Annotated in this window: 45 protein-coding genes and 1 tRNA gene (2 of these 46 cut by a window edge); 20 read left to right on the forward strand and 26 right to left on the reverse strand. The window is 66.4% G+C overall.

The features are described 5' to 3' along the window. Together tig and ACFPOB_RS02460 are read right to left on the reverse strand one after the other, a co-directional pair. Positions 1–552, reverse strand: the beginning of a protein-coding gene (gene tig, locus ACFPOB_RS02455; RefSeq protein WP_377795639.1) for a trigger factor. Its footprint begins 882 nt before the window's first position; 552 of the gene's 1,434 nt are visible here — the first part of the coding sequence; it begins with the start codon at positions 550–552; the stop codon falls past the left edge of the window. A gap of 84 nt (positions 553–636) precedes the next feature. Next, positions 637–721 (reverse strand) — tRNA-Leu (locus tag ACFPOB_RS02460). Between the two features lie 167 nt (positions 722–888). On the opposite strand from ACFPOB_RS02460, the gene ACFPOB_RS02465 reads away from it, so the two are divergent. Next, the gene (locus tag ACFPOB_RS02465) at positions 889–2,334 is read left to right on the forward strand and encodes a multicopper oxidase family protein (protein WP_377795640.1); all 1,446 of its coding nucleotides are present in this window, start codon (positions 889–891) and stop codon (positions 2,332–2,334) included. Positions 2,335–2,383: 49 nt separating this feature from the next. On the opposite strand, the gene ACFPOB_RS02470 is transcribed toward ACFPOB_RS02465, so the two are convergent. Continuing rightward, a complete protein-coding gene (locus tag ACFPOB_RS02470; protein WP_377795642.1) occupies positions 2,384–2,809 on the reverse strand; it encodes a type II toxin-antitoxin system VapC family toxin in 426 nt (141 codons plus the stop codon). Next, positions 2,809–3,057 (reverse strand): FitA-like ribbon-helix-helix domain-containing protein, encoded by a 249-nt coding sequence (locus tag ACFPOB_RS02475; protein WP_377795643.1) that lies wholly within the window; start codon positions 3,055–3,057, stop codon positions 2,809–2,811. Before ACFPOB_RS02475 ends, ACFPOB_RS02470 begins: the two co-directional genes overlap by 1 nt. Before the next feature lie 203 nt (positions 3,058–3,260). Between ACFPOB_RS02475 and kdsA the strand changes: the two genes are divergently transcribed. Beyond that, positions 3,261–4,130, forward strand: a complete 870-nt coding sequence (gene kdsA, locus ACFPOB_RS02480) for a 3-deoxy-8-phosphooctulonate synthase (RefSeq protein ID WP_377795644.1) — start codon at positions 3,261–3,263, stop codon at positions 4,128–4,130. Next, entirely contained in the window at positions 4,123–5,343 is a 1,221-nt protein-coding gene (locus ACFPOB_RS02485) for an MFS transporter (RefSeq protein WP_377795645.1), read from the forward strand. Before kdsA ends, ACFPOB_RS02485 begins: the two co-directional genes overlap by 8 nt. A gap of 4 nt (positions 5,344–5,347) precedes the next feature. Here the strand turns inward: ACFPOB_RS02485 and queF are convergent, their stop codons facing one another. Next, on the reverse strand, positions 5,348–5,803 hold the full coding sequence (gene queF, locus ACFPOB_RS02490; RefSeq protein ID WP_377795647.1) for a preQ(1) synthase: 456 nt from the start codon (positions 5,801–5,803) through the stop codon (positions 5,348–5,350). Positions 5,804–5,961: 158 nt separating this feature from the next. On the opposite strand from queF, the gene eno reads away from it, so the two are divergent. Beyond that, positions 5,962–7,245, forward strand: coding sequence for a phosphopyruvate hydratase (eno, locus tag ACFPOB_RS02495; RefSeq protein WP_377795648.1), 1,284 nt, complete (start codon positions 5,962–5,964; stop codon positions 7,243–7,245). Between the two features lie 3 nt (positions 7,246–7,248). On the opposite strand, the gene ACFPOB_RS02500 is transcribed toward eno, so the two are convergent. Then, positions 7,249–7,875 carry a hypothetical protein gene (locus tag ACFPOB_RS02500; protein ID WP_377795650.1) on the reverse strand — a complete coding sequence of 209 codons (627 nt, stop codon included), beginning with the start codon at positions 7,873–7,875 and terminating at the stop codon, positions 7,249–7,251. Between the two features lie 91 nt (positions 7,876–7,966). On the opposite strand from ACFPOB_RS02500, the gene ACFPOB_RS02505 reads away from it, so the two are divergent. After that, the gene (locus ACFPOB_RS02505) at positions 7,967–8,983 is read left to right on the forward strand and encodes a DMT family transporter (protein ID WP_377795652.1); all 1,017 of its coding nucleotides are present in this window, start codon (positions 7,967–7,969) and stop codon (positions 8,981–8,983) included. Here the strand turns inward: ACFPOB_RS02505 and ACFPOB_RS02510 are convergent. The 3 genes from ACFPOB_RS02510 to ACFPOB_RS02520 form a co-directional block, all read right to left on the reverse strand. Continuing rightward, the gene (locus ACFPOB_RS02510) at positions 8,957–9,748 is read right to left on the reverse strand and encodes a hypothetical protein (protein ID WP_377795654.1); all 792 of its coding nucleotides are present in this window, start codon (positions 9,746–9,748) and stop codon (positions 8,957–8,959) included. The genes ACFPOB_RS02505 and ACFPOB_RS02510 overlap by 27 nt on opposite strands. Continuing rightward, complete coding sequence (tgt, locus tag ACFPOB_RS02515) at positions 9,745–10,869, reverse strand: tRNA guanosine(34) transglycosylase Tgt (RefSeq protein WP_377795655.1); 1,125 nt, start codon at positions 10,867–10,869, stop codon at positions 9,745–9,747. Before tgt ends, ACFPOB_RS02510 begins: the two co-directional genes overlap by 4 nt. Before the next feature lie 71 nt (positions 10,870–10,940). Next, a complete protein-coding gene (locus ACFPOB_RS02520) occupies positions 10,941–11,291 on the reverse strand; it encodes an ArsC family reductase (protein ID WP_377795657.1) in 351 nt (116 codons plus the stop codon). Between the two features lie 149 nt (positions 11,292–11,440). Between ACFPOB_RS02520 and ACFPOB_RS02525 the strand changes: the two genes are divergently transcribed. Continuing rightward, complete coding sequence (locus ACFPOB_RS02525; protein ID WP_377795659.1) at positions 11,441–12,022, forward strand: phosphoribosyltransferase family protein; 582 nt, start codon at positions 11,441–11,443, stop codon at positions 12,020–12,022. 18 nt (positions 12,023–12,040) lie between these two features. Here the strand turns inward: ACFPOB_RS02525 and ACFPOB_RS02530 are convergent, their stop codons facing one another. Together ACFPOB_RS02530 and ACFPOB_RS02535 are read right to left on the reverse strand one after the other, a co-directional pair. Further along, a complete protein-coding gene (locus ACFPOB_RS02530; RefSeq protein ID WP_377795661.1) occupies positions 12,041–12,691 on the reverse strand; it encodes a 2'-5' RNA ligase family protein in 651 nt (216 codons plus the stop codon). Between the two features lie 43 nt (positions 12,692–12,734). Continuing rightward, positions 12,735–13,610 (reverse strand): helix-turn-helix domain-containing protein, encoded by an 876-nt coding sequence (locus ACFPOB_RS02535; RefSeq protein WP_377795663.1) that lies wholly within the window; start codon positions 13,608–13,610, stop codon positions 12,735–12,737. A gap of 126 nt (positions 13,611–13,736) precedes the next feature. Here ACFPOB_RS02535 and pobA point away from each other — a divergent pair, with 126 nt between their 5' ends. Further along, on the forward strand, positions 13,737–14,906 hold the full coding sequence (gene pobA / locus ACFPOB_RS02540; RefSeq protein ID WP_377795664.1) for a 4-hydroxybenzoate 3-monooxygenase: 1,170 nt from the start codon (positions 13,737–13,739) through the stop codon (positions 14,904–14,906). Between the two features lie 27 nt (positions 14,907–14,933). Here pobA and ACFPOB_RS02545 read toward each other — a convergent pair whose 3' ends face one another. The 13 genes from ACFPOB_RS02545 to ACFPOB_RS02605 all read right to left on the reverse strand — a co-directional run bounded on the left by ACFPOB_RS02545 (position 14,934) and on the right by ACFPOB_RS02605 (position 30,813). Continuing rightward, on the reverse strand, positions 14,934–15,347 hold the full coding sequence (locus tag ACFPOB_RS02545) for a GFA family protein (RefSeq protein WP_377795665.1): 414 nt from the start codon (positions 15,345–15,347) through the stop codon (positions 14,934–14,936). 58 nt (positions 15,348–15,405) lie between these two features. Further along, positions 15,406–15,864 carry an SRPBCC family protein gene (locus tag ACFPOB_RS02550; RefSeq protein WP_377795666.1) on the reverse strand — a complete coding sequence of 153 codons (459 nt, stop codon included), beginning with the start codon at positions 15,862–15,864 and terminating at the stop codon, positions 15,406–15,408. Beyond that, positions 15,861–16,190: an ArsR/SmtB family transcription factor gene (locus tag ACFPOB_RS02555; protein WP_377795668.1), complete on the reverse strand. Its 330-nt coding sequence runs from the start codon at positions 16,188–16,190 to the stop codon at positions 15,861–15,863. The genes ACFPOB_RS02550 and ACFPOB_RS02555 overlap by 4 nt, the downstream gene beginning before the upstream one ends. 93 nt (positions 16,191–16,283) lie before the next feature. Beyond that, positions 16,284–17,681, reverse strand: coding sequence for a mannose-1-phosphate guanylyltransferase/mannose-6-phosphate isomerase (locus ACFPOB_RS02560; protein WP_377795669.1), 1,398 nt, complete (start codon positions 17,679–17,681; stop codon positions 16,284–16,286). 150 nt (positions 17,682–17,831) lie between these two features. Then, on the reverse strand, positions 17,832–19,259 hold the full coding sequence (locus ACFPOB_RS02565) for an HlyD family type I secretion periplasmic adaptor subunit (RefSeq protein ID WP_377795671.1): 1,428 nt from the start codon (positions 19,257–19,259) through the stop codon (positions 17,832–17,834). Next, positions 19,256–20,998 carry a type I secretion system permease/ATPase gene (locus tag ACFPOB_RS02570; protein WP_377795672.1) on the reverse strand — a complete coding sequence of 581 codons (1,743 nt, stop codon included), beginning with the start codon at positions 20,996–20,998 and terminating at the stop codon, positions 19,256–19,258. The genes ACFPOB_RS02565 and ACFPOB_RS02570 overlap by 4 nt, the downstream gene beginning before the upstream one ends. A 150-nt stretch (positions 20,999–21,148) precedes the next feature. Continuing rightward, positions 21,149–23,446 (reverse strand): right-handed parallel beta-helix repeat-containing protein, encoded by a 2,298-nt coding sequence (locus ACFPOB_RS02575; RefSeq protein WP_377795673.1) that lies wholly within the window; start codon positions 23,444–23,446, stop codon positions 21,149–21,151. Positions 23,447–23,822: 376 nt separating this feature from the next. Further along, on the reverse strand, positions 23,823–24,125 hold the full coding sequence (locus ACFPOB_RS02580; RefSeq protein WP_377795674.1) for a hypothetical protein: 303 nt from the start codon (positions 24,123–24,125) through the stop codon (positions 23,823–23,825). After that, entirely contained in the window at positions 24,122–26,293 is a 2,172-nt protein-coding gene (locus tag ACFPOB_RS02585) for a GumC family protein (RefSeq protein WP_377795676.1), read from the reverse strand. The genes ACFPOB_RS02580 and ACFPOB_RS02585 overlap by 4 nt, the downstream gene beginning before the upstream one ends. Positions 26,294–26,386: 93 nt before the next feature. Continuing rightward, on the reverse strand, positions 26,387–27,871 hold the full coding sequence (locus tag ACFPOB_RS02590; RefSeq protein WP_377795677.1) for a sugar transferase: 1,485 nt from the start codon (positions 27,869–27,871) through the stop codon (positions 26,387–26,389). Between the two features lie 44 nt (positions 27,872–27,915). Then, a complete protein-coding gene (locus tag ACFPOB_RS02595) occupies positions 27,916–28,926 on the reverse strand; it encodes an NAD-dependent epimerase/dehydratase family protein (protein ID WP_377795678.1) in 1,011 nt (336 codons plus the stop codon). 112 nt (positions 28,927–29,038) lie between these two features. Continuing rightward, positions 29,039–29,830 carry a WecB/TagA/CpsF family glycosyltransferase gene (locus ACFPOB_RS02600; RefSeq protein WP_377795679.1) on the reverse strand — a complete coding sequence of 264 codons (792 nt, stop codon included), beginning with the start codon at positions 29,828–29,830 and terminating at the stop codon, positions 29,039–29,041. Then, positions 29,830–30,813, reverse strand: coding sequence for a UDP-glucuronic acid decarboxylase family protein (locus ACFPOB_RS02605; RefSeq protein ID WP_377795680.1), 984 nt, complete (start codon positions 30,811–30,813; stop codon positions 29,830–29,832). Before ACFPOB_RS02605 ends, ACFPOB_RS02600 begins: the two co-directional genes overlap by 1 nt. Before the next feature lie 350 nt (positions 30,814–31,163). Between ACFPOB_RS02605 and ACFPOB_RS02610 the strand changes: the two genes are divergently transcribed. The 7 genes from ACFPOB_RS02610 (at position 31,164) to ACFPOB_RS02640 (ending at position 47,564) form a co-directional block, all read left to right on the forward strand. Further along, complete coding sequence (locus ACFPOB_RS02610; protein WP_377795682.1) at positions 31,164–32,435, forward strand: polysaccharide biosynthesis/export family protein; 1,272 nt, start codon at positions 31,164–31,166, stop codon at positions 32,433–32,435. A 32-nt stretch (positions 32,436–32,467) separates the two neighbouring features. Next, positions 32,468–33,877 carry a mannose-1-phosphate guanylyltransferase/mannose-6-phosphate isomerase gene (locus ACFPOB_RS02615; protein WP_377795684.1) on the forward strand — a complete coding sequence of 470 codons (1,410 nt, stop codon included), beginning with the start codon at positions 32,468–32,470 and terminating at the stop codon, positions 33,875–33,877. 65 nt (positions 33,878–33,942) lie between these two features. Beyond that, the gene (locus ACFPOB_RS02620) at positions 33,943–34,272 is read left to right on the forward strand and encodes a hypothetical protein (RefSeq protein ID WP_377795686.1); all 330 of its coding nucleotides are present in this window, start codon (positions 33,943–33,945) and stop codon (positions 34,270–34,272) included. Positions 34,273–34,291: 19 nt separating this feature from the next. Next, complete coding sequence (locus tag ACFPOB_RS02625; RefSeq protein WP_377795688.1) at positions 34,292–35,071, forward strand: methyltransferase, TIGR04325 family; 780 nt, start codon at positions 34,292–34,294, stop codon at positions 35,069–35,071. A gap of 271 nt (positions 35,072–35,342) precedes the next feature. Continuing rightward, complete coding sequence (locus ACFPOB_RS02630) at positions 35,343–37,340, forward strand: amino acid adenylation domain-containing protein (RefSeq protein ID WP_377795690.1); 1,998 nt, start codon at positions 35,343–35,345, stop codon at positions 37,338–37,340. Beyond that, positions 37,333–45,303, forward strand: coding sequence for a hybrid non-ribosomal peptide synthetase/type I polyketide synthase (locus tag ACFPOB_RS02635; protein ID WP_377795692.1), 7,971 nt, complete (start codon positions 37,333–37,335; stop codon positions 45,301–45,303). The genes ACFPOB_RS02630 and ACFPOB_RS02635 overlap by 8 nt, the downstream gene beginning before the upstream one ends. A 5-nt stretch (positions 45,304–45,308) precedes the next feature. Further along, entirely contained in the window at positions 45,309–47,564 is a 2,256-nt protein-coding gene (locus ACFPOB_RS02640; protein WP_377795695.1) for a condensation domain-containing protein, read from the forward strand. A gap of 25 nt (positions 47,565–47,589) precedes the next feature. Here the strand turns inward: ACFPOB_RS02640 and ACFPOB_RS02645 are convergent, their stop codons facing one another. After that, the gene (locus ACFPOB_RS02645) at positions 47,590–48,288 is read right to left on the reverse strand and encodes a 4'-phosphopantetheinyl transferase family protein (protein WP_377795697.1); all 699 of its coding nucleotides are present in this window, start codon (positions 48,286–48,288) and stop codon (positions 47,590–47,592) included. Further along, positions 48,285–49,523 (reverse strand): lipopolysaccharide biosynthesis protein, encoded by a 1,239-nt coding sequence (locus ACFPOB_RS02650; protein WP_377795698.1) that lies wholly within the window; start codon positions 49,521–49,523, stop codon positions 48,285–48,287. The genes ACFPOB_RS02645 and ACFPOB_RS02650 overlap by 4 nt, the downstream gene beginning before the upstream one ends. Positions 49,524–49,874: 351 nt before the next feature. On the opposite strand from ACFPOB_RS02650, the gene ACFPOB_RS02655 reads away from it, so the two are divergent. The 6 genes from ACFPOB_RS02655 to ACFPOB_RS02680 all read left to right on the forward strand — a co-directional run. Then, a complete protein-coding gene (locus ACFPOB_RS02655) occupies positions 49,875–52,739 on the forward strand; it encodes a right-handed parallel beta-helix repeat-containing protein (protein ID WP_377795700.1) in 2,865 nt (954 codons plus the stop codon). 75 nt (positions 52,740–52,814) lie between these two features. Further along, positions 52,815–53,675 (forward strand): glycosyltransferase family protein, encoded by an 861-nt coding sequence (locus tag ACFPOB_RS02660; RefSeq protein ID WP_377795701.1) that lies wholly within the window; start codon positions 52,815–52,817, stop codon positions 53,673–53,675. 939 nt (positions 53,676–54,614) lie between these two features. After that, positions 54,615–55,172, forward strand: coding sequence for a methanogen output domain 1-containing protein (locus ACFPOB_RS02665; RefSeq protein WP_377795702.1), 558 nt, complete (start codon positions 54,615–54,617; stop codon positions 55,170–55,172). Next, positions 55,147–56,328 carry an ATP-binding protein gene (locus ACFPOB_RS02670; protein WP_377795703.1) on the forward strand — a complete coding sequence of 394 codons (1,182 nt, stop codon included), beginning with the start codon at positions 55,147–55,149 and terminating at the stop codon, positions 56,326–56,328. The genes ACFPOB_RS02665 and ACFPOB_RS02670 overlap by 26 nt, the downstream gene beginning before the upstream one ends. Continuing rightward, entirely contained in the window at positions 56,325–56,984 is a 660-nt protein-coding gene (locus tag ACFPOB_RS02675) for a response regulator (protein WP_377795704.1), read from the forward strand. The genes ACFPOB_RS02670 and ACFPOB_RS02675 overlap by 4 nt, the downstream gene beginning before the upstream one ends. Before the next feature lie 259 nt (positions 56,985–57,243). Continuing rightward, on the forward strand, positions 57,244–57,671 hold the 5' portion of the coding sequence (locus ACFPOB_RS02680) for a LuxR C-terminal-related transcriptional regulator (RefSeq protein ID WP_377795706.1). Its footprint extends 253 nt past the window's final position; only the first 428 of its 681 coding nucleotides appear in the window; its start codon is at positions 57,244–57,246; the stop codon falls past the right edge of the window.

Genomic DNA, 57,671 nt, shown 5'->3' on the forward strand with positions numbered 1-57,671 from the left:
GCCCTCGAGCGTGCCGACAAAGGAGATCAGCAGGCGGTCGCCCTTGGCGGCCTTGGCGCCGTCCTTCTTCGATTCGAAGGCGCGGTTCTGCGAGGCCATGCGCTCCAGAGCGGCGTCGACATCGGCTTCCGGAACCTCGGCGACGGGCTTCTCGAGCGCGACGTCGGAGACATCGACGACCTCGATCTTCGGCAGCACTTCGAGCGCGACGGTGAAGGCGAGATCGCCCTTGGCTTCCATCGCGGCCTCGATCTCGTCCTTGTCTTCGGGGAACTTGATCTGCGGCTCGAAGGCGAGCTTGAGTTCGTTGTCGGCGACGATCTTCTGGTTCGCCTCGTTGACGGCGTTCTGGACCACGTCGGCCATGACCGAGCGGCCATAGAGCCGGCGCAGATGGCCGACCGGGACCTTGCCGGGGCGGAAGCCGTTGATCTTGGCCTTGCCCTGCAGGTTCTGCAGCTCGCCATCGAGCCTCGACTTGAGGTCCGTGGCGTTCAGCACCACCTGGAATTCGCGCTTGAGGCCCTGGGACAGGGTTTCCGTCACGTTCATTGTTCGATCCGCCAACAGCTCGTTACTTCAATGTCCAAAGCGCGACGCCGGGTGACCGCCGCCGCGCTCGCGAAACTTGCATCCTGGTGCGGGCGAAGGGACTCGAACCCCCACGACTCACGTCGGCGGAACCTAAATCCGCTGCGTCTACCAGTTCCGCCACGCCCGCCGACCGGGTGCGCCACACGCAGTCGTCGCGACAGCGGCACCGTAGGCCGCGCCGCTATAGCATTTCGAGCGCGTCATGCAGCAAAAAAATGCGACATTTCTGCGAAGGCCGCTCGCGCAAGGCTTTGCGCTCGCCAGAACGGCCCCGACCGGGCTATGTCCCGGGGCATGAGCAAAGACGCATCACTGCGGGCCTCGCGCCTCCATCCCAGCCGCCGCCAACTCGTCGCACAGGGCGCCGGACTGGCGACATTGCTCGCGCCGCTGTCGACGCTCGCTCAACACGTACCCGCCGCTCCGCAGGCGGCTTCGACTGCCGCCCCGCGGAACCTCGTCGCGTCTCCCGCCAAGGTGCGGCTGCGCCCTGCGCCGACGCCCGAGACGGAGATCTGGGCCTTCGACGGCGCTACGCCCGGCCCCGTCCTCAAGGTGAAGCAGGGCGAGAGCTTGCGTCTCAGCCTACAGAACCGCACCGACAAGCCGCTCTCTCTGCACTGGCACGGCCTGCGCGCCGACCACGCCATGGACGGCGTCGGCGGCTTCAGCCAGGAACCTGTGCCGCCGGGCGGGCAATTCGAATATCAGCTGGCGCCGCCCGATCCCGGCACCTTCCTTTACCGCCCGATGCTGCTCGGCGGCTCGTCCGAGCCGGCCGGCCGCGGATTGTCCGGCATGCTGATCGTCGAGGAGAAGGAGCCCCCGGCGGTCGATCTCGATTTGCCGGCCCTGATCGGCGACTGGCTGCTCGGCGACGACCAGAAGCTGCTGCCCTTCGCCCCCGACGGGCAGGACGGCGCCGCGGCCGGCCGGCTCGGCAGCTGGCTGACCGTCAACGGCAAGCCTCCGCCGCTGCCGATCAAGCTGCCGCCGGGAGCCCGCGTCCGCCTTCGTCTCGCAAATGCCTGCAATGCCCGGATCATGCGGCTGCGCTTCGACGAGATGAAAGCCTTCGTCGCGGCGGTAGACGGCCAGCCGACCGAGACCTTCGAACCGGTCCGGGGCCAACTGCCCTTCGCGCCGGGCACACGCTATGACATGATCTTCGACATGCCCGAGACGGTTGGAGCGGCGGCCAGCGTCACCGCACTCATCGGCCCGGGCGTGCCGTTGGCGCGCTTCGTCAGCGAGGGCTCAGCGAAGCCGGCGCGTCCGGCGATCGCCGGCATGCCGCTCAACCCGGCGCTGCCGGCTGCGGTACGACTGCAGGACGCCAGGCGCTCCGAGATGATCATCGAGGGCGGCGCGAAGATCACGGCGGAGAACAAGCTCGACCTCGCCGGGCTCGATCTCGCCAAGCCCTGGACCGTCAATGGCGGCCAGGGCGATCCGAAGGGCAAGCCGCTGTTCAGCGTCAAGCGCGGCGCGCCCGTAGTGATCGGCATCACCAACAAGACCGCCTTCCTGCAGCCGCTGCATGTCCACGGCCACAGCTTCCGCCTGCTGCATCCGCTCGACGACGGCTGGGAGCCCTATTTCCTCGATACGGTGCAAATCCCCGAGGGCAAGCGTCTGCACATCGCCTTCATCGCCGACAATCCCGGGCGCTGGCTGATCTCCTCGACCGTCCTGGAGCGCTTCGACCGCGGGCTGTGGAGCTGGTTCGAGGTGACGTGAGCCGATGAGCGCGGGCGCAAGCACGATCGCTTGCGACACGGGAAGACCGTCAGCCCGCATATGTCCATGGATTGATTACAGCCACGCCGATATCGGCGAAGTCCGAGACATTGCGGGTCGCGATGGCGGCTCCACGCGAGGCGGCAATCGCCCCGATCTGCGCGTCGAATTGGCTGATCGGCCGACCGGCAAGCCGGCGCGCGACGGCAAGCCTAGCGTAGGCGTCCGCCGCATCCTCGTCGAAGGGCAGCACGCGCCCGGCGAAATCCTCGGCGAAGATGGGTTCGATCGCCTCAAGCAACTCCTGCTTGCGCTTCCCATCCGGAAGCAGGCGTACGCCATAGATAATCTCGGCCTGCGTGATCGCCGTCGTGAAGATCGAGGCCGACGGCTGATCGGCCAGCCATGCTACCACGGCGCCAGCCGCTTTCGGACGCAGGAGTTCGGAAATGACATTGGTGTCGAGAACGACCATCAGCCGAAGTCGATCGGCTCGCGGATCGACTCACGTGCGGGAATATCGAGTTCGACCCCTCCGACCTTCGCCATCCGGCTGCGTATCCGCTCGGCAAGATTGTGCCGGCCCTGATGAGGCTCGGCCGAAAGAGCCGCCCGTAGAATCTCGCGCGCCTCTTCTTCCATCGAGTGCCCGCGCAAGGCAGCGCGTAGGCGCAGACGCTTTTTCAGCTGATCGTCGAGGTTGCGGATCGTCATACCCGCCATGACTCGCTCCCGATCATCAATGCTTGGATATTAAGCAATGATGTATCGCCATTCAAGTCAGGCGGTTTCACCCGCCTTGGCGGCCCTGACTTGTCAGGGCGACCGGCGGCTTCTACACCCTCGGCCTCCGAAGCCGGATGCGAAAACGGCGAGAGCCGGGTTTTCGCGAGTTCCCGCCTGAAATCTCGGATTGAGAGCCCGTCATGACCACCAACGCCATCGTCACCGTGGGTGCCGATCTCGCCAGGCCCGTCCGCTTCGGCAACGGGCTGCCGCTCGCCTTGATCGCCGGCCCCTGCCAGATGGAGAGCCGCGAGCACGCGCTCGAGATCGCGCTGCAGTTGAAGGAGACGGCTGAAAAGCTCGGCATCGGCCTCGTCTTCAAGACCTCCTTCGACAAGGCCAACCGCACCAGCGTCAAGGGCCAGCGCGGCATGGGCCTGGAAGCCGCCCTGCCCGTCTTCGCCGAGATCCGCGAGCGCACCGGCCTGCCGGTGCTGACCGACGTGCACGATGCCAGCCAGTGCGCTCCGGTGGCCGAGGTGGTCGACGTGCTGCAGATCCCGGCCTTCCTCTGCCGGCAGACCGACCTGCTCGTCGCCGCCGCCAGAACCGGCCGCGTCGTCAATGTCAAGAAAGGCCAGTTCCTGGCGCCCTGGGACATGGTCAACGTCGCCGCCAAGGTGACCGAGAGTGGCAACCCCAATGTGATGCTGACCGAGCGCGGCGCCTCCTTCGGCTACAATACGTTGGTCACCGACATGCGTGCCCTGCCGATCATGGCGGAGATCGGCGCGCCCGTGATCTTCGACGCAACCCATTCGGTGCAGCAGCCGGGCGGCAAGGGCGCCTCCAGCGGCGGCCAGCGCGAATTCGTGCCGGTGCTGGCGCGCGCTGCGGTCGCGGTCGGCGTCGCCGGCGTCTTCATCGAGACCCATCCCGACCCTGACAACGCCCCGTCGGACGGGCCGAACATGGTGCCACTGCGTGACTTCCATGCGCTGATCGCAGAGCTGCAAGAGTTCGACCGGCTTGCCAAGCGCTCGGCGCATTCTACGCTGGCGTATGTCTGAGACGTCCGCCAACGCAGTTCCTCCCGCGGCGCCCCCGCCCCGTTCGCTGAACTCGCTGATTCTCGTGCTCGGGGCGTGCGGCTTCGCCTCGACCTTCACCATGCGCCTGCTTGACCCGCTGGTGCCGACCTTGGCCGCCGAATTCGGGCGCAGCATAGCCCAGGTCGCCGCGATCGCGACGGCCTTCTCCTTCGCCTATGCGGTCGGTCAGCCTTTCCTTGGGCCGATCGCGGATTCGCTCGGCAAGCTCAAGACGATCGCGACCTGCCTCGGCGTACTCGCGCTGCTGTCGCTCGCCGCGGCCTTCGCAAGCTCTTTCGAGGTCCTGACCGGCGTGCGCATGATCGCAGGCGTCGCCGCCGGCGGCGTCATTCCGGTCGCGATGGCCGCGATCGGCGACCGCGCGCCGATGGCGGAGCGGCAGATCATGCTCGGCCGCTTCCTGGTGCTGATGATCATCGGGCAGATGGCCGGCGCCGCCTGTTCCGGGCTGATCGCCGAGCATATCGGCTGGCGCAGCGTCTTCGTCATGGCCGGGGCCATCGCGGCGATCGCAGGGGTCCTTGTTCTGGTGGTGCTGAAGCCACGGCCGAATGCGCTGCGCGCACCGCTGAGCTTTTCTGGCGCACTGGCCAACTACGCCGCCGTTTTCGCCAATCCACGCTCGAAGCTGCTCTACGGCCTCGTCGTCGTCGAGGGCAGCCTGATCTTCGGCATGCCGCCCTATATTGCGGCGATCCTGCACGAACGGGCCGGCGTCGGCCCATCGCAGGCGGGCCTCGTCATCGCCGGCACCGGCCTCGGCGGCATCGTCTACGGCGTCCTGACCCGCGTCCTCGTCGAGAGGCTCGGCCCGGCGCGGATGACGCTGGCTGGCGGCATCCTGATGGGGGCGGCTTTCGCGCTGTTTGCGCTTCCCTTCTTGCCCTGGTGGAGCGCGATCGCGATCTTCACCCTGAACGGCTTCGGCTTCTTCCTGATGCACGGCACCTTCCAGGCGCAAGCGACCGAGCTCGCGCCGACCGCCCGTGGCTCGGCAGTGGCGCTGTTCGCCTGCGCCCTGTTCTGCGGCCATGCGCTTGGGCCGGTGCTGATGGGCGCAGCCTTGCACCTGTTCGGCACCGGCGGTGCCATCCTGGTCTTCGCCGCCGGGATCACGCTGCTCGGCGTCGCAGTGCCGCGCATCCTGCCGCTGGCGGGGAGCAGGACTTAGCGGTTCAGCGCCCGCGGTACGGCGCCACACCCTGATCGGGCAGCCATAGCCCCTTGGGCGGCTCGCCAGTCTGGAAGAAGACGTCGATCGGGATGCCGCCGCGCGGATACCAGTAGCCGCCGATCCGGAACCATTTTGGCGCGAGCAGCTCGACCAGCGTCTTGCCGATGCCGACGGTGCAGTCCTCGTGGAAGGCGCCGTGGTTGCGGAAGGCGCCGAGATAGAGCTTCAGCGACTTCGACTCGACCAGCCAGTCACCCGGCAGATAGTCGATCACCAGGATGCCGAAATCGGGCTGGCCGGTGACCGGGCAGATAGAGGTGAATTCCGGGCAGGTGAAGCGCGCGAGATAGTCTGTGCCCGCATGCGGGTTCGGCACGCGGTCGAGGCGGGCTTCCTCCGGCGAGCGCGGCAATTCGCTCGCCTTGCCGAGCTGAAGGGTCGAGGCGTCGATGGTCATGGCAGCATCCTGAACAGGTGGCGCTCATCGATGATGGGCGCTGGAGTTGCTGCGGCTTTTAATGCCGGCCCCGGATAAACGCCACCGCCCCTTCCCGTCGCCGTTCGTCTTGTCTAGAAGCGCGGCATCCCTTGCCCACCTCAGCTCCGGAGCCTGACATGACCGCGATCATCGACATCATCGGCCGCCAGATTCTCGATTCCCGCGGCAACCCGACGGTCGAGGTCGATGTCGTGCTCGAAGACGGCTCGATGGGCCGCGCCGCCGTGCCGTCGGGCGCCTCGACCGGCGCGCACGAGGCCGTCGAGCTGCGCGACGGCGACAAGAGCCGCTATCTCGGCAAGAGCGTTCTCAAGGCGGTCGAGGCCGTCAACGTCGCGATCGCCGAGGCGCTGGTCGCGATGGACGCCGAGGATCAGACCGCGATCGACCAGGCGATGATCGAGCTCGACGGCACGCCGAACAAGAGCAAGCTCGGCGCGAACGCCATTCTGGGCGTCTCGCTCGCGGTCGCCAAGGCGGCGGCCGAATGCTCCGGCCTGCCGCTCTATCGCTATGTCGGCGGCACCTCGGCCCGCGTGCTGCCGGTGCCGATGATGAACATCGTCAATGGCGGCGCCCATGCCGACAACCCGATCGACTTCCAGGAATTCATGATCATGCCGGTCGGCGCACCCTCCTTCGCCGAGGGGCTGCGCATGGGCGCCGAGGTCTTCCACACACTGAAGAAGGCGCTGCACGACGCCGGCCACAACACCAATGTCGGCGACGAGGGCGGCTTCGCGCCGAACCTGAAATCCGCGGAAGCGGCGCTAGACTTCGTCATGGCGGCGATCGAGAAGGCCGGCTACCGGCCGGGCGAGGACATCGCTCTGGCGCTCGACTGCGCCGCGACCGAGTTCTTCAAGGACGGCGCCTATGTCTATGAGGGCGAACGCAAAACCCGTGACCCCAAGGCGCAGGCCAAGTATCTCGCCAAGCTGGTCGCCGGCTATCCGATCGTCTCGATCGAGGATGGCATGGCCGAGGATGACTGGGACGGCTGGAAGGCCCTGACCGACGCCGTCGGCAGCAAGTGCCAACTGGTCGGCGACGATCTCTTCGTCACCAACGTCACCCGCCTGTCGCAGGGCATCAAGGCGAGGACGGCGAACTCGATCCTGGTCAAGGTCAACCAGATCGGCACGCTGACCGAGACGCTCGCTGCCGTCGAGATGGCCCAGCGCGCCGGCTACACCGCCGTGATGTCGCATCGCTCCGGCGAGACTGAGGACGCGACCATCGCCGACCTCGCGGTCGCGACCAATTGCGGTCAGATCAAGACCGGCTCGCTCGCCCGTTCGGACCGGACCGCGAAGTACAACCAGCTCCTGCGCATCGAGGAGGAGCTCGGCGCGCAGGCGATCTATGCCGGCCGCTCGGCGTTGAAGGCGCTGGCCTGAGCCTTACCAGCTCGGAAAAAGCCGGTTGATGGCCGACACCGCCCAGCGAGTTGCCGTCGTCGCATTGTCGACGGCAGCTTTGCCGACGTTAACCGCCCCGTCGAGCGGCATGGACACGATCGAGACGGTGCTGTCCCAAAGGTCGGGCTGCTCCGGACGCTTCTGCGACAGCGGAGCGATGTCGAGCGGCGGCGCGGAAGGCAAGGCTGCGACCCGCGCGAGGGGCTGAGGCGTCGAACGCTGAGCCGGTGCCGAGGCTGCCCGGGACCGCGCTGACGGCGGCTGGGCTGCCGCCTGCGACATCCGGTCCGGCGAGGGCGCCTCATGGCCCCAGTCCAGCGCCAGCGGCATGGTCAGGCTCGCCGGCCGCAGCAAGCCGGGTCGCGCGATGGTCTCGTCAGGCTCACCGGCGTAGCGATCCAGCATCTTCCCGCTTTCCGGCGCAAGGTGCACGAAAGCGGGCGCGACCTCCGCGATGGTTTCCCGGTTCGGTACGGTTCGCGCCGAACCGAGCCAGACGAGCCCGGACAACAGACAGGCAATGGCGGCAGCGCCAACGCCGAACTGGTCTGCTGTTGAAAGCCGCTGACCCAAACGCCTGCTCGGCGTCGCGGCAAGTTCCATACCCATGACAAGCCTTCCTCGACCTAGAACGAGCGGCAGCAAGCAGTGCAACTGCGGCGCCCCGGCGACGCCGCTCGGGAGAATTCAGGGCTGAAGCATGAAATTGCCGAGGCCGCGGCAGGCGCAGGCGAGCCATGTCGTTACCCATCTTTGGGCGGCGCAGCAGTCGCGCTATCCGGTTCAGCGAATGGATCAGCAAATCGTCTCCCACGAAACCGCCCGGCGGCAGGCCAGCCTCCGGCGTCTCGCCTTTGCCGGCATGACGTTCGCTATGCTGATCTTCGGGGCTAATTTTGTCGTCAGCCGTCACGCCGTGCTGAACGGACTGTCATCGCACGACATGCTGGCGCTGCGCTTCGTCACGGCCGGCCTCCTGCTTCTGCCGAGCTTCATGATGGCCGGCGGCCTGCGCGATTGCGCCGGTCTCGGCTGGAAACGTGGCCTTGTCCTGGCGGCGATGAGCGGTTTTCCGATGAGCTTCCTGCTCATGACCGGGCTGACCTTCGCCCCAGCAGCCCATGGCGCCGTGATCGGGCCAGGCACCGTCACGGTGATCGGCATCGTCGGCAGCGTCGTCCTGTTCGGCGCGCTGCTGACCCGGCAGCTTGTCCTCGGCGTGATCGCGGTGCTCGTCGGCCTGGCCTGTCTCGGCATTGCCGGCACGACGCATTCCAATCCAAGCATCGTTTTCGGCGATCTCTGTTTCCTCGGCGTCGGACTGGTCTGGGGCGGCTATCCGCTGCTGATCCAGCTCTGGCGGGTCAATGCACTCAAGGCCACGGCCGTGGTTTCCGTGCTGTCGATGGCCTATCTGCCGATCTACTTCGCCTTCTACTTCCGCGGCTTCGATGTCGCGCCCTGGTGGGTCCTGCTGCTGCACGCGATCAATCAGGGCGTGCTCAACGTCATCGTCGGCCTGTGGATCTGGAGCTGGTCGACGCCGGTGCTGGGCCCGTCTGTCGCCGGGCGCTTTCCGCCGATGATCCCGGTGGCCGGCACGCTGCTGGCGATCCCCGTGCTCGGCGAGATCCCGAGCGGGCTGCAGGTCGGCGGTATCGCGCTGATCATCGCCGGTCTTTTCATCGCCTCATGGCGGCGCGCGGCGGCGCGCTAGCGCCATCAGCCCCAGGTTCCAGACGATACAGACCAGCAGGCCGAGCCCGAGCGCCGGCCAGGAGCCGAGCGGCACGGCCGTCAGATGCACGAGCGCCAGCCCGAGACCGAATCCCAGCAGCCCCAGTGCGCCATTCGCGATCACGGCGGCGGTCGCCGGACCGCCTATACGCGGCTGCAGGATCGCGATCAGGCTGGAGAGCACGATCGGGAACGCGGCGAGCACTCCGGACCAGCCTGCGCCGACATGGCTGCTGATCGTGCTGACGACGCCGGCCAGCGTCGCAACCGCACCGGCGCGCAGCGGAATCACGAACCAGGGCCGGCCCGGCGGCGCCTTGGGCCGCGCCCCGAGATAAGGCCGGAACAGACGATGCAGGCCGAGATAGATCACCACCGTCAGGGCGATCGCAACGCCAACGGACGGCTCCAGCACCCGCAGCACGAGAATGACCGCGAACCAGGTCGCAAGCCCGGTTCCGAGGCTGACGAACGTGCCGAAGCGCTGTGCCAGCAGCACATAGACCAGCGACAGCCCGGCATTGGCGAGGTTCGAGCCCATGCTGCCGAGCGCGCCGCCCGCGATAAAGGCCGCATCGTGGTCGAGCGCCAGGAAGACATAGACCGGCCCGGCCGAGATGGGCAGCGTCGCGATCATCGCCGCGACCAACGGCCCCGAGCGTTCGGCGAGCAGCGAACAGCTGACGACGATGGCGGCCGCGACCGCCATCTTCATGAGCAGCAGGCCGAGCCATGGTTCGATCACGCCGGCTCGCCCTTGGCCCAGCCTTCCTTGGTCTCTGCGATGAAATCCTCGAGGCGGCCGGCGGCGATGGCGGCGCGCACGCCCGCCGTCAGCTCCTGGTAATAGGCGAGGTTGACCCAGGTCAGCAGCATCTTACCGAGCATCTCCTCGGCCTTGACCAGATGGTGCAGATAGGCGCGCGAATAGCTGTTCGCCGCCGGGCAGGAGGATTGCGGATCGATCGGCCTGGCATCCTCGGCGTGCTTGGCGTTCTTCAGGTTCATCCGGCCGAAGCGGGTGAAGATCTGGCCATGGCGACCAGCCCGCGTCGGCATCACGCAGTCGAACATGTCGACGCCGCGCCTGACCGCCTCGACGATGTCGTCAGGCGTGCCGACGCCCATCAGATAGCGCGGCTTCTCCTGCGGCAGATGCGGCTCGACCGTCTCGATCATCGCTAGCATCACATCCTGCGGCTCGCCGACCGCGAGCCCGCCGATGGCGTAGCCCTTCAAGTCCATGGCGGCGAGCTCACGCGCACTCTCGACGCGCAAGGCCGGCACCGCCCCACCCTGGACAATCCCGAACAGCGCCCTGCCCGCCGGATCGCCAAAAGCCTTCCTGCAGCGCTCGGCCCAGCGCAAGGACAGGTGCATCGCCTTTTCGGCGACCTTGTCCTCGCAGGGCAGCGAGACGCATTCGTCGAGCTGCATGACGATGTCGGAGCCGAGCAGGTTCTGGATCTCGACCGAGCGCTCCGGCGTCAGCACATGCTTGGAGCCGTCGATGTGAGACTGGAAGGTAACGCCTTCTTCGGTCAGCTTGCGCAGATTGGCGAGCGACATCACCTGGAAGCCGCCGGAATCGGTCAGGATCGGATGCGGCCAGTTCATGAACTTGTGCAGGCCGCCGAGCCTGGCGACGCGCTCGGCGCCGGGCCGCAGCATCAGGTGATAGGTATTGCCGAGCACGACATCGGCGCCGAGCGCCTTGACCTGCTCGGGATACATACCCTTGACCGTCGCGGCGGTGCCGACCGGCATGAAGGCCGGCGTGCGGATCACACCGCGCGGCATGCGGACCTCGCCGGTGCGGGCAGCGCCGTCCCGGCCGAGAAGATGGAAGCTGAAATCCGTCGTCATGGGCGCGGGCCTAGCCCAGCGCGGCACTCTACGGAAGAGCCTTGCGCGCTGTGCGGGCCTGTGTCGGCAGCTCAGCGCTTGGCGAAAGCCGCCTCGTAGACGTCGGGCTTGAAGGCGAGGATACGGCGGTCGCCGAGATCGAGCACCGGGCGCTTGATCATGGTCGGCTGTGCCAGCATCAACGCGATCGCCTTCTGCTCGTCGAGACCCTGCCTGTCGGCCTCGGGCAGCTCGCGGAAGGTCGTGCTTCCCTTGTTGAGCACCTTCTCCCAGCCGAGCTCGCGGCACCAGGCTTCGAGACGGGCCTTGTCGATGCCGGAGACGCGGTAATCGTGGAAGGCGTAGGGGACCTTGTGTGCGTCGAGCCAGCTCCAGGCCTTCTTCATCGTGTCGCAGTTCTTGATGCCGTAGAGCGTGACCATCGTCCGGGCCGTCCCTGATTGCCGTCGGCGCGGGGGTGGCATGGCACAGGCCGCAGATCAAGCCGAACGGTCGGCAGCCTCTCGCGTTCCGTCATGTGATCGGCAACGATGGCGCGTATCGGACGAGCGGGGAATCGAATGGACGCGTCATGATCGATCGACTTGATCCACTCGCGACGGGCGACGACGATTTCGACATTCCGTTCCGCCCCTGGAAAAATCATCCCGCCGCCGGCGTCGATTTTCCCGATATCTCGATCACAACCGTCGACGCGACCCTGACGCGACGCATGGTGGACGAGTTGGCGCAACGAGTTCCGGCGAAGGTCGAGGTTCTCGCCGGCATCGACATTGGCGGGCTCGGCCTCGCCGGCGCGCTCGCCTGTCGCAGCGGCCTCGGCTTCTTCGACATTCGCAAGGTCGATTCGCTGCGCAACGGCGTGATGCGCAGCATTATGGCGAATTACGAGCTCGGCGAGGGCGTCGTGATCTCGAAAGGCGCGCGGCTGGCGGGGCGCCATGTCGCGATCGTCGACGATTGCCTGATCTCGGGCGGCACCGCGCTGGCGGCGGCGCGCCTGATCCGCCGGCTCGGCGGCCATTGCGACACGGCGCTCTTCGTCTTCGACATCGAGGGTATGGGCGGGCGTGAGCGGCTTGCGGGCGGCGGCATCACGGCAGAGGTGTTGCGCACTGTCCCGCGGATAGCACCGGAAGGAGAAGGCGCCTAAGCGGACGCTGCGCGGTCATCAGCTGCCCAGTGACCAGCGTGCGAGATGGTCGTGGCGGCGCGCGCCATGGACGCTGCGGATCAGGACGAACTCGGGAACGGTGAAGCTTAGCCGAGGGATGTCGATCCGGGGAACGGGCCGCCTGTCGTAGAGCAGAGTGATGTGCGGATTGAACCGCTCGTCGATAGGTACGCTCGCCGCCAGCATGGCATCATGAAGGCGTCTTTGGAGTGCGAGCAAGGCGGGCAGCGTGTCACTCGCAGTCAGGACCAGCGACCGCTTTCCATACGAGCTACCAAACGCTTCCGCCTGGTCAAAAAAGATATCGAAGCGCGGCTCGTGAATTGGCGCACCAATCTGCTTCAGACGATCGACAATTCCAGACGGTGCTTCGCCGAATGCGCCGATACCGCACAGGCTGACATGGTAGCGATCAGGCCCGACCAGATTGCCCCGCAGCTTCATTGATCGCCGAAGCTGACGCCCGAGCGCGTCGACCGACCGAGCGATGTCGGATGGCAGCACGACAGCAAAAAAGTAGCTGTTCCAAGCCGCGTCAGATTGGCCCGCGGCCTGTAGCGAGGGCTTCGCGGGTCCAGTGTTTCCACCTCCGCCGAATAGGTCGAACTGGTCGGGAGATAATCTCCTGATCTTCGGATGATAGAACAAAATAAGAACATCACCAACCGCTGAGCGGGGTCCCTGAACGCCTTCACCCCGCCGCTCGATACTCCGAGGGCGACATGCCCGCCCGCGCCGCGAAGAAGCGGGAGAAATAGGCCGGGTCGGAGAAGCCGAGCCGGAAAGCGATCTGCGAGACCGGCGAGCGGGTGTAGACGAGGTCCCGCCGCGCCTCGATCATCAGCCGCCCCTGGATCACCCGCATGGCGGAATGGCCGAGCAGCTCGCGGCAGACGCGGGTGAGGTGCGGGCCAGTGACGCCGAGGTCGCGCGCGTAGGCATCCAGCGGTTCATGCGTGTGGAAATGGCTCTCGACGCGCTCGATGAAGCGCCTGACCAGCACGGCACGGGCATCGTTGGCGCCGCTGGCCGCCACCGCATGCGAGCGCGCGGCGCGAACGAACCAGATCGCGATCAGGCGCGCATGTGCGGCGAGCGCCAGCTCGCGGCTGCCGCGGTTGCGGGCAAACTCGGCGAGCGCCGCCTCCATCGTCATGGCAAGCTCCACGATGCTGTCGTCCTCCGGCCCTCGCCTGTCGACGAAAGCCTCGCCGAGAATGCCGCGGAGCGCCGGCTCCGCCTCGAAAAGCGGTATCAGCGTCGAGGTCGCGACACTGGCGACGAAGCCCTCGGTATCCGGATCGAAGTTGAAATCGTGGATCGTCAGCGGCGGCAGCAGAATGGCGGTACCGGCGACAAGCCGGTGCTCGACGCCGTCGATCCGCACCAGCCCGCCCCCCGAGGCGATCAGGAAGAACTGGGCCATGTCCTGGTGGCGATGCGGCTCGATCCGCCAGTCGCGCGGGGCGCTGCGGGCGCTGATCCGCTCGATGTGCAGCGCGTCCGGGAACCGCTGCTCACGCGGCTCGTCATAGAGCCAGTAGGCCGGCACCGAGGCGAGCGTCATCTAATCAGTCCGATGTTCGTTTTGTCCAAGAGGTTGGATGAAAGCTCCATTCCGATCAAGCGATAACGATGGCATTCTCGCGTGAAAGTACCGGGCGCCGCGCCCGTTGGTTTATGGGAGGACGCCATGCGCACCCAGGTCGTGATCGTCGGCGCAGGTCCCTCCGGCCTTCTGCTCGGCCAGCTCTTGACCCGCCAGGGCATCGACAACGTCATCATCGAGCGCAAGAGCGCTGATTATGTGCTCTCGCGCATCCGGGCCGGCGTGCTCGAGCAGGGCACGGTCGACCTGCTGCACGAGGCCGGCGTCGGCGCGCGCCTGGCGGCGGAGGGTCTGCCGCATGACGGCTTCTCGCTCGCCTTCGAGGGGCGCCTGCAGCGCATCGATCTGAAGGGGCTGACCGGCCGGCAGGTAACGGTCTACGGCCAGACCGAGGTGACGCAGGACCTGATGGAGGCACGGCAGGGCGCCGGCACGACGAGCTTCTACGAAGCAGAGAATGTGCAGCTTCATGATTTCGACGGCGCCTCGCCGCGCGTCAGCTTCACCGTCGAGGGCGAGCGGCGCGAGATCGCCTGTGACTTCATCGCCGGCTGCGACGGCTTCCACGGCATCTGCCGCGCCTCGGTGCCGGCAGGGGCGATCGAGACCTTCGAGCGCGTCTATCCCTTCGGCTGGCTCGGCCTGCTGGTCGACCAGCCGCCGGCGGCGCATGAGCTGGTCTATGCCAGCTCGCCCTTCGGCTTCGCGCTCTGCTCAATGCGCTCGCAAACCCGCAGCCGCTATTATGTCCAGGTGGCACTCGACGAGACGGTCGAGGCCTGGTCCGACGAGCGCTTCTTCAATGAATTGCGCCGGCGCGTGCCGAACGAGGTCGCGGCGGCCGTGACGGCGGGGCCGTCGCTGGAAAAGAGCATCGCGCCGCTGCGCAGCTTCGTCGCCGAGCCGCTGCGCTTCGGCCGGCTCTTCCTCGCCGGCGATGCTGGACACATCGTGCCGCCGACCGGCGCCAAGGGGCTGAACCTCGCCGCCAGCGACGTGCACTACCTGTTCGAGGCGCTGCGCGAGCACTATGCCGAGCGTTCCGATGCCGGGCTTGACGCCTATTCGGCGAAGGCGCTGGCGCGGGTCTGGAAGGCGGTGCGCTTCTCCTGGTCGATGACCAACCTGCTGCATCTGTTTCCGGAGGCGAGCACCTTCGACCAGCGCATCAGGCGGGCCGAGTTCGACTACCTCGCGCAATCGCAGGCCGCTCTCACCAGCGTCGCGGAGAACTATGTCGGCCTGCCCTATTGAGAGCGGGCAGGCCCAGACAACAGAGTGTCATCGCGGCGGCAGCTTCTCGAACTTCGTGGCCTCTGGAGACACGTGGTCGCAAGGCTGGGCGACGGAATGCCAGAACACCCTCTCCGGCTTGTAGCGGGCGGGCTCGTCGAGGCTGCCGGCGCGAACGATGAACAGGTCGGGAATGTCCGGGAAGGTCAGGTAGACCGGTGAGCCGCAGGTTGGGCAGAAGGCGCAGCGCTTGACCGTGCCGCCCTCGCCGACGACGTCCCAGGTGCTCGCCTTGCCCTCGAGCGTGACCGGCGCACCGACGAAGCTGAGATAGGAGCTGTGGCCGGTGCCGCTCTGGCGCTGGCACTGGCGGCACTGGCAGTCATTGCTCGCGATCGGTTCGGCAGTGATCTCATAGCGGATCGCGCGGCAGGCGCAGCCGCCCGTATAGGCATGGCTCATCGTCATTCTCCAGGAAGGGATGGGAAACAGCCGAGACTGTGGAAGGCGTCGGCGGTGGTCAGTCGTCCTCGCCAGCGACATCGCCGAGGCGGGGCAGGATGCTCTTCCAGCCGCGGCCCATATTGGTGAGGGCGATCTCGTTGCGCGGCAGCTCGAAGCCGGAATGGACGAGGCGCACGCGCGTGTCGTCCCCTTGCCTGTACAGCGTCCAGGTGACGACCGTGTCGAGCCGGGAGCCGTAGCCGACATTGCCGTCGTCACCGCCCTTCCAGGAATAGGACAGTCGCTCGTTCGGGATCACCTCGAGCACCTGGCAATGGATCGTGCCGTCCCAGGCGCCGGCCGGCGTCGTCTTGAAGGTGAAGCGCGTGCCCACGACAGGCGCGAAGCCCGTGGGTTCCATGATCCAGCGGGCGATCAGCCTGCTCGAGGTCAGCGCCTTCCAGATCGTTTCGGGCGCGTGCGGCAGGATCTCGTCGACGATGATCGCCTGTGTGGCGGGCTTCAGCTCGATCACGGGTCGATCTCCTTGAGAAGGCTGCGAAGGTTGGCGAAGCGCTCGCGCCAGAACACGCCGTAATGGCCGATCCAGTCGACGAGCGGCGCCAGCCCTTCCGGCTCGGCGCGATAGAAGACGTTGCGACCCTCCGGCCGCTCGGCGACGAGGCCGGCCTGCTTCAGTGATTTGAGATGCTGCGAGATGGCGCCCTGCGTGACGCCGCTGCCGCGGGTCAGCTCCGCGACGGTGATCTCGTCACAAGCGGAAATGCGCTCGAACACGGCACGCCGCGTCGGATCGGCGAGCGCACGCATGACGGTGGAGACGGAAGCACTTTCAGGCATGAGAGATCAATTAGCAAGCACTAATTGATTAGTCAACGCTAATTCTTCGGACTCAGCCTTGCATGGCTGAGCCGCGGCTTCGGCCCTGCCCGCTCAGCAGCGCTGGTAGATGTCCTCGATGCGGATGATGTCGTCTTCGCCGAGATAGGAGCCGACCTGCACCTCGATGATCTCGAGCGGGATCTTGCCGGGATTGGCCATACGGTGGACGCAGCCGATCGGCAGGTAGATCGCCTCGTTCTCGTGCACGATGATGGTCTCGTCGTCGCGCGTCACCTGCGCGGTGCCGCGGACCACGACCCAGTGCTCGGCGCGGTGATGGTGCTTCTGCAGGGACAGCACGCCGTTCGGCTTCACCGTGATGCGCTTGACCTGATGGCGCTCGTCGAGATCGACGGAGAGATATTTGCCCCAGGGCCGATGGATCTCGCGGTGGCTGATGGCTTCCGGCTCGTGTTTCGCGGCGATCAGCGCGACGGCGTCCCTGACCTTGTCGGATTTCGCCTTCGGCGTCACCAGGATGGCGTCGCGGGTGGCGATGACTGCGACGTCGTCCAGCCCGACGAGCGCGACGACCGCATCCTCGGAGCGGACGAGGTTGTTCGTGCCGTCCACCACATAGCCGCGGCCCTGGACGACATTGCCGCCCGTCCCCTTCTCGGAGAGCTGCCAGACCGCGCTCCAGTCGCCGACATCGGACCAGCCGAAATGACCGGCGATCACCGCTGCGGTATCGGCCTGCTGCTGGGCGGACGGTTCTCCCGCAAGCGCCGGAAGGCCGGTGAGACCATCGGCTTCGAGCATGCGGATTCCGAGATTGCCTCCCGTCGCCGCAGCGTTGCCGATCGCCCCTAGGGCAGCCGCCTGGAGCCTCGCCTGCATCGTCGTCGCGTCGAAGACGACATTGCCAGAATTCCAGAGATAGCCGTCGGCGAGATAGCGCGCCGCCAGGGCAGCGTCGGGCTTGGCCGCGACATCCTCGACATCGCGCACGCCCTCTACGATCTCCGTCCCAGGGCGGATATAGCCATAGGCGGTCGCCGGATAGCATGGCGGTATGCCGATCGCGACGATGCGTCCCTGCGCGGCGACCGCCGCAGCCCTGGCGCAGGTTTCGACGAAGAGCTTGCCGTCCTGCACGACATGGTCGGCCGGGAAGATGCCGACGAGCGCAGCCTCGCGGCGCGCAAGGCCGAGCTCGGCGGCGATCGCGGCGGCGGAATGCGCGCCCCGCTTGGCCGGCTCCAGCACGATTTCGGCATGCAGGCCGATGGCCTGCAACTGGTCGACGACGGTGAAGCGCTGTTCCGCATTCGTCAACACGATCGGCGCGTCAAAGACGTCGGGATCGGACAGGAGCCGAAGCGTACGCTGGAACGTGGAGTCCTTGCCGAAGAGCGGAATGAACTGCTTGGGCATCGTCTCGCGCGCGATCGGCCACAGGCCGGCGCCATGGCCAGTGCACAGCACGACCGGGATGATCTTGGGCATGGGTTCTGCTCCCCGAAAGCGGCTGCTGATCGCGCCGCAATACTGGAAGAGAAACCGGCGGGCTCAAGCGGCCATCTTGGCTGATCCCGCAGGCGAAGATGCCGCGCCTTCGGGCGACCGGCTCCTCCGATCGCCCTACCTCGTCTGCGCTCACTCCTCCCGAAAGCTGGAGCGCATCGAATCGGTCAGTGGCTGCATCAGATAGGCGATGGCCGTGCGCTCGCCGGTGGAGACATACACCTCCGCCGGCATGCCCGGCCTGAGCTTGGCCCTGACCTTGGGGGGGAACCCCGACGCGGCGACGCTGACCCGCAACTCATAGACCATCTGCTGCGAGACGTCGTCGCGCAGCGCATCGGCCGCGACCGACTTCACCTCGCCGACGGTGAAGGGCGTCGACCGTCCCTTGAAGGATGGCAGGCGCACCTCGGCGGCCATGCCCGGATGAAGGTTGTTCACGTCCATCGGAGAGATCTTGGCGGTGACGATGAGATCGTCATCCTGCGGCACGATCTCCATCAGGGTCTCGCCCGGCTTCACCACGGCGCCCACCGTATGGATCTTCGAGGCCACGACCCGCCCGGAGCGCGGCGCGCGGACTTCGGCGCGCGCCAGGACATCCTCGGCGATGCGCAGCTTCTCGCGCGCATCGGCCAGCTTGACCCTGCATTCGGCGAGCTTGGTCGAGGCCTCCTCGGTGGCGCGCAGTCCGATCTGGCTCATCTGCAGCCTGATCTCGTCATTGGCGACCGAAAGCCGTGCCAGATCAGCTTCCAGCGAGCCCATACGGCCCTGAAGGTCGGTCAGCGAGCGCTTCAGCGGATTGATCCGCGTCGCCGCGACATAGCCCTTGTCGGCGAGCGGCCGCAGGTTGGCGAGTTCGTCGTTGATGCTGGCGGCCTGACTGATCGCCGCCTCGCGCTGCGCCTCGCTCGACTGATACTGTTTCTCGGACTGCGTCAGCCTCTCCTTCAGGATCGAGACTTCGAGCTTCTGGGCAGATTGGCGTTCCTTGAACAGGCGCTCCTGGTCGAGCATGATCCGGCGCGCCTCCTTGCTCTCGGCGGCGTCCATCAGCTCGCTCGGGAAGGTGATGCGCTCGAGCCGGTCGATCTCGGCAGTGAAGCGCGCCTCCTCGCCCAACGCCTGTAACACGCCGAGCCGCGCCACGCTGCGCTGCGCCGCCGCATGCGTCGTATCGAGACGCAGCAGGGTCTCGCCGGCCTTGACGTCGGCGCCGTCCCGCACGGCGATCTGCTCGACGAGGCCGCCTTCGAGATGCTGGACCGCCTTGCGATCGCTCTCGACGACGACGCTGCCATGCGCCACGACGGCGCTGTCGAGCCTTGCGGTCAATGACCAGAGCCCGCCGGCGCCGAGCGCCAGGCCGACGACGACATAGCCCTTGCGGACCGGAGCGCGCCAGTCGCCGCTGCCCTCGACCGGTGCGCCGGCCCGCCGGATCCAGTGCCTAGCGACAACGAGCATGGGAGCGAGGTGCCGGCGCAGTTTCGGCCTGCTGAGGGCGAGCTTGATTGTGTTCAGCACGGGTTGCATCTTGCTGGCGAAGGCGTTCATCGGCGGGCCCACCTTGCCGCTGAAAGCGGCTCGACCTGCCCTGTCTGGCCACGTTGCGGCGGCTGGATGCGGGCGGCGGCGCCGCCCGGCTGCAGCAGCACCGGCAGGATTTCGTCGCGCCCGCCCACTCTGACCGCTTGGCCCTTCTGCATCAGGATGATCTTGTCGACCTGCGACAGCAGTTGCGGGCGATGGGTGACCACCACGACGATCGCACCGGCATCGCGCAGGCCCGCCAGAGCGCGCGCCAGCGCGGCATCGCCATCCATGTCGAGATTGGCGTTCGGCTCATCGAGGACGACCAGTGCCGGCTGCCCGTAAAGCGCGCGCGCCAGCCCGATGCGCTGGCGCTGCCCGCCGGAGAGGGTTGCTCCGCCCTCGCCGATCTGCGTCGCATAGCCGTCCGGGAAGCTCTGGATCAGCTCATGCGCCGAGGCGGCGGAGGCGGCGGCGACCGCTGCCTCGTCGGTCGCGTCTGGGTCAAAGCGGGTGACGTTGTCTCTCACGTTGCCTGCGAACAATTCGACATCTTGCGGCAGGTAGCCGAGGACGCGGCCGCGCTGCTCGTCGGGAAAATGCCTGATGTCGTTGCCGTCGAGCCGCACGACGCCCTGGACGGGTTGCCAGACGCCGACGAGCGCCCGCGCCAGCGAGGACTTGCCGGAGCCGGTCAAGCCGACGACCGCGGCGATCTCGCCGGGTTCCACCTCGAACGAGACGTTGTGTAGCAGCCGGGCGTTTCCGTTCGGGCTGCGCACGCTCAGGCCCTCGACCCGCAGCGAGCCGGCCGGATGCGGCAAGGACATCGGTTCGCCGTCCTCCGACGGCGCCTTCAGGGCCGCGCCGAGCCTCTGGAAGGCGCTGCGGGCCGAAACGAAGCTCTTCCATTGCCCGACGGCGCCCTCGATCGGCGCGAGCGCCCGGCCCATGATCAGGGAGGCCGCGAAGATCACTCCCGCGGCGATGTTCTGATGGATCGCGAGATAGGCGCCGACGCCGAGGACCGCGCATTGCAGCGCCAGCCGCAGCAGCTTCGTCGCGGCCAGCAGCGTTCCGCCCCAGTCGGCTGCGACGGTGTGATAGGCGAGCGCCCGATCATGCCGGCGCTGCCACTCGCCGCGGACCGCCTTGCCCATCCCCAGCGCCTTGATGACCTCGGCATTGCGGAGCGAGGCCGTCAGGCGCTCGCTCGCGCCATGGCCGATCTCCGAGGCGCGGATCAGCGCGCCCTTGGTGATGCGCTCGTTCAGCAGGGCAACGCCGAGGATCGCAGCGGCGCCGAGCGTGGCGACCGCGCCGATCGCCGGGTGCAGCACGAAGCAGAGGGCGAGATAGATCGGAATCCAGGGCGCATCCATCAGCGTCGGCACGAGATTGCCGGAAAGCGTCGCCCGCAGGGTTTCGACATCGCGAACCGGCAGGGTCGGCGAGCCCTTCGCGTCGAGCGCGCCAAGGAAGGCGGCCTCGAAGGCGGGCTCGGACAGCGCCTTGTCGACGCACAGGCCGAGCTGGACGAGCGCGCGGCTGCGGAAATGCTCGAGCGCGGCATAGGCCACGAACAGGGCGAGCACGATCAGCGAAAGCATGACCAGCGTCGTGCTGTTCCGGCTGGTCAGCACCCGGTCGTAGATCTGCATCGTGTAGAGCGGCGACACGAAGACGAAGAGATTGAGCACGAAGGAAAGCCCGAAGAGCGAGGCAAATGCGGGCGTCAGCTTGCGGACCGTTTGCGAGAGCATTCGTCGAGTTCCCCAGCGCAGTCGCGATAGAAAAGAGTGAAGCCGGCCTGACTCCGCTTCTCGACGAGAAGGGATCGCTGCAGGCCGGCATCGTCTGGTGAGATGGCTACCCGGCTCCGCCATGGAGCCGGGTGCCTGAGGGAGAGAGCCTTACCAGTGCCAGTGTGACTGCTGGTGATGCTGGTCGTTGTCGTCGTCGTGCCGCGACCGGATCTCCTGAAGCCAGTTGCGGCAGCCGCCACGATCGTCGCCGTCATCGTCGCGCTGCGACCGGATCTCCTGGAACCAGTTGCGGCCACCGCCACGATCGTCGCCGTCATCGTCGCGCTGCGACCGGATCTCCTGGAACCAGTTGCGGCCACCGCCACGACCACCCCAGCCATGGTTGCCGCCCCAGCCCGACCAGCCGCCCGGATTCGACGGAGTGTCCGGCTCGGTCTCCGGCAGCGTGACCTCGGGGATCGTGATCACGTCCGGCGGGTTCCCCGGATTCGTCACCGGGATTTCGGTCGGGGGCGTCCCCGGCTCCGCCGTGACCGGCGGGATGACCGTGGTGGGCTGCTCCGGCTCGGCTGTGACCGGAGGTGTCACAGGCGTCTCCGGCTCGGCCGTGACCGGTGGCGTCACGGGAGTTTCCGGCTCGACCGTGACCGGCGGCTGCGGCGTGACCGGAGGCGTCACAGGGGTGCCGACCTCAGGCAATGCGCCAGCGAGCGACGATCCGATCGACCCGAACGGCGCCGACGCGATGCCATGCAGTTGCGCGACCGACCCGGCGAGGAAGCTGTAGTCGCCCGCTCCGGCATTGGCGAACCCGGCCTGATCAGTCACGACGCTACCGGCATCACCACCGCGCTGCTGGAACGCTGCCAGCGCGAGATCCGCGATCGTCAGCTCGCCGCCATCGGGGTTGTAGTAGACGTTGTCATGGATCAGGCCGGGATCGGTCTGGTCGGTGTCGATCGTGTTGTTTCCGTTAGCCGACACCTGAATGAAGTTCCGATAGACCTCGTTGCCATCCATCGCAAAGTCATCGGCAACCACGGTCGAGATGCCAAATGTGCCGTTGTCCAGCAGCGTGTTGTCGTAAATCTGGTTGCCCGAGCCGCCATGAATATAGACGCCGGCAAACGTCGTGCCCTGCACGAAATTGCCGTAGATCTGCGCGTTGCTGGCCATGTTGTCGAGATAGATGCCGGAACTCCAGTTCTCGGCGAAGCCTCCGGCCTGGGTGTTGAGACCGCCGGCATCGACGATGTTGTTGTAGCGGATCGTATCGCCCGCCGCCCCGGAATCGTCGCCCGAGTACAAGTAGATGGCGCCGACATCGGGTGTCTGCTGGCCGGAATGACGGACGTCATTGTACTCGATGATGTTCCCGCCCGAAGGGTTGCCAGGATCGTAGTTGATCTCGGCGATGCCGAAGCGCGGCACATTGGTGATCGTGTTGTGGTCGATCTGGTTCTGCGCCGACTCCTGCATGTCGATGGCGCCGAACTGGACGAAGACCTCGCCCGAACGATCGATGACGTTGTTCGTCACCTGGTTGCCGCTGGTCCCGGCGGTCATCGCGATGGCGCTCGACCAGATGTGCTCGAAGCTGTTGCCCGACAGCAGATTGCCGCTGCTGCCCCCGTGCAGGGCGACGCCGACGCCGACATTGAGGAAGTGGTTGCCTTCGACGACCATGCCGGTCGCATCATGCGCCTCGATCGCCGCCGTTTCCGGATCGCCCGAGCTCGCAGCCGTATCGGCGAAGGTCAGGCCCTTGAAGGTGACTTTCTGGGCGCCGTCGACGACGAACAGGCTATGAGCGTCGGAGGCCACCGCCCCTTCACCCGTGAAGCCTTCCGGGGCCTTGTAGCGGACGGTCTGCGTCGCGCTGTCGAAGGACCATTCGCCGACCGCGTCCGGCACCGGCTCCGAGATGAAGAAGCGGCTCGCCGGACCCAGGTCGTAATTCGCCTCGGACGAGAAGGTCATGACGTTGCCGCTGACCGACTCGATCGTCAGCTTGTCATTGGCGTAGCCGTTCTCGGCGAACACCGTCACCGTCTGGCCGACCTTCGGCTCATGCCCGGGCGGGAAATCGGAGGGATTGAAGGCCAATGAGTTGGTCGCGTCCCGGCCCGCTGGCACGTCCTGTCCCCAGAGCCAACCGCCCGTGATCGGGTCGTTCGGATCGACATCGGGGAAGCGACTCTCGACCTGCTTCACGCCGTTGACGGTGAGCTGCTGAACATCGGCGGCGGACACCTGCGCCGACCAGATGCCGTCCGCTCCCTGGGTCCAGCCGGAGACGGGCGTGCCGCCGCTGATCGTGACCTTCTCCCCGGACATCGCCAGGAAGGAGGATCCGGAATCGGCGGCCGTCAGGTTGAGAGGGGTGTTGGCATAGTAGGTGCCGCCAGCGAGGTAGACGGTATCGCCACCGCCACTCTGGCGCATGGCTTCAACGGCTCGCTCTAACGTTTGGAAAGATGACGATGCATCAAGCCCCGTATTGTTGTCGCTTCCAGTTGGGGAGATGTAAAATGTGGCCATAAAGGGGCTCCTTTTTTGGCTGGAACACTCTAAGTGATCGAGCCCTAGATACCCTTCAGCCTTGATTCGATTCTACCCGGCACGAAGAACGTGTACTCGGAAGGATTAGTCCGAACGGACTAGTCGTCTTTTTTTGACACAGTATATCAATGGATTGTTTCTCTCGGGCGGCACTGTCAACGCTGTTGATGGAACGGCCTCGTCAACCGATCTCATCCGTTCGCACCGCGAATCGAGCCTCCGAATCGCCTCAATCCTTAAACCTGAGGTGGGTTCGCGGTCAGCTCGACACGACCTGGTCGGATTCGGCTCCGGCATCCGCGTGACAGACCGTCAGGTGATGGTCGCAGAACTGAGCGCCTGCAGCCAGGCGATCGACATAGGCCCGGAAGGCGGCCAGGGTCGCGACCGGGCGCTGGCAGCCATCGCAGATGACCAGCGCCTCACCCGACAGATCGCTCGGCAGATGGACGGCGGGCGATCCGCAGGCCTCGCAGCCGAACCCCCCACCGCGCGACGGGGACGGCGCGCCGAGATCCGCGGGAGCCAGCAGCGCGGCGTAGCGATGCAGACGCCGACTCATGCGGAGGCCTGATAGAAGGATTTGTAGTTCCGATAGACCTTGCCGCGGTCGGAGACGTCGTAGCGCCCCTGCTCTTCGAGATCGACGCCGTTGAGCACGACGCCTGCGACGTCCAGACCGAGCTTGCCGAGGTGGTCGAGTGTCGCGGAGACGGTGCTCTTCAACGTGTCGTTCCACCTGACGACGTGCAGCACGGTATCGGCATGCTCGCGCAGCAAGGCGCTGTCGGCCGAGAGCAGCACGGGCGCCACCTCGAACAGGATGACGTCATAGCGCGCCCGCGCCTCGCGCAGCATCGCCTCGAAAGCCGGGTTCGAATAGACGTTCTGGCTATCGCGCAGGCCCGAGGCGCGCCGAACCGTGGCGACGGGGCTGGTGCCGGGACAGCCGACCTGCGGCAGGCACTGGTCGAGCAGCGCCTCATGCGGGAAGTTCTGGCCCAGCAGCAGGCGGCGAGGCGAGCCGTCGATCACAAGGACCCGCTGGCCCATCATCGCCAGCACGCGCGCCATGGCGGAGGCGACGAAGGATTTGCCCTCTCCGGGCGCGGAGGAGGTGATCAGCACGAATTTGGGCGGATTGCTCGGCGGGAACAGCTCGGCGACCATCGAGCGCACCGCCTCGGCGAAGACCAGGCTCTCGAGCCCACCCGGATAATGATCGAGATTGGGGAGAAGGCCGACGCAATTGGTCCGGGTTTCGGCCGCGAATTCGTTCTCGCTGCGATAGCCGCGGTCCCGCTTTTCCAGGAGATAGGAGAGCCCTGCCCCAGCCATCAGCCCGCCGACCATGGCAAGCCCCAACACCAGCGAGGGCTTGGCCGAACTCGGCAACGAGGGCACATCGGCGGGCGAAACGATCTGAGCGATGATCGGGCGCAATTCGCTGACGGCGCTCGCCTGCTGATGCGCGTCGGACAATTGCTTGAGGCGATCGCGCGCGGCCGTCGCCTCGGCCTGCAAGGTCCGCAGCTGGCCTTCGAGGCCCCTCGCCTCGATCGACTTGGTCTGCAAGGCGGCGACGCGCTCGCGCAGCGCGGCCTCGGCGGCGCGCGCGGCCTGGACGTCGGTCTCGATATTGGCGACCGATTGCGCCAATTGCTTCTGCAGCCGCTCCTGCACGGCGCTCAGTGACAGGCGCAGTCGCTGGACGGCGGGATGGCGCTCGCCCGAAACCGCCACCATCTCGTCGAGGGCCCGGCGGGCCTTGCCCTCCTCGTCCAGGAGTTGCTGGACGACCGGCGAGCTGCCGAGGTCGCTGGTCTGAGGGATATTGCCGGCGGCGAGCGAAACCTGCGCGCGCTGGAGGCGGGTCTCCTCGGCGAGCCGCGTGGCGGAGACCGTGTTGAGCTGGGTCAGCATGTCGCGAAGCTGCTGCTGCTGGATGTCTGCGCCGTCCTGCCCGAGCTCGACGAAGCCGGTCCTGACCCGGAAGGCTTCGATCTCCTTCTCGATCCTCGCCAGATTGGCGCGTGCCTCCTGCGCCTGTTGTCCGTACCATTGGCTCGAGCGCTGCGAGGCGCTGGTGGTCGCCTCCATCTTGCGGCGCAGATACTCGTTCCCGAAGGCATTGACGATCAGCGCGGCGCGGTCGGGGTCGGGGTCGCGATAGCTCAACGTCACCAGATAGGCCTTGGTATCGTTGCTCACGGCGAGCGATGCGAGCAGCCTCTGGGCCGCGATGTCGCGCTGGGTCGGCTCGGCTGATCCGCCGCCGACGCCGATGAGGTTGTGCAACGTGTTGCGGACCGCTGACGGGAAGATCAGCTCCGCCGCCCCGGCAAACAGGCTGGAGAACGATGAAGGCGGTGTCGGTGTGTTCTTATCGAGGCCGAGCCGCGATGCGACGGCGCGTGCCGTGGCGAGCGAGCGGATGATCCGCGCCTCGCTCTCAACCAGCGTCGAGGCATCGAGCGCGACGCTGCTCGTCTTGCCGCCTCCACCATTGTCTTCTCGCGTGAAGTCGAACTGCAGGACGAGGTCGGCCGTATACCGGGGCGGCGTCACCATCAGATAGAGGGCGGTCAGGAGCATGGTTGCGCAAGTGACCAGGAAAATAAGCAACCGGCGCCGCCAGAGCATCGACAGGAAATCGAACGTCACCGCGTCGTAGTGCTTCGCGAGCGTCGCCGGCTGACGGTGGCTGCGCATGTCGCTGAAGAGATCCATGGTCCCCTGCCTCGCCTGCTGATTGGGCCAAGATGCGATCGAGACTGGCCGATGCCTCGCATGCGGCCAGATCGAGCGGACGCCGCCTGCGCGCTATTTCGCCCCTCGTCCGTGGAGAACGGCGGGAAGGGTCTGCAGCAACACGTAGAAGTCCAGCCAGAACGACCAGTTGTGGATGTAGAAGCTGTCCTGGCGCTTCTGGACGGCAAGATCACCGTCGCTGCGGTCCGTGACCTGCCAGAGGCCGGTCAGGCCGGGCGGCACGCTGGTCCGCAGCGCCTGGAACGCGGTGTCGAAGCACTGGTTGTGATAGGCCGGAAACGGCCGCGGCCCGACGATGCTCATATCGCCGCGCAGGACGTTCCAGAGCTGCGGTAGCTCGTCGAGGCTGGAGCGGCGGATGAACTGCCCGATCCCGGGCAGGATCCGCGGGTCGTTCGACAGCTTGAAGAAGCGCTCCCATTCCTGCCGCGCGGCAGTGTCGGCCGCCAGATGCGCGGCAAGCCGCGCCTCGGCGTCGGCATACATGCTGCGGAGCTTATAGACGTTGAAGATGTGGCCGTTTCGGCCGACGCGCGGCTGGGCATAGAAGGCCGGCCCGTTGTCGACCATCTTCACTGCAAGAGCGAGCACCGCGACCACAGGCAGGGCCAGCACGGCTATTGGGATCGCGACGACGAGGTCGAGCACACGCTTCAGCCGCAGATTGCGCGGCATGTGGATCGCGCTGCGCAATTCGAGCCCGAGCAATCCGCCCATTGCTCGCAATTGCGGATTGAGGACCTGGAGCGTCGAGGCATCGTGGACGACGAAGATCTGGCGCAAAGGCAGGCGCGCCAGCCAATCCGCCTGCTCGACATGCAAATCGCCCGATGCGCACAGGGCGACTTCGATGCGCGGCGACATGATGTTGGCCTGGACGGGCGTTATCACCGGAAACTCCGCGGCGTCCGCGGCGTCCGCGGCGTCGGGCGGTACAACGCCTTCTTCGTCCGCAAGGATCGCGATCGGCCTCAGGCCGAGCTCCGGGCGCGACACCAGATCACGCGCCAGGGCCAGGCAGGCCGGCATCGTTCCATAGAGGACGGTCGGCGCGGTCCAGAGCTGGCGCCGCAGCAGCGCACCCCGGATCAGCGCCTCGATGTAATAGCCGAGGACGACGATCAGCCCCGCACCGGCGACGACGAAACCCCAGAGATGGCTCGTCGGCTGCTCGACTGCGAGCCAGGCGAACACCACAGCAGCCGCGACGAGGTTACCGAGCGTGCGACGGCGGAGGCGATCGACGGGTTCGGCCCGCTCCGAGCCGTACAGGCTGAAACCAGCTAGGGCACCGCACAACGCCAGAGCCCAGACCAGGATCAGGCTCGCCATGTTGGTGTCGGTATCGGACGCGGCGACCGCCGCACCAAGCTGCAGGATGCCGGCGACGATCGTCAGTGTGACGAGATCTCCGATCAGCAGCGCAGCGGCGACGAGTCGCCGCCGCTGCGCCGGCGTGACGCTGGCACCGAGCTGCCGGCCCGGCTTTGCCATGCCGATCGAGGCGGGCACGAGGGTCGTGACGATGTCCGGCATGACAAGCTCCCGAGACGTTGCTCAGCTGGAGGAAGGCGGACGCGCTACTGAGCCGCGATCGTGGGGATATGGGCGATGCCGGCCTCGCGTTCGGCCCTCGCCTTCACCTCGCCCGAGATCCAGGCATAGGTCGGGACCAATCCCTGCCTGAGGTGGATCGAGGGCTCCCAGCCGAGCACTTCGCGCAGGCGGTTGTTGTCGCTGTTGCGGCCGCGGACGCCCTGTGGGCGGCTGGTGTCGTGGCGCTTGTGGATCGTCTTTCCGGAGACCTCGGCGACGATGTCGACCAGCCCGTTGACGTCGACCAGCTCGTCCGTCCCGAGATTGAGCGGCCCGGAATAGTCCGAGCGCATGATGCGGTAGATGCCCTCGACGCAATCGTCGATGTACATGAAGGAGCGCGTCTGCTTGCCGTCGCCCCAGACCTCGATCGCATCGCCCGATTTCGCCAAGGCGACCTTGCGGCAAATGGCGGCCGGCGCCTTCTCCTTCCCGCCGTCCCAGGTGCCGAGCGGCCCGTAGACGTTGTGGAAGCGGACCAGGCGGGTCTGGAACCCGTAATCCTCGCAGAAGTATTCGCACAGCTTCTCGGTGTAGAGCTTCTCCAGCCCGTAGCCCGGCTCGGGGTCGGCGGGAAACGCGTCGTCCTCCTTCAGCGGCACGACCGAGGGCACGTCCTGGAGATGCTGCGGGTAGACGCAGGCCGAGGAGGAGAACAGGAAGCGCTGGACCTTGGCGTCGAACGCCGCCTTCAGCATCTGCGCGCTGATCATCGTGTTGTTGAAGGTGATCGAGGCGTGCGCGCCGGAAATATAGCCGATGCCGCCCATATCCGCGGCGAGATTATAGACCTCGTCCATGCCGTGGACGGCCTCGCGGCAATCATCCATCTCGCGCAGGTCGAGAAGGCGGAATTCATCCGCTGAGCTGGCTTGATACTCCGGGTCCTTGATATCGACGCCCCGGACCCAATAGCCTCGGTCCTTGAGATAATTGACAAGATGGAAGCCGATAAAGCCGCCCGCTCCTGTAACCAACACAGATTTCTTTGACATTACTTCGCTCCACTGAGAAATGGCATCCAGTGATAGCGTTTTTATCTTTTTAAATCAGGTGGTTAAACCGAACTATACCTCTTTTGGAACAACGTGTCTTTTGGAACTAGATCTACCTCTTCGGGGTAGTCGCAAGTTCATTTTTCTGGCTGAGCAACTGAAGGCTGGCGCCGACCATGAACTGCGGCACGATCTTGCCGTAGCGCCGCCAGAGCCGCCGAGGCTCGGACAGCAGCCGGAACAGCCATTCGAGACCGCGCTTCTGCATCCAGGCCGGGGCCTGGCGTTTGGTGCCGGCGAGGAAATCGAAGGCGGCGCCCACGCCGATCATCACCGGCGCCTCGATCCGGCCGAGATGCTCAGCCATCCAGTATTCCTGCTTCGGCGTGCTGAGGCCGACCCAGACGATGTCCGGCTTGGCATCGTTGATCATGCGGACGACGTCTTCGTCCTCCTCGATCGTGGCCGGCCGAAACGGCGGCGAGAACGTGCCCGCGACTGCGAGCCCCGGAAAGCGCGCGATGAGACGTTCACGAAGACGCTCGGCGAGACCGGGCGCCCCCCCGAAATAGTACTGGCGATAGCCCTTCTCGACCGAAAGTTCCGTGAGCCGCAACATCAGATCCGGACCATAAACCCGCTCGGTCTGGCCGTGGCCGAGCTTGCGGGCCATCCAGACCAGCGGCATGCCGTCGGGCGTGGCCATTCCCGCGCGCTCATGGATCGCCATCAGTCTGGGATCAGACTGGCTCTCGATCACGCCATGGACGCCGGTGATGCAGACATAGTTGCACGCTCTGCGGCCGATCCAGTCCTCGACCGTCCGCAGGGCGTCTGCCATGGTGATGGCGCTGACGTTGACGCCCATGATGCGCGCGCGGGGAAGCGGGTCCGCGGCCGGCATCAGCTCGCCCTCGCAACCTCGACATGCCGCACGGGATCGTGCATCGCCGACAGCACGCCGTCGAAATAGGCGATCGTCCGCTGGAGTCCCTCCTGCAACGGCACTTTCGGCGCCCAGTGCAGCAGCTCCTGCGCCTTGCTGATGTCCGGGCAGCGCTGGCGCGGATCGTCCTGCGGCAGCGGTCTGTAGACGATCTGCGAGCGCGAGCCCGTCAGCTCGACGATCAGCTGCGCGATCTCGGCCATGGACGTCTCGACCGGGTTGCCGAGATTGACCGCGCCATCGAGCTTCTGGGTCACGTTCATCAGGCGCATCAGCCCTTCGACCAGATCGTCGACAAAGCAGAAGGCGCGGGTCTGGCGGCCGTCGCCATAGAGCGTGATCGGCTCGTTGCGCAGCGCCTGGACGATGAAGTTGGAGACGACGCGACCATCCTCCAGATTCATCCGCGGCCCGTAGGTGTTGAAGATGCGGGCGATGCGGATCTCGACGCCGTGGCGCCGCTTGTAGTCGTAGAAGAGCGTCTCGGCGCAGCGCTTGCCCTCGTCATAGCAGGCCCGCGGCCCGCTGATGCTGACGAGCCCGCGATAGTCCTCGACCTGGGGGTGAACGTCGGGATCGCCATATATCTCGCTGGTCGAGGCCTGCAGGATCGGGATGCCGAGACGCTTGGCCATGCCGAGCATGTGGATCGCGCCGAGCACGCTGGTCTTCGTGGTCTGCACGGGATCGCGCTGGTAGTGCACCGGCGAGGCCGGACAGGCGAGATTGTAGATCTCGTCGACCTCGAGATAGAGCGGGAAGGTCACGTCGTGCCGCAGCGCCTCGAAATTGGGCTGGCTAAGCAGCGCGCTCAGATTCTCGCGCCGGCCGGTATAGTAGTTGTCGACCGCGATGACCTGATGCCCCTGGGCGACCAGGCGCTCGCAGAGATGGCAGCCGAGGAAGCCGGCGCCGCCTGTGACGAGGATACGCTTCTGCATGTCTGAGCTCCGCCGGATCGTCCACGGGAAGGAGCCGGAAGCTTTGCCGCAAGCGCCGCGTTCTCAAAGGACGCTTTGGGAGGTACGCGCCCCTGCCGCAACGAGGAAGGGCTACTTCCCACGCGACGCGAAACGGCGCCTCGGCACGGCAACGGCCGCCACGCTCGACTATGGGATTAATCCTGCGGCGACGCGTCTTGGCCCGAATGCCGAAGCGGAAAACGCAGCCGGTCCTGACATCCTGCCCGCATCGCAGCGCCACGCTTTGGGCAGGACGGTCGGAGCTAGCCTTGGACGCGTCAATTCACACCCGGAACTTTCGCCGCATATCTGGCCCCATGGCGCTTGCCGTGCGAGCAGAACGAAAGCAGCTCTGGCCGCTCGTCGTCGCCCTGCTCGTCGCGCTGATCCTCCTCATCGCGACCGCCTCTGCTGCAGAGCGCGACGCCGCCGATACGCTCTCGATCGGCGACAAGGTCACGATTTCGGTCTTCGGCCAGACGGACCTTTCTGGCGATTTCGTCCTGGACGGGTCGGGAGCCGTCAACATGCCCCTGGCCGGGCGGATCAGGATCGCCGGGCTCTCGGCGCCGGAAGCGGAGGCGCGCATCCGCAGCGCGCTGATGGACGGCTATCTCCGCGATGCCGTTGTCAGCCTGCGGGTCGCCGAGCTGAAGCCCATCTACATCATGGGCGAGGTGCGCTCGCCGGGAACCTATCCCTTCCGGCACGGCCTCAATGTGCTGGGCGCTATCGCGCTCGCCGGCGGCTACCGCGTCGGCGACGAGTCTGTCGCCGTGCTCAAATCCGAGCTCCTGCTCGCCGATGAGCGCGAGCAGTTGCTCAGCGCCTCGCTCCAGACGCTTATGGCGCGACGCCTGCGGCTGGAGGCCGAGCGCGACGGCAGCAAGCAGCTCGTGCCGGATGCGCGCATCTCGGGCATCGCCCAGCTCCTCGCCGGCGAGCAGGAGATTCTCGAGTTCCAGCGCCGGGCGCGCGAGGGCGAGCGCGAATTGCTGAGCCAGCAGGTCGCGCGGCTGCAATCCGAAAAGGCCGCCCTGACCGATCAAGCCCGACTGGTCGAGCGGCAGGTCGAGCTGACGCGCGAGCAATCGAGCGAATACAACAAGCTGGCGACGACGGGCCATGGCTTACGCACCGTCCAGGTCGAGCGCGAGCGCGACTACGCCCGCACGCAGGGCGAAGCCGCGCGCCTGCGGGCCGAACTGGCTAAGAGCGAGACGGCGCTCGGCGAGCTGACGCTGCGACTGCGCGAACTCGACACCACCTATATGCGTCGCGTCGTGCTGGAATTGCAGGATACGCGCCAGAAGATCCTCGAAGTCGAGCGCAGCCTCCCGGCCGCGCGCGAGATCGCCGAAAGCCGGCGCCGCAGGCTGGTCGCGAGCCAGGGCTCCGATGCGGCGGCGGATTGGGACATCCGGATCACGCGGCAGGCGGGCCTCACCCCGGTGACGCTCCAGGGGAAGTTCGAAACCACCCTCCAGCCGGGCGACATCGTCCAGCTCGCTCCCAAGGCGCGAACGATCGAAGGCGGGCTCCCCGGCGAAGCGGCAAAGACACCGATGCGCTCGCTGACGGGTCTTGCCAGCCAACAATGATCTCGGCGCAGCCCTGCGGAAAGGCTCCCCATATGCCTGCGAAGATACGTCCGATCATCATGTGCGGTGGCGCCGGGACGCGGCTGTGGCCGACCTCGCGCAACTCGCTTCCCAAGCAGTTCGCCATGCTGCTCGGCGAGCGCTCGACCTTCCAGGACACGGTGCTGCGGCTGCGACACAAGCTGTTCGAGCCGCCGCTCGTCCTGACCAACCGCAATCATCGCGTTCTGGCGGAGCGGCAGCTGGCGGAGATCGGCGCCGAAGCGGAGATCGTGCTCGAGCCTGACCGGCGCGACTCCGGCCCCGCCATCCTGGCCGGCTGCCTGGTCGCCGAAGCGCGGCAGGCGGACAGCCTCGTCCTCGTCGTCGCCTCCGACCATGTCGTCGGCAATCGCGCGGCGTTCCGGCACGCCGTCGCGGGCGGCGTGCCCGCCGCCCAGGCTGGACGGCTGGTCACGTTCGGCGTGACGGCGCGACATGCCTGCACGGACTATGGCTGGATCGAGCCTGGCATGGTGCTGGAAGGCGAGGCGCGCCGCGTCGATCGCTTCACCGAGAAACCTGACGCTCGCCGCGCCGCGGACTATCTGCGCCGGGGCTGGCTATGGAACTCGGGCATTTTTCTGTTCGGCGCTCGAAACCTGATCGAGGAGTACCGCGCCCTGGAGCCGGCGACGGTGGGCGCTGTCGAAGCAGCGGTTGCGAGCGGACGCGAGGAAAGCGGCGCCTTCGCCCTGGCGCTGGACGGATTCGCCAGGGCGCAGCAGCGTTCCATCGATTTCGCCGTCATGGAACGCACGGATCGAGGCGCCGTCGTTGCGATGTCGTGCGGCTGGTCCGACATCGGCAGCTGGGATGCGCTCTGGGCCCTGAGCGCCCATGACGGCAGCGGCAACGCCCGCCACGGCAATGTCGAGCTGGTCGACGCCCATAACTGCCTGGTCGCGACCGACGGGCCGATGACCTCCGTCCTCGGCGTCGAGGACCTGATCGTGGTCGCGAACCGCGACGCGGTGCTCGTCGCCGATCGCAACCGAGCCGCCGAGGTCAAGCAGGTCGTCGAGCTCCTGCGCAGCAAGGGCTGCAGCCAGGCCGAGACCCATGCGAGCGTTCACTGCTCCTGGGGCTCCTATCAGATCGTCGATGCCGGCGACGGCTTCCAGGTCAAGCGCATGATCGTCGCGCCAAAGGGGCGCCTGCTGCTGCAGAAGCACCGTTTCCGCTCGGAGCACTGGGTCGTCGTGCGCGGGACCGCCACCGTGACGGTCGACGAGAGCATCGGCCATTTCAGCCGGAACGAGCACATCTTCATCCCACCTGGCGCAGTGCACCAGCTGGAGAACGCCGGCACCGAGCCACTCGAACTCATCGAGATCCAGAACGGCAGTTATCTCGGCGAAGACGCCGTCATCCGCATCGACGAGGTTCGGCAACAGCTCTGAAAGCGATGCCCGGAGCCGGCCGAACGAGGAGAGAAGGGTCTCCACTGGCCAGAACGGAGGGGTCCTTGACCAGCTCGGAGAAGCACAGCCGGGAAGATGGCGGCAGGGAGCGCCAGTCTCCGTCGGTTCCGGCGATCCGGCATTCCGCCTTCGCGAAACACTGGCTCGCCGTCGACGACGGCGGTGCGGAGCTGACGAAGGCGGTTTTCGGTGCGCCCGCCCGACGGACGCCGCCGCGGCCTGGCCTGAGCAGCACGCAGATGTCACCCCCATCGGCGTCCCGCTCGCACGGTGAAGGTGTCCCGACCCGCTTTCACGCGACGGTGCTCCTGCTGCTGCTCGCCCTGGCCATCCTTTTCGCCGTGCCGGCGACCAGTCTCATCGGGCGCCTGTAGAGAGGAAGTGGAGGCGCCGGTGGCGAGCATTTGGTCCATGCCCGTTCTGAGACAGGCCCGGCGATCGGGCCTTCTGAACGATCTGTTTCGCATCGGATACGGCCGGCATTGGGGGTGCTTCGAGACGAAGGCAGCCGCCATCGCTTTTCTGGCTGGACGCCCGCGCGCGGACTACGACGACGACGAGATCGTTCAGGTCAATCTCGAAAAATTCAAGGAAGTCCAGGCTTTCGACTGGCCCGTGATGTTCTTCATCGACCGGTTGATCAGAGCGGGCGAGCTCTCGGCGGTGACGGATTTCGGCGGGCATGTAGGTGTCAAATACTACGCCTACGGTACTTATCTCACCTATCCCGAAGGCCTCCGCTGGCAAGTCGTCGATGTCCCGGCGGTGTGTCGCGAAGGCATCGCTCAGCGGCCCGGCTGGGCTTCGGCTCTCAGCTTTCACGAAACGCTCGGCGAAACGACGCCATGTGAGGTGCTGTTCTGCTCGGGCTCCCTGCAATATGCCGACCTGTCTCTCGAGCAGATCGTCTCGCAGCTCCCGCAGCCACCACGTACCATCATTCTCAACAAGGTCGCGCTCGCGCCGTCCAGTGGCTTCTTCACTCTGGAATCATTCGGCCGAGGACGAATGCCCTATCGCGTTTTCGGCGAAGGCGAGCTCGTCGAATTCCGAAACGCGCTCGGCTACGCCTTGCTGGCGCGCTGGGATATCCCGGATCGGAACTTCGTTGTTCCAGGTCGCAGCGGCGCCAGGGCGGTCAAGGTCGTCGGCGAGGCCTGGTTGCGTCGATAGAGCCTCCGGCCGAAGACAGGCTGAGCCGGTTCCTCGCAATTGGCTGCGTTTCGAAAACTCATCCGGACCGGGCCTTTTGCTCTCGACTGCATTCATGTCGTCGATCGCGGCAGCAACATCACGCTCAAAGTGAAGATCAGCGCACCGACCTGACAGTAGAATGAGGTCGGGCGCTAACCATTTGCGCCGCATCCCCGTGTCGCTGGGTAAGATGGCGTTACTCCAACTGCTCCAATGTTGTCGCGCGGGCTTGGCGCATAGCCTTTCCTGCATGACACAGACCGTCGACAGCACAACCGCCCGGCAGGCTTCGCGTCGCAGCCGGCCCCGGTCCCCCACTGCTCCCGCCCTCGCCGGAGCCCGCCGTCAAGACGCCGCCCGGCAGGGGTCAGCGCGAGCCGCACCGCCGACCCTGGTCGATCTCTTCGCCGCCCAGGTCGCTGCCCGGCCGCGCGCCGTCGCGCTGTCCCTGGGACCGGCTCACCTCTCCTATGCCGAGCTCGACGAGCGCGCCGAAACGCTGGCTGCGCGGCTGGCTGCGATGGGCGCAGGCCCGGGCGCGATCGTCGGGCTCTGCCTGCCGCGCTCGCTCGACCTGATCGTCGCGCTGGTCGCGATCCTGAAGAGCGGCGCCGCCTATCTGCCGCTCGATCCGGCCTATCCGGGCGAGCGCCTCGCCTTCATGGTCGAGGATGCCGACGCCGCGATCATCGTCGCGTCCGAGCATGCCGACTGGCTGCCGCCCGGCCGGCAACGGCTCGATCCGCATCAGGCCGAAGGCTCCAAGGCGACCCCTTCGCCGACGCGGCGCGCGGCCGCGGCCAACGATCTCGCCTATGTGATTTACACCTCCGGCTCGACCGGCAAGCCGAAGGGCGTCGCCATCGAGCACACCGCGGTGACACGGCTTTTCAGCGCGACGCAGGGCTGGTTCGGCTTTCGCTCCAGCGATGTCTGGACCTTGTTCCACTCCGTCTCGTTCGACTTTTCGGTCTGGGAAATCTGGGGTGCACTGCTCCACGGCGGACGTCTCGTGATCGTGCCGGAGAGCACGACACGGGACCCCGCCGCTTTTTTGCGTCTCCTCGCCGAGGAAGGCGTGACGGTGCTCAACCAGACGCCCTCCGCCTTCGCAGCCCTCGACCGCGCCGATCAGGATCGCGGGGGGCGTGACCGGCTCTCCTTACGGCTCGTGATCTTCGGCGGCGAAGCGCTGGATCCGCGCCGCCTCGCCGGCTGGTACCAGCGCCGCGGCGAGCATGCGCATCTGATCAACATGTACGGGATCACGGAGACGACGGTGCATGTCACCTATCGCCCTCTCTCTCCCATAGACACGCAACAGCGGTCGAGCCTGATCGGGCGGCCGATACCCGACCTCGCGCTTTTGCTGCTGGACGGCGAGACCATGCGCCCGGTGGCGCGGGGCGAGATCGGCGAGATCTTCGTCGCGGGAGCTGGGCTCGCCCGCGGCTATCTCAACCGGCCCGAGCTCAACGCCGCGCGCTTCGTGCCGCATCCGGACGAGCCCGGCGCCCGGCTCTACCGCTCGGGCGACCTTGCCCGCCAGGTCGACGAAGACGACTACGAATATCTGGGGCGGGCCGACCAGCAGGTGAAGATCCGTGGCTTCCGCGTCGAGCTCGGCGAGATCGAGACGGCGCTGATGGCCCATCCCGCGATCAGGCAGGCGGCGGTGCTGCTGCGCTCGGATGACGGGAACGAACGGCTCGTCGCCTATTTGCTGTCTGATGGCGCGGAGCGTCCGTCGCCGGCGGCGCTGAAGGCCCATCTCGGCGAGACCTTGCCGGCGCATATGGTACCCGCGGCCTTCGTCTTCCTGCCCGACCTCCCGCTGACCGTGAACGGCAAGCTCGATCGCGCCGCGCTGCCGGCGCCCGGCCGCACGCGCCCGGAGACTGCCGCGCCCTATGCCGCCCCCCGCAACGCGTTGGAGCGGCGGTTCGCCGAGGCCGTCGCCGAAATCTTCCAGATCGACATCGTCGGCATCGACGACAATTTCTTCGATCTCGGCGGCAACTCCCTGCTCGTCGCCGAGCTGCACCGGCGCCTCGTCCGGGATCTGCCCTGGTTCGGGCTGGTCGATCTCTACCGCTTTCCGAATGTACGGGCGCTGGCCGGCCATCTGACGCCACAGAAACCCGGCGTGCTCGGCAGCCTGGCCGCGGCGCGCGAGCGCGGCCTGCGCTCCCGCGGCCTTCCTGCTCCCTGCCCCGAAAGCGCGTCGCTAGGCGGCTCTCATGACTGACCCACTTCCCGAGCGCGCCGTCGCGATCATCGGCCTGGCCGGCCGCTTCCCCGGCGCACCTGATGTCGGCACGCTCTGGCAGAACCTGCTGGACGGCGTGGAGTCGATCACCAGCTTTGATCCCGCCGAGCTCGAGGACGGCTTCGACGCTGCAACGCGCGCGCTGCCGAACTTCGTTGCGGCAAAGCCTGTGCTCGACGGCGTCGATCAGTTCGATGCGCCCTTCTTCGGCATGATGCCGCGCGAGGCCGCGCTCACCGATCCGCAGCAGCGCCTGCTGCTGGAATGCGCCTGGGAAGCGCTCGAGGATGCTGGCTACGACCCTGCCGCGCCCGGCCAATGCATCGGCGTCTTTGCCGGCGCGACGTCAAGCACCTATCTGCTGCAGAACCTGCTGCACGACCGCAAGACCATCGCCGACTACACCTCGGGCTTCCAGATCGGCAACCTGCCGCTGCTGGTCGGCTCCGCCGCGGATTTCACCGCGACGCGGATCGGCTACAAGCTCGGCCTCACCGGCCCCTGCGTCGCCGTCCAGTCCGCCTGCTCGACCTCGCTGCTGGCGGTCGCGCAGGCCGTGCAGAATCTTCTCTGCAATGGCTGCGACATGGCCCTGGCAGGCGGCGTCTCGATCACCTTCCCGCAGCGACGCGGCTATCTCGCCCAGGAGGGCGGCATCGTCTCGACGGACGGCCATTGCCGCGCCTTCGACGCCAGCGCCAGCGGCACGATCTTCGGCAGCGGCGCCGGCCTCGTGGTCCTGAAGCGGCTGGAGGACGCGATTGCGGACCGCGACCAGATCTACGCCGTGATCCGCGGCGTCGGCGTCAACAATGACGGCACCGGCAAGGTCGGCTTCACCGCGCCGAGCGTCGAGGGGCAAGCTGCGGCGATCGCCATGGCCCACGCCGCCGCCGATATCGACGCGCGCTCGATCGGCTATGTCGAATGCCACGGCACCGGCACGCCGATGGGCGACCCGATCGAGGTCGCCGGTCTCACCGCCGCCTTCCGGCTGACGACAGAGGATCGCAGGTTCTGCGCGCTCGGCTCGATCAAGTCCAATATCGGCCATCTCGACGCCGCCGCCGGTGTGACGGGGCTGATCAAGGCCTCGCTCGCGGTGAAGAACGGGGTGCTGCCGGCGAGCCTGCACGTCACGCAGCCGAATCCGGCGCTGGAGCTGCCCGACAGCCCGTTCTTCATCGCCGACCACAGGCAGGAATGGCCCGGGCAAAGCGGACCGCGCCGCGCCGGCGTCAGCGCCTTCGGCTTCGGCGGAACCAATGTCCATCTCGTGCTGGAGCAGGCTCCCGCGAGCGAGGCCGCGGCGCCGGCTCGTCGCAACCAGCTGCTGACGCTCTCGGCCCGCAGCGCTGCAGCGCTCGGCGCGGCACGGGACAGGCTCGCGGAGCATGTCGAAACGCACCCCGAGCAAGATCTCGCCGACGTCGCCTTCACCTTGCAGGCGGGGCGACGGCCCTTCCCGTACCGCCTCGCCGTGACCGCCAGCGACCCTGCCGAGGCCGTCGCCGCCCTGCGCAAGCAGAACACGGATCGCGCCACCGCCGTGACGGGTGCCGGCGATCTCGTCTTCATGTTCCCCGGCCAGGGCTCGCAATATCCGCAGATGGCGCGGGAGCTCTATGCCGGCGAGCCGGTCTTTCGCAAGACCGTCGATTTGTGCTGCGACTTGCTGAAGCCTGAACTCGGACTCGACCTGCGCAGCCTGCTCTATCCGAGCAATGGCGGCGATCCGGAAAAACTCTCGGCGACGCTGCTGGCCCAGCCGGCGATCTTCACGGTCGAATACGCGCTGGCGCAGCTCCTGATGAGCTGGGGCCTGCAGCCGTCCGCCATGATCGGCCACAGCGTCGGGGAGTTCGCCGCCGCCTGCATCGCCGGCGTGTTTTCGCTGGAGGACGCGCTCGCGCTCGTCGCAAAGCGCGGCCGGATGATGCAGGAGCTGCCGGGCGGCGCCATGCTGGCCGTGCGCCTGCCCGATGTGGAGATCGCGGCGCTGGCGCGCGACGGCGTCTGCGTGGCGGCTGTGAATGCGCCAGGCATGGGTGTACTCGCCGGGCCGTTCGACGCGATCGAGGCACTGGAAGCCGAGTTGGCGCAGCGCGGGGTGACGCATCGCCGCCTGCAGACCTCGCATGCCTTCCACTCGGCCATGATCGCCCCGCTGATCGCGCCGTTCACCGAGGCGGTCGCGGCCGTCCGCCTCAATGCGCCGGAGCTGCCTTACATCTCCGGCGTGACCGGCGATTGGGTCGGCGCCGACCAGACCACCGATCCGTCCTATTGGGCGCGGCATGCCCGCGAGCCCGTGCGCTTTGCCGACGGCATCGCGACGCTGGTACGCAACCTCTCGCCCATACTGCTCGAAGTGGGACCCGGCGCCGCGCTGGCCAGTTTCGCGTTGCAAGGCGCTGGCGCGGGCCGGGCCGCCATTTCCTGTCTGCCCGATGCGCAAGGCGATGCCGAGAACATGCTAGCGGCCGCGCTCGGTCGCCTCTGGACCGCCGGGATAGCGCCGGACTGGTCAGCCTATCAGGCTCTAGGCAGTCCGCGCCGCGTCTCGCTCCCGACCTATGCGTTCGAACGCAGCCGGCACTGGGTCGAGGCGCCAGCCACCTCGCCTTCCATAGCGGCGGCCGTGCCCGCGGCGGCGGCCGCTCAACCTCATCCCGTTCAACCCGAGCAGGAACCGGCCATGGCTCCCCACGCTGACACCGACATCCCCGCGGGCCGTTCGGAACTCGGCAGCCGGGTCGCAGCGATCTTCGAGAACCTGTCAGGGCGCGCTTTCGGCGCGGACGAGACCGGCGCGAGCTTCCTCGAGCTCGGCTTCGACTCGCTGCTGCTGACCCAGGCCGCACAGGGGCTGCAAACGGCCTTCGGCGTCCAGATCCGCTTCCGCCAATTGCTCGACGATCTGCCGAGCGTCGACGACGTCACGCGCCACATCGCCGAGCTGTGTCCGCAGGAAGTCGCGAAGCCGGCTGCGCCTGTGCAAGCCGCTGCGCCAACCGCACCAGCTCTCGCCGCTCCAGCTCCTGTTGCCGTCGCGCCTGCTGCCACCATCCTGGCCGAACGGCCCTCCGGCTCGGGCCTGGATGCGCTGATGCGCGAGCAGCTCGACGTGATGTCACGCCTGATGGAGCGCCAGCTCCAGACCCTGAGCGGGCAACTCGCAGCGCCGGCCATCGCAGCCGTAACGCCGGCCTTGCAGCCCTCGCCCGCCCCGCAGCCGCCGGCGGCCGCGCCGTCTAAGCCAGCCCCGGCTTCCCCGGCCGCAAGCGCCGCATCCGGCTCGACGGCGCGGTTCAAGCCGTTAATCCGCACCGGCAACGAAGCGCTCACCGAAGCCCAGCACGCCCACATCGCCCTGCTGACCAAGCTTTATGTCGGCAAGACCGCGACCTCGAAGCGCCTCGCCGACCAGCACCGGCCGGTCCTGGCCGATCCGCGCACCGTCTCCGGCTTCGCGGCCGACTGGAAGGAAATGGTCTATCCGATCGTCTCCGCCCGGGCGAAAGGGGCCCGGATCTGGGACGTCGACGGCAACGTCTATATCGACCTCGTCAACGGCTACGGCCAGACCGCCTTCGGCCATGCGCCGGATTTCGTCGTCGAGGCGGTCCAGGCGCAGCTGACGGACGGCTTCGCGATTGGGCCGCAATCGCCGCTGGCGCACGAGGCCTCGCAGCTGTTCTGCGAATTGACCGGCCATGCCCGCGTCGCCTTCTGCAATACCGGTTCCGAAGCGGTGATGGCGGCGATGCGCGTCGCCCGCACCGTCACCGGTCGGGACAGAATCGTCGCGTTCTCAGGCGCTTATCACGGCCAGTACGACGAAGTCCTGGTCCGCGGCGTCGGCGAGCAGCACCGCTCGGTGCCGGCCGCCCCCGGCATTCCGGCGGAGGCTGTCGGCCGCATGACAATCCTCGACTACGGCACCGACGAGAGCCTCGCCTGGCTGCGCGAGCATACGCATGAGCTCGCCGCCGTGCTGGTCGAGCCGGTGCAGAGCCGCCGGCCCGGCTACCTGCCCGCCGCCTTCCTCAAGGAGCTGCGCGCCATCACCGAGAAGGCCGGCACGGCGCTGGTCTTCGACGAGGTCGTCACCGGCTTCCGGGTCCATCCAGCCGGGGTGCAGGCCCTGCTCGGCATCAAGCCGGACCTCGCCACCTACGGCAAGGTCGTCGGCGGTGGCCTGCCGGTCGGCCTGCTGGCAGGCACGGCGCGTTTCATGGACGCGCTCGACGGCGGCGCCTGGCGTTTCGGCGACGACAGCATGCCCGAGGTCGGCGTCACCTTCTTCGCCGGCACCTTCGTCCGGCATCCGCTAGCGCTGGCGGCGACCGTCGCCGTGCTCAGGCACGTCAAGGAGAAGGGGCCGGCGCTGACCGAGGCCCTGACGCAGCGCATGCAGGGCCTCGTCGAGGCGCTGCGGCGCGCCTTCGCCAAGGTCGGCTGGGACGTGCCGATCGAGAGCTATGGCAGTGTCGCCTATTTCGAGCCCGGCCGCGATCACCGGCTCGGCAGCCTGCTGCACTACCATCTGCGCGCCCGCGGCATCTTCATTCAGGAGCACTATCCCTGCTTCCTGACGACCCAGCACGGCGACGCCGAGATCGCGGCGATCACCGCTGCGTTCGAAGACAGCCTCGCCTTGATGCGCCGGGACGGAATGCTGCCTGGAGCCACAGCCGAGAGCCTGCCGCCGGACGTGCCAGCTGCGCCTTCGGAGATCGAGCTTCCGCTGACCGAGGCCCAGACCGAGATCTGGCTGTCGGACCAGACCGGCCCCGAGGCCAGCGCCGCCTTCAACGAATCCGTCAGCCTGACGCTCGACGGCGATGTCGACGCACTTCGACTCGCCGAGACGGTCAGGCAGGTCGCCGGCCGGCACGCGATCCTCAATGCGCGCTTCTCGCCCGATGGCGAGACGATGCAGTTGCCGCCCTCGGGCACTTTCCCGGTCGCGATCAGCGACCTGCGCGGCGAGCCCGATCCGCAGGCGGCCTTGCAGGCGAGGATCGAAGCCTATGCGAGCCGCCCCTACGACCTCGTGCAGGGGCCGGTGGCGGAAGCCGAGATCATCCGGCTCGCAGACCGCAAGCATGTGCTGATCCTGTCGGCGCATCACATCGTCTGCGACGGCTGGTCGACCAATATCCTGCTCGACGAGATCGCCACGGCCTACCGATCCGGCGTCGAAGCGCTGCCGGCGGCAATGCCCTTCGCGGACTACGCAGCCGGAACCCGGCAGGACCCGCGCACGGAAGAGGCCGCGGCCTACTGGACCAAGATGTTCGCGGAGCTGCCGGCCCCGCTCGAACTGCCGACCGACCGGCCGCGGCAGGCGCCGCGCAGCTTCAATGGCGGCACGCGCACCAGCTTCATCGAGGCCGAGCTTTATCGCCAGGTGAAGGCGGCGGGCGCCAAGCAGCGGCGGACCTTGTTCGCCACGCTCTTCGCCGCCTTCCAGGTGCTGCTGCTGCGGCTCTCGGGCCAGCGCGACCTCGTCATCGGCGTCCCGGCCGCCGGGCAATCGCTTGTCGAAGGCCCCTCGCCGGTCGGCCATTGCGTCAACTTCCTGCCGATCCGCAGCGGGATCGATCCGGCCGAGCCGTTCTGCGCCCATCTCAACAAGGTTGGGCGCCTTATCCTCGACGCCTACGACCATCAGAGCTTCACCCTCGGTGCCCTGCTGAAGCGGCTGCGCGTCCCGCCCGTGTCCGGGCGGCTGCCGCTCGTCGAGGTGCAGTTCAATCTCGAACGGCTGGCCGGCAATCTCGACTTCGGCCCCGGCGTCCAGGCGAGTGTCGAACCCAACCCCAAGGCGTTCTCGACCTTCGATCTCTATGTCAACATCGGCGAATCCGACGATGGCCTGCGGATCGACTGCTGCTACGGCGCCGATCTCTTCGACGCGGCCACCATCGACCGCTGGCTCGGCCACTATCGCACGCTGCTCGCCGCCTTCGTCGCCAATCCCGAGGTGGTCATCGTGGCGATGCCGCTGATCGAGGGCGACGAGCGCCAGCGGCTCGTCTCCGAGATCAACGACACCCAGGTCGCGCTGCACGGCGACGACGGCACGATCCAGGCCTTCGAACGCCAGGTCCAGCAGCGGCCCGAGGCGATCGCCGTCTCCTGCGGCGAGCAGCAGCTCTCCTATGCGGCGCTCAATGCCTGGGCCGACCGGATCGCCGCCGAGTTGACGGCGCGGGTCGACGCTCCCGAAAGCCGCGTCGGCCTCCTGATCGAGCGCTCGCCGGCCCTCGTCGCCGGCATGCTCGGCGCGCTCAAGGCCGGCTTCCCCTATGTGCCGCTCGATCCGGTGATGCCGAAGGCGCGCATCCAGCGCATCCTGCGCGATTCCGAAGCTGTCGCCCTGCTGGCCGCCGGTCCGCTCGACCCGGCCATCGTCGAGCCGGATGAGAGCGTCATGCTGATCGATGTCGACCGGACGACGGCGAACCTTGCCGGGATCCGGACGGCGGCGATCGGACCCGACCAGCTTGCCTATGTGATCTACACCTCCGGCTCGACCGGCGCGCCGAAGGGCGTCGAGGTCACCCATGGCGGGCTGTCGAACCTGCTGTTCGCGATGGCGCGAGAGCCCGGCTTCGCCAGCTCGGACACGATGCTCGCCATCACCACGGTGACCTTCGACATCGCCGCGCTCGAACTGCTGCTGCCGCTGATCCAGGGCGGGCGGGTGGCGATCGCGACCGCGGACGAAGCCAAGGACGGCTCCGAATTGCTGGCGCGGTTGCAGCAGAGCGGCGCCAACGTGCTGCAGGCGACGCCGATGACCTGGCGCCTCCTGCTCGAAGCCGGCTTCCGCTCGCGCCCGGGGTTGCGCATGCTTTGCGGCGGCGAAGCGCTGCCGCTCGACCTCGCGCGCAAGCTGCTCGAAGGCGGCGGCGAGCTTTGGAACATGTATGGGCCGACCGAGACGACGATCTGGTCCTCGGTCGCCCGCATCCAGCCCGATGACGAGGTCGTCACCATCGGCCTGCCGATCGCCAACACACAATTCTATGTCGTCGACGACAATAACCAGCCCGTCGGCGTCGGCATCCCCGGCGAACTGCTGATCGCCGGCAAGGGCCTGGCGCGCGGCTACGCCAACAACCCCAAGCTCTCCGCCGCGAGCTTCATCGCCAACCCGGTCGACCCCGGCACGAGCCCGAAGGCGTACCGCACCGGCGACCGTGCCAAATATCTCCCCGATGGTCGCATCGTGCATCTCGGGCGGCTCGACCATCAGGTGAAGCTGCGCGGCTTCCGCATCGAGCCCGGCGAGATCGAGGCCGTCCTCGCCCGCAAGGCCGGCATCGTCTCGGCGGTGATCCTGCGCGAGGACGTCTCAGGCGAGCCGCGGCTGGTCTGCTACTACGTCACCGGCGCGGACAGCCCGCCCCCGGCCGAATTGCGCGCCGCGCTGGCGCAGGAGCTGCCGGACTACATGGTTCCGACCGCCTGGGTCGGCCTGCCGGCCCTGCCGCTCAACCAGAGCGGCAAGCTCGACCGCGCAGCGCTGCCGGCGCCGGATGGCCAGAGCCCGGCACCGAAGGTCGACAAGGCAGCCGACCCGGCAACGCCGCGGACACCGGTCGAAGACGCGCTGATCCGCATCTGGAGCGAGGTACTGCGGCGCGACGGCATCGACGTCCACGACGACCTGTTCGATCTCGGTGCCGACTCCCTCAGCATCTTCCAGATCACCAGCCGCGCCCGCCGCGAGGGCCTCAAGGTCGCAGCCAGGGATTTCTTCCGGAACCGCACGATCGCCGCCGTCGCGGCAGCCTTGCCCGATGAGGTCGCGACGGAGAACACGGCCTCTGCCGCAGCCTTCTGGAAGCGGCCCTGGCGCCAGCTGCGCGACGGCGCGCAGCAGCCGAGCCGGCCGAGCGCCGTCTCGCAGCGCCAGAGAAGTTGAGCGTCATGGCCAATCAGTTCACGCGCGAGCCCGAGCCGCAGTTGCGCCAAGCCGAGCGCATCATGATGACGGCCAGGTGCTCGTCTGCCCAGCAGCGTTACTGGGAAATCGACAGCCGGGACCCCGGCACGCCGGCGCTCAACATCGCCGTCAAATGGCGGATCCGTGGGCACCTTGACGCTTCTCTGGCGCAGGAGGCGTTCCAGGCGATTCTGAACCGTCATGAATCCCTCAGGACGGCGATCCGGCTCGAGGACGGCCGGCCCGTCCAGGCGATCGCCGAACACGTCCCTTTCAAGCTGCCGGAGATCGATCTCTCCGGCCTGCCGGAGGCCGACCGTAGCAGAGAAGCCGACCGCATCGCGCAGAGCGAAGCCCGCACGCACTTCGACCTCGCCGAAGCGCCGCTCTTGCGGGCGACGCTGTTGCGCAAGAGCCGCGCCGAGGCGGTGATCCTCGTCGTCGCCCATCATATTGTCAGCGACGGCTGGTCGATGGGCCTCATCGCCAAGGATTTCGTCGCGGCCTATCAGGCGCTCGGCCGTGGCCGCGAGCCCGTGCTGCCCGAGCTTCCGCTGCAATACTCCGACGTCGCCGAGGGCAGCGAGGACAGCATGATCGGCAACGTGCTGGCGCGCGAGGAAGCCTATTGGAGGGACAGGCTGGCGGATCTGCCGATCGTCGAGATTCCCGGCGACCGTCCGCGACCGGCGACGCGGAGCACGAACGGCGCCTCATTGTCGCGGCTGCTTCCCCGCCCCTTGACTGCCAGGCTCGCCGATCTGGCGCGCAAGGAAGGCACGACTTTCTTTTCAGTCGCTTATGCGGTTCTCCTGACCTTGCTTCGGCAACGCAGCGGCGCCAGCGACATCGTGCTCAGCACGCAGATGGCGAACCGCGACGATGTCGATCTGGAAGGGATCGTCGGCCCCTTCGTCAACACGCTGGTGCTGCGCACGGCGATCTCGGACGAACAGAGCTTCCTCGATCTCTGCCGGGCCGCGCGCGACACCTTCGAGGAAGCCGTCGATCACCACCAATGGCCGTTCGACAGGCTGTTGCCGCTGCTGCCGAGCAAGGACGACGCCAGCCGGCCGCCGGTCTCGATCAACTTCATCGTGCAGCGCGCCTTCATCGGCGAGCTCGCCAATGACAGCTTCCAGCTGTCGGGGATTCCCTCGCCTTTGCCCGGCGCGCTCTACGACCTCAACTTCATCCTGGTCGAGCGCGAGGAAGGCTGGCGGCTGACCTGCGAGTACCATCGCGACCTCTATGACGAAGCGACCGCGCACGATCTGACGGCGCAGTTCGAGCGCCTGGCCGAGACGCTCGTCTCCGAGCCGGCCGCCCGCCTGCCGCGCCCGGCGCCAACCTCTTTGCCGGTCGCCTCCCCGCTCTGGCTGCCGGCCGCTCCGGCGCTGCCGCCGGTGATCGACGCGACGGCGCTGCGCCGGACCTGGCTGGAGAAATCCGGCACGCAGCCGACGCTCTTCGCGCTCAACCACACGGCCCACAACCTCAGTCTTTATCGGCCGCTGTCGCGGGAGCTCGGCGCCGACCAGCCTTTCGTCGCACTGCAGCTACTCGATCCGTTGGTGAACGGGGCTGCACCGGCCTCGATCGAGCAGCTCGCAGCAGCCTATTGCGCGGCAATCGTCGCGACCGCGCCGAATGGCCGCTATCGGCTTGCGGGATTCTGCCGCTCCGGCGTGATTGCCGTGGAAGTCGCGAAGCAATTGGAAGCGAGCGGCAGGCAAGTCGATCTGGTGACGCTGATCGATTGCTGGGCCCCGGGCTATTTCCTGCGGCAACCTTATGGCGCGCGCCTGTGGTTCAGGCTGAAGCGCGCGGGCCGCTTCGCCCGGCGGTTCTGGCAGGCCGGCCCGCGCACCTTCGTGACCCGCATGTCGTTCTGGCTGCAATCGACCGCCGCCATCCGGAAGGCGAAGCGCCTGTTCTTCTGGCGCCCGGCCGAGGAGGCGGCAGACGAGGCTGACTTCTGGCGGACGACCGACGAGCTCGAAGCTCTCGTGCAACGCTACACGCTGCCGAATTATGACGGGCGCGTCCTGGTCTTCCGGAGCGGCGCGATCCCGCCCGGCTGGCCGCCGGACGCCACGCTGGGCTGGGGGAAGCATCTGGCGCCGGACACACCCTGCTTCTGGGTGGACGGTGAAGGTCACGAGGGCGCGTTCTCGGACGCTGGCTCGCGGACAATAGCTCGGCGGATTCTCGAGGTCACACGCCAGGGCCGAGATTGACCGGGAAGCGATCCGCCCCGGTCTACTACGGCCGGGCCATCCAGACCGGGGACCACCCGCGCTGGCGCGCGGCCAGGGTGCCGCAATAGCCTGGAGCCGGCTCCAGATCGGCGAGCTGCCAGAGATCGGCTTCGGCCTGGTCGGATTCGACCGCCAGCAGCCGCGCCCTGAACGGGTCGAGTGAGACTTCGAAGCTCGCCGGGCTGCCGTTGAGGCCGACACCGATCGCCTTCAGACAGGCCTCCTTGCGCGTCCAGCAGCGGATGAAGGATTCCTGGCGCAGTTCCGGAGTCAGAGCCGCGAGCATGGCGATTTCGCGCGGCGCAAGGCAACCAGCCAGAAGATCGGCCGAGACCGGCCTGATGCGCTCGATATCGACGCCGACGGACATGCCTTCCGCGACCGCGACGATCGCGAGCTCGCCTGAATGGCTGAGATTGAAGGCGATTGGCCGCCCGCGATATTCGTTCGCCAGAAACGGCTTGCCGAACGCCGTCTCGCCGAAGCGCAGCTGCGGCGGCGCGACCGGAATATAGAGCGCCAGGACGCGCCGCAGCCAATTCCGCGCCGCGATGAAGGCGATCCGCGCCTTCGCGTCATGAAAGCGATCGGCGCGGGAGCGCTCCTCATCAGACAGGATTCCGCGCCGCTCGGCAGCCTCGGCCGCCCGGAGATCGACCCGGCAGCACCAGAGGTGCACTTCGGAGGGCGGCAGCGGCATCATGGCGACGGCACCGGCACCACGCGACTGCCGGTCGGCCCGGCCGGCCGGCTCGCCAGCAGGCCAGGAATCCGGATCGCGAGCACTACCAGCACGGTGAGCGCCGCCAGCTCCGACAGAAGGGTCACCGCGATCAGCCCGGCGACGCCGAAGGTCAGTGCCGCCGGATAGACCGCCAGCAGGTTAAAGCAGCCTCCGACGAGCGTCGCCATGAAGACGGGGCGGGTGCGCTCGAGCGCCCGGAACGCGCAGCCGAGAACCAGGCTCATCAGCGCCATCGGGAGAGCGAAGGAGTACCAGAAGAGCACCCAGTCGAATTCGAGGATCTCGCCGCCATAGAGCTGGTGCAGCAGCCACGGACCGAATAATCCGAGGCCGGCGACGGCGACGGCGCCGGTCAGGCCCGCAAAGAGCATGGTGTGACCGAGAATCCGATGGAGGCCCGGCATGCCGCCTTCCGCGAGGGCCTTTCCGGCCAAGGGCGGGACGATGTTCTCCAGCGCCTCACGCACCACGTTGAGGACGGCGAGCAGGCTCTGCGCCGCCCGCAAGGCACCGAGCACCTTCGGCCCGAACAGGCCGGCAGTCACCAGGAGCCCGCTATACCCGAGCGCCCATTGCACCGAACCGGTGAGGACGAGCCAGCGTGCCGAGCGCCATTGCCGCCCGGTGACGCTGGTCAGGGTCCCCCGCCGCCACAGCAGCGGCCCCGACATGCGCAGGCCGCAGAGCGTCGAGATCGCGGCCGCGCCGGCCACGACCCAGAGCGCATTCGCGACGCTGATCATCCCGGCCTGCCAGAGGATGATGAGCGCACCCAGCTTGAGAGTCTGGTTGATCGTGTCGATCAGCAGGATGCCTGCGGGCCGGCTGCGGGCGAAAAGGTAACGCCGCAGGAAATCCTGCGTGAGATAGGAAGCGGCGGCCATCGCCCCCGGTAGCGCGGCCTCCGCGAGCGACGAAGCTGTGCCCGCAGCGAGCATCAGGACGGCAAAGATCGCGATGGTCGCAACGACCACGAAGCCTGCCTGATGCAGGAAGACGACGGTGTAATAGGCTTCCGCCTCCGCCCCGTCCTCCTTGGTGCCGATGCTCATCATCGGGCTGACGATTAGGCCGAGCTGCAGGCTCATCGCGAAAAAGAGCGCGAGCCAGACCATGGTGTAGAGGCCGAAGGCTTCGAGACCCAGTGCCCGCGCCAGCAGGATGGTCGTCAGGAAATTGCAGGCGCTGGACAAGAGCTGATCGCTAAAGGACAGCGCCGGATCGCGTAGCGCTAGAAGCCGCGCCGCCATGCTGGCCCGTGCCTGGTCGCCGGACCTGCCCGGTCCCGGAAGACCGCGCCCCTGGCCGCTCTCGCGCGCGCGCTGCATTCTATAGTGCCCCAGTCGCTGGTCGCCCGGCCGCATGGTCAGCCGAAGTCTAGCGTCGTCCTGCTCTCGGCAGCGCTGGGCATAGGGGCTGCCCAAAAGGAAGGGGGACGGACGGCCTCGCCGGCATGGCTACCTCGGATGCCCAACCTGCTTCGGCTTGGCGGAGGATTACCTTCGTCACGCGACGGCGGTCGCCGCGTCGATCGAGGGTTGACAGTGAGAGAACGACTACGAGTACCGACCGACGCCGCGTCCGAGCGGCGGGCGACCGATCGCTATCTGCCGATCCTGGCGCTGGGGTTTGCCGGCTATGTCGTGTTCGGAAAGAGCTTCGCCTATCTCGGCCTGCCGCCGCTCTTCGTCGGCGAGATCCTGTTCGCGCTCGGGCTCCTCGCCTTCCTGGTCTCCGGCAGCGCGACGGCGCTGCTCAGCACCGTGCCGGCGATCAGCGCGGCCCTGCTCATGGCCTGGGTGTTGTTGCGGACGCTGCAGGGCCTCGGTAGCTACGGGGTCGACGCGCTTCGCGACGGCGCGGTGGCCCTCTATGCCGGTTTCGGCTTCATCGTCGCCGCTTTGTTGATCGAGCGCCCGATCCGCATCGCCGAGATCGTCGGCTATTTCAGGGTGCACGCGCGCGTGCTCATCCCGATCGCGATCGTGCTCTATCTCATCGCGCGCTTCTTCGGCGCCCATATCCCGAAGGTGCCCGGGCAGAACATCGATATCATCTCGGTGCGCTCGGGAGAGCTCGCCGCGCATCTGTGCGGTGCGCTCGTGCTGGTCGTGGTCGGTCTCTGCAAGGTCAGCCGAACCTGGGTCGTCGCCTCTCTCGGCGCGGCTTTGCTCATCGCGAGCCAGAGCCGCGGCGGCATGCTGGCCCTGCTGATCCCACTGCTTGGGGCCATGATCCTGACCGGCCAGGTCGGTCGCCTCGCCGCCATCGCCGCCGTCCTCACACTCGTGATGATCGTCGGCTATGCCGTCGATTTCGAGATCGACCTTCCCCGCGGCGAGCGGCCGATCAGTGCCGTCGCCGTGGTCGAGAATCTCACCAGCGTCGCCTCCGCGAGCGCCGCCAACAATCTCGACGGCACCAAGCTCTGGCGGCTGAGCTGGTGGCAGGCGATCCGCGACTACACGCTCCACGGCCCCTATTTCTGGACCGGCAAAGGCTTCGGCATGAGCCTGGCGGAGGCCGACGGCTTCGTCGTCGGGCTCGAACGTGGCGGGCCGGTCGTGCGCAGCCCCCACAGCGTGCACATGACCTACCTCGCCAGGGCCGGCGTGCCCGGGCTCGCGCTGTGGCTTCTGACCATCGGCAGCTGGACGATCGCGCTGCTGCGGGCCGCTCATCTCGCCTGGCGGCGCGGCGACCTCGACTGGGGGCGCTACTTCGTCTTCCTGGCCTGCTATCTCGCCTCGATCGTCATCGATGCCTCCTTCGACGTCGCGCTCGAAGGGCCGATGCTCGGCATCCCCTTCTGGATCGTGTTCGGCATCGGCGTCGGCTCGCTGATGGTCTACCGCGCCTGGCATGTCGTCGACGCGCCAGCTGGCTTCAGGAGCACGGCCCGCAACGGCGCACGCATCGCAGCCTTGGCCTTCCTTGTGGTCGCGACGCCGTTGGGCAGCTCCCGCCCCGAAGCTGCCGAGACCGCGGCTTGCCCGCCCGGTGCGATCCTTGTTCCGGTCGGCGCATCCATCCAGGCGCTCGTCGAGAAGGCTCCTCCGGGAGCGGTCTTCTGCATCGCCGCCGGCGTCCACCGCGCCCAATCGATCACACCGAAGGACAGACAGGTCTTCATCGGCCAGCCCGGCGCCGTGCTGAACGGCGCCGAGCGGGTCAGCGACATCCGCCGGAAGGGAGCGTTCTGGATCATCGCCTCGGGCCAACTCGAGGTCAGACCGTTCGGCAGTTGCCTTCGGCATCGGGCCCGCTGCAACGATCCGCGACGCTTTTTCCTCGACGACCAGCCATTGGAGCCGGTCGTCGACCTTGCCGATCTCCAGCCCGGTCGCATCTACTCCGATGCCGCGACCGGGCTGAGCTATCTCGCCGACGATCCGAGCGGCCGTGTCCTGGAACGGACGCGACAGCTCTATGCGTTCGACAACGGCGGCGCGAGCGGCGTGACCGTCAAAGGCCTGATCGTCGAGAAATATGCGACGCCCGCCCAGCAGGGCGCGATCTTCGGCGACGAGAATCACCGCGCCGCGGATTGGCTGATCGAGGACAACGAGGCTCGCTTCAACAGCGGATCCGGCATCGCAACGGGCGCCAGGAGCGTCGTGCGCCGCAACAAGGTGCACCACAATGGGCAGCTCGGGATCTCGCCGAACGGGGCCGACGTCCTGATCGAAGGCAACGAGATCTACGAGAACAACATCTACGGCTTCGATGCCGGCTGGGAGGCCGGCGGGGTCAAGGCGGGCAAGGTCGAGCGCCTGACCCTGCGCGGCAACCATGTGCACGGCAATTACGGCTCGGGCCTCTGGTGCGATGTCGACTGCCGCAACGTCCTGTTCGAGAACAACCTCGTCGAGCGCAACGCGGATGCCGGCATCTTCTACGAAATCAGTTTCGAGGCGATCATCCGCAACAATATCGTTCGCCTCAATGGAACCGGCCGCGGCGGCCAGCAGGGCAGCGTCTGGGTCTGGGGCGCCGGCATCCAGATCGCCGCATCGGAAGGCGTGCAGGTCTACGGCAACACCGTCACTGTGGCGGACGGCAGCACCGGGATCGTCATCGTCGATCAGGGACGCGAACTGACTGACCAGCCCAAGCGCCGACACGGCGCGGGCAAGCTGCTCTACCGGACGATGCGCAACGCAGTGCATGACAACGAGATCGTCTATGAGGGCAGCTCTGGCCTGTCCGGCGGGGCGAGCGACGTCCCCGCGTCAAACCCCAACTTCGGGATCATCGAGACGGGCGCAAACCAGTTCGATCGCAACACCTATGTGCTGCGTCGATCGAGCGATGCCCGGTTTTTCATCTGGGGACACGGACCGGTCGCCTTTGAAACGTTCCGCAGCCTCGGCCAGGAGGCGAACGGCCGGATCGTCAGACCAGACTAGTTCGATCAGCCCTGTCCTGCGGGTCAACGCCGCGCCCGCCCTCGAAAGCCGCCGGCGTCGACGCAGGAGGAAGCAATGCACCCGGACTTCGTCTTTCTGGCTCTGGCCAAGGACTGCGCCGGCACGATCCCGCGCTTCCTGGAACTGCTCGCGACCCTGCGTCGCAACGGCATCAGCGTCACGGCCTTCGTCGGCGAGAACGGCTCCAGCGACGGAACGCAGGCCTTGCTTCAGCGTGCGCAGATGCTGGGAGGGGTCACCCTCGTTCCGACCCCTTTCATGGCGGACGAGCCACAACGGCTCCGGCGGATGGCTCTGGGACGCGAGCGGCTGAAGCACGAACTGGACGCATCGGGCATCCAGGCCCGCTTCGTCTGCGTCGTCGACATCGACAACGTCATCGTCCAGCCGCCTTCGCCCGCCGCCTTGCTCGCAGCCGCAGCGAAACTCGATCGTCCGGGCGTTTTCGGGGTGTCGGCGAGCTCGCGGCCGCACTATTACGACCTCCTCGCCTTCGAGGATGAACATCGGTCCTTCACGACGCTTCTCGATGATCTCGCGCGCAGCCGATCCGACATCTTCCAGTATCATCGCTTCTTCCGTTCCCGGATCTATCCGCACCAGCGAGCGCTCACGAGCGATCGGGAGATCACCTGCGTTTCGACCTTCAACGGCCTGTGTCTCTACCGCGCCGAGATCTATCGACTGGGAACCTATGTCGATGCCGCTCCCGGCCTCTGCGAGCACCTCGTCTTCAATCGCCACCTCGCTGCTCTGACCGGTGGGACTATGCTGATCGACCCAAGCCTGGTGCTGCGCACACCCGCCGATCACGCCGCGCAAAGCTTGCTGCCTTTCGCCTGGCGGCGGCTCCGGAAGCTCGTCGCGCTATCGACGCAACGGCACCGTGGCCGATCGGGCCTGCTCGCCAGATGATCGATGCAACGGAGGCTGCAATCGACAGTGTGCGAATGTGAACCGTCGTCAACAACGATCTTGGTCAAGGCCTAAGGATTCGGCATTCCAGACGAGTTTCTTTGGAAGGTTCGCAGGGTCGAAGCTACGATCACGAATTTCTTACCACGAGGGCTTTGCGCCACCCACTGCTTGGCGGTTAGAGAGTAGAATACACTTAATCAATAACAAAAATCTGCTAATAAACAAGCCATCGAACTACCGCGTATAGTTCATTTATCTTGGAAACTATGGACATCAATTAATAACTTGAATCTTATTCTAAAATTTGAATTTAAAAATTCTATGCGACCCTATTGGCGTAATCATATTAAATTTGACTCATAACTTAATTTACATGGACTTTGCCGGCCTTCAAAAAATTCAAGATACAACTTATGTTAGAAATTGAGCCTCTCAAAAGCCATTTGAGATCGCCCTACTCAATTTCTGACAGACAAATCGCGATAGTATGTTATGATCAGTAGGAACATACGAATTCAGAGTTGGGAGATCGCGTGGGACTTGCGCCGACAATGAATTGGCTTCTTGTCACGTTTGGTATCTTTCATTGAAGGTTTTTATAAGAAAGAGAATTCGTGCGAAAAAGACAGTGAACGCATATCAGACATAGAGGCAGTTTTTCGCTTTAAATTTCACTAGATGAGTACCAGACTAAAAACTATTCATTTCCAACAGTCGCTGTCGTGACAGGCGCCATAGTAGTATGAATGATAAATTACACGAATAATATAAATAATTACATCTTCATACGAAATTTTGAGAAATAGATAATAAATGTATAAATTTCAAACATGAGGAGATTGAATATTTTACTTTAGAAAATTGAATATAATCCGGAGCACCAAAATACAAAATGCCTCTCGCTTAGGTAATTATCAATCCAGGAGGCCTGCCAGCGTGACTGCCCCCGTTCCCAACGTAGCTCTGCCGCATATCGGCTCGCTCGACATCGGCATCGATCATCACGATCTTTTCAACACCTTGGTCTCCGATATGGCCGAGTTGCTGGAGAGCATCGCGGGCATTGATGACGCATGCGCTTATGTCAGTGGCATCGCAGCACGCTTGGGGGCGGACATCGAGCAGCGTTACAAGACCGCGCTCGACATTCAACACTTCAATCGCGATCAGTTGATCGAGGTACTGATCGATCTGAAGAATCGCACCGGCGGAAAATTCTCCGTCCTCGAGCAAAGCGACGAGCGGGTCGTCTTTGGCAATTGCGCCTGTCCGCTCGGGGATGCCGCTGCGAACCACCCTTCTCTTTGCATGCTGACCTCGAACATCTTCGGCCGCCTGACCGCGAACGCGGTCGGGTATGCCGCTGTCGAACTGGAGGAGACGATCGCGAAAGGCGCAGCCGGATGCCGCGTGGTACTCCATCTGAAGCGAACGGAACTGAGCCCGGATACGAGGGAATATTTCCGCGATGATGCATCTGCAGCTTCGCCATGAATTAGATCTCGAAACCTATCTCGAGCCGTCGATCCTTGCCTTCAGCGACGGAAGCGTTCGCGCGCTAAACCGTGCCGCGAGCCAGACCCTCAATTCCGCAAGCGCAACCCCGTCGTTGCTCGATCTGTGCACGAAACGGGTAGATGCCCTGCGGAGCTATCTCCTCGCCTGCTCGGGCTCCCGGCAGCCGCTGATCGACAAGGTCAGCCTCGACAGCGCCGACGGCTCGGTCGACTATCGCTGCTTCGGCAACCTCTTGGTCCCGCGGACCCGAAACCGCCCTGCCACACTCTTGTTGCGGCTGTTCCCGGTACTCGACGCGCGCTTCTCTGCGGCTGCCGAACGGATGAGGCGCTTGACGGCGGAGCAGCAACGCCGCCTTGCCCAGCAGCAGTTCGACGAGCTCCGCAGCGACCGTCTGAGGCTGGTCGAGCAATATTGCTTCGTCGCCGAAGCGCTGCGGGTGGTGGAGGCGCGGACACGCGAGCTTCAGACCGAGCTGAGCCTGATCCGCGCCGATGAGCGGGAGCGCATCGCGCAGGACCTGCACGACCATGCCGGGCAGGAAATGACCCGGGTCCTGGCCGAGCTGAGAGCATTGCAGGAGAGCGTGAAGGGGCCGGCGAAGCAGCGCCTCGACGAGATCGTCGCGCATGTCACCGGGGTCGGACGCAAGATCCATCATGCCGTGGTTGGCGGGCGGCTGCGCATCATCGAGGAACTCGGCTTTACCCGAGCCATCGAAACGATGGCGGCCTCGTTCGCGGCCGATGGCAAGCTTGATCTCTGCTTCAGGAAGAAGGGAGCCGTTCCCGAGGCTCTGCCGATCGCCGTCGAAAGCGCACTGTATCGGGTAGCTCAGGAGGCGCTGACGAACGTGCTCAAGCACGCGCATGGCGCCCGGAAGGTCGAGCTCCTGTTGGAATTCGCCAGCCACTCGCTGTCGTTGAAGATCGCCGACGACGGCGCGGGTTGCCCGGCGAAGGTCGCACAAGGCGTAGGGAGCGAGAATGCCGGCATCGGACTTCGCGGAATGCGTCAGCGCATGCACGGCATTGGCGGCACCTTCGACATTGGTCCACGCCCTGGCGCCGGCACGGTCGTCACGGCGACTGTGGCGTTGGCCTGCAAGTTGCACAGTGACGCGACGTCATGACGGCGCGTCTCATCCTCGTCGACGACCATCCGGTCATCCTGGCCGGCTTGCGGGCTCTCGTGCTCGATTTGCCGGAGCTCGAACTGGTCGGGCAAGCGAGCTGCGCATCCGAAGCGTTCGCGCTTGTCCGCAGCCAACGCCCCGATGTCGCGATCCTCGACATGGGCCTGCCGGGCATGAGCGGCTTGACGCTGGCTGAGCGCGTCCTTGAGGAGGCGCCCGACATGCGCATCGTCATGCTGACGCATTACGAAGAGCCGAGCTATGTCCAGAAAGCGCTGCGGATCGGAATTCGCGGCTATGTCCTCAAGGCCTCGGCCGACGAAAAGGTCGCGCAGGCGATCAGAACGGTCCTGAGCGGCGGGGTCTATATCGATTCGGATCTGGAGGATTTCCGCGCCGAATGGATCCTCAAGCTCTGCCCGCCTGCCGGCGCGGTTCCTGCCGCAGCCGCCGATACGCTGACCTATCGCGAAATGCAGGTCTTGCGCCTTGCCGCCGTCGGCCACTCCAACAAGGAGATCGCCCGACGGATCGGTCTCGGCATCAAATCAGTCGAAACCTACCGCTACAGGGCCTGCAAGAAGCTGATGCTGCACTCGCGCCTCGATATCATCAGATATGGCGCCAGCCATGGCTGGATTCTTGACATCTGACGGGCATGACTAAGTCGTAGGCGCTCAGAATCTCTGCATTTCAGCTGTGCGGAGTACTCAACTTGGCCTCGTCGAAACGATAATGGCCACGCGCTAAGCAACGACCTCTCCGGAAGAGCGTCGCGACTTGGAGGACTGTTCCCGGTACGACAAGTCCCTGGGGATAGAGGCTTGCATTGGGTTGTCGCGCACATGCGTGCGGCGCTGACCAAGGCGCTGTGTCTCCCAACAGCGAGGCGACCAGACCGGCGGCACGACCATGGCAAGGATTCTCGTTGCCGACGAACATGCGCTCTACCGCACCGGTCTACGCACGATCCTGCATGCCGCGCTGCCCGAAGCCGATATTCTCGAGGCCGAGGATTTCAGCGGCCTGATGCATAGTCTGATGGAGGAACAGCCAGTTCATCTCGTGCTGGTCAGCATGGGCCTGACAGGTTCGACCGATCCGCAAGTGATCTGGGATTTCAAGCGGGCCTCGCCGACGACGCGCTATGTCGTCATCTCGAGCAATGGCTCTTTCGATCAAGTCCTCCATTACATCGCAGAAGGGTTCCACGGCTTCATCTCGAAGCTGCAGCGGGATGACGAGATCGTCGAGGCGATCCGGGAGGTTCTGGCCGGGCGCCTTGCGGTCCCACGTGGCCTCACGCCGTTCGGGTCCGCCTCAGAGGGGCATCGCTTTCG

Source organism: Allobosea eneae (genome assembly GCF_042657265.1).
Lineage (GTDB): Bacteria > Pseudomonadota > Alphaproteobacteria > Rhizobiales > Beijerinckiaceae > Allobosea > Allobosea eneae.

What these genes read in the sequence shown, in the direction of transcription:
- ACFPOB_RS02675 (WP_377795704.1), top strand. Translation starts at nt 56,325, where the DNA reads ATGACGGCGCGTCTCATCCTCGTCGACGACCATCCGGTCATCCTGGCC.
- ACFPOB_RS02560 (WP_377795669.1), bottom strand. Translation starts at nt 17,681, where the DNA reads ATGCCCAAGATCATCCCGGTCGTGCTGTGCACTGGCCATGGCGCCGGC.
- ACFPOB_RS02575 (WP_377795673.1), bottom strand. Translation starts at nt 23,446, where the DNA reads ATGCGCCAGAGTGGCGGTGGCGATACCGTCTACCTCGCTGGCGGCACC.
- pobA (WP_377795664.1), top strand. Translation starts at nt 13,737, where the DNA reads ATGCGCACCCAGGTCGTGATCGTCGGCGCAGGTCCCTCCGGCCTTCTG.
- eno (WP_377795648.1), top strand. Translation starts at nt 5,962, where the DNA reads ATGACCGCGATCATCGACATCATCGGCCGCCAGATTCTCGATTCCCGC.
- ACFPOB_RS02485 (WP_377795645.1), top strand. Translation starts at nt 4,123, where the DNA reads ATGTCTGAGACGTCCGCCAACGCAGTTCCTCCCGCGGCGCCCCCGCCC.
- ACFPOB_RS02635 (WP_377795692.1), top strand. Translation starts at nt 37,333, where the DNA reads ATGACTGACCCACTTCCCGAGCGCGCCGTCGCGATCATCGGCCTGGCC.
- queF (WP_377795647.1), bottom strand. Translation starts at nt 5,803, where the DNA reads ATGACCATCGACGCCTCGACCCTTCAGCTCGGCAAGGCGAGCGAATTG.
- ACFPOB_RS02500 (WP_377795650.1), bottom strand. Translation starts at nt 7,875, where the DNA reads ATGGGTATGGAACTTGCCGCGACGCCGAGCAGGCGTTTGGGTCAGCGG.
- tgt (WP_377795655.1), bottom strand. Translation starts at nt 10,869, where the DNA reads ATGACGACGGATTTCAGCTTCCATCTTCTCGGCCGGGACGGCGCTGCC.
- ACFPOB_RS02640 (WP_377795695.1), top strand. Translation starts at nt 45,309, where the DNA reads ATGGCCAATCAGTTCACGCGCGAGCCCGAGCCGCAGTTGCGCCAAGCC.
- ACFPOB_RS02570 (WP_377795672.1), bottom strand. Translation starts at nt 20,998, where the DNA reads ATGCTCTCGCAAACGGTCCGCAAGCTGACGCCCGCATTTGCCTCGCTC.
- ACFPOB_RS02600 (WP_377795679.1), bottom strand. Translation starts at nt 29,830, where the DNA reads ATGCCGGCCGCGGACCCGCTTCCCCGCGCGCGCATCATGGGCGTCAAC.
- ACFPOB_RS02475 (WP_377795643.1), bottom strand. Translation starts at nt 3,057, where the DNA reads ATGGCGGGTATGACGATCCGCAACCTCGACGATCAGCTGAAAAAGCGT.
- ACFPOB_RS02615 (WP_377795684.1), top strand. Translation starts at nt 32,468, where the DNA reads ATGCCTGCGAAGATACGTCCGATCATCATGTGCGGTGGCGCCGGGACG.
- ACFPOB_RS02580 (WP_377795674.1), bottom strand. Translation starts at nt 24,125, where the DNA reads ATGAGTCGGCGTCTGCATCGCTACGCCGCGCTGCTGGCTCCCGCGGAT.
- ACFPOB_RS02520 (WP_377795657.1), bottom strand. Translation starts at nt 11,291, where the DNA reads ATGGTCACGCTCTACGGCATCAAGAACTGCGACACGATGAAGAAGGCC.
- ACFPOB_RS02465 (WP_377795640.1), top strand. Translation starts at nt 889, where the DNA reads ATGAGCAAAGACGCATCACTGCGGGCCTCGCGCCTCCATCCCAGCCGC.
- ACFPOB_RS02645 (WP_377795697.1), bottom strand. Translation starts at nt 48,288, where the DNA reads ATGATGCCGCTGCCGCCCTCCGAAGTGCACCTCTGGTGCTGCCGGGTC.
- ACFPOB_RS02595 (WP_377795678.1), bottom strand. Translation starts at nt 28,926, where the DNA reads ATGTCAAAGAAATCTGTGTTGGTTACAGGAGCGGGCGGCTTTATCGGC.
- ACFPOB_RS02660 (WP_377795701.1), top strand. Translation starts at nt 52,815, where the DNA reads ATGCACCCGGACTTCGTCTTTCTGGCTCTGGCCAAGGACTGCGCCGGC.
- ACFPOB_RS02630 (WP_377795690.1), top strand. Translation starts at nt 35,343, where the DNA reads ATGACACAGACCGTCGACAGCACAACCGCCCGGCAGGCTTCGCGTCGC.
- ACFPOB_RS02555 (WP_377795668.1), bottom strand. Translation starts at nt 16,190, where the DNA reads ATGCCTGAAAGTGCTTCCGTCTCCACCGTCATGCGTGCGCTCGCCGAT.
- ACFPOB_RS02545 (WP_377795665.1), bottom strand. Translation starts at nt 15,347, where the DNA reads ATGAGCCATGCCTATACGGGCGGCTGCGCCTGCCGCGCGATCCGCTAT.
- ACFPOB_RS02605 (WP_377795680.1), bottom strand. Translation starts at nt 30,813, where the DNA reads ATGCAGAAGCGTATCCTCGTCACAGGCGGCGCCGGCTTCCTCGGCTGC.
- ACFPOB_RS02505 (WP_377795652.1), top strand. Translation starts at nt 7,967, where the DNA reads ATGAAATTGCCGAGGCCGCGGCAGGCGCAGGCGAGCCATGTCGTTACC.
- ACFPOB_RS02525 (WP_377795659.1), top strand. Translation starts at nt 11,441, where the DNA reads ATGATCGATCGACTTGATCCACTCGCGACGGGCGACGACGATTTCGAC.
- ACFPOB_RS02585 (WP_377795676.1), bottom strand. Translation starts at nt 26,293, where the DNA reads ATGGATCTCTTCAGCGACATGCGCAGCCACCGTCAGCCGGCGACGCTC.
- ACFPOB_RS02470 (WP_377795642.1), bottom strand. Translation starts at nt 2,809, where the DNA reads ATGGTCGTTCTCGACACCAATGTCATTTCCGAACTCCTGCGTCCGAAA.
- ACFPOB_RS02590 (WP_377795677.1), bottom strand. Translation starts at nt 27,871, where the DNA reads ATGCCGGACATCGTCACGACCCTCGTGCCCGCCTCGATCGGCATGGCA.
- kdsA (WP_377795644.1), top strand. Translation starts at nt 3,261, where the DNA reads ATGACCACCAACGCCATCGTCACCGTGGGTGCCGATCTCGCCAGGCCC.
- ACFPOB_RS02565 (WP_377795671.1), bottom strand. Translation starts at nt 19,259, where the DNA reads ATGAACGCCTTCGCCAGCAAGATGCAACCCGTGCTGAACACAATCAAG.
- ACFPOB_RS02535 (WP_377795663.1), bottom strand. Translation starts at nt 13,610, where the DNA reads ATGACGCTCGCCTCGGTGCCGGCCTACTGGCTCTATGACGAGCCGCGT.
- ACFPOB_RS02670 (WP_377795703.1), top strand. Translation starts at nt 55,147, where the DNA reads ATGATGCATCTGCAGCTTCGCCATGAATTAGATCTCGAAACCTATCTC.